Origin of the sequence: Cellulomonas pakistanensis (assembly GCF_016862755.1) — a bacterium.
In the GTDB taxonomy this organism is placed as follows: Bacteria; Actinomycetota; Actinomycetes; order Actinomycetales; family Cellulomonadaceae; genus Cellulomonas; species Cellulomonas pakistanensis.
In genome coordinates, this window is record NZ_BONO01000009.1 from 56,876 (window position 1) to 113,468 (window position 56,593).

The window sequence follows — 56,593 nt, forward strand, 5'->3', positions numbered from 1 at the left end:
GAACAGCTCGTCGCCGGGGTTGCCGGGGGCGGGGTGGTGGTGCGCGGGGGCCGGGGTGACGGGCGTCATGCGCCCCAGGATAGCGAGTTCCGCACATAGAGAGGTAGCCTCTCTATTGGAATCGTCCCCAGGGAGGCCCCATGTCCATGCACGGAGGAGGAGGCGGCGGCCCGGCCATGTACCGGTCGTTCCGCCTCGACCCGTCCGTCGCCCGGCGTCGCATCACCCGCGACGTGCTGCGGCGCATCCTCACCTTCGCCCGCCCGTACCGCGGGCTGCTCGCCGTCTTCCTCGTCATCGTCGCGCTCGACGCCGCGGTCGGCGCGGTCACCCCGCTGATCTTCCGGCAGATCATCGACCACGGCATCGCGCAGGGCCGCACCGGGCTGGTGCTCGGGCTGGCCGGCCTGGTCGCGGGGCTGGCGATCGCGTCCGCCGGGCTCACCCTCGCGTCCCGGTGGTTCTCGTCCCGGATCGGCGAGGGCCTGATCCTCGACCTGCGCACGCAGGTGTTCGACCACGTCCAGCGGATGCCGCTGGCGTTCTTCTCCCGCACCCAGACCGGCGCGCTGGTGCAGCGGCTCAACGGCGACGTGCTCGGCGCCCAGCAGGCGTTCACGTCCACGCTGTCCAACGTCGTGTCGAACGTGCTCACGGTGGTGCTGGTCATCGCCGCGATGCTGTCGCTGTCCTGGCAGATCACGCTGCTGTCCCTGGTCCTGCTGCCCGCGTTCGTGCTGCCGGTGCGCGCGATGGGGCGGCGCCTGGCAGGGGTCACGCAGGAGTCGTACACGCTCAACGCCGCGATGGGCCAGACCATGACCGAGCGGTTCAACGTCGCCGGCGCTCAGCTCGTGAAGCTGTACGGGCGCCCGGAGGACGAGACCGCGGAGTTCGCCGCGCGCGCGTCCCGGGTCCGGGACATCGGCATCACGTCGTCGATGTACGCCGCCGTGTTCCGCATCGGGCTGACGCTGATCGCGGCGATCGCCGTCGCGATCGTCTACGGGCTGGGTGGCGTGCTCGCCATCCAGGGCTCGCTGACCGTCGGCGTGGTCGTCGCGCTGACGTCGTACCTGACCCGGCTCTACGGGCCGATCACGGCGCTGTCGAACGTCCAGGTGGACGTCATGACGACGCTGGTGTCGTTCGAGCGGGTCATCGAGGTGCTGGACCTGAAGCCGACCGTGGCGGACGTGCCGGACGCCCGGCCGCTGCCGGAGGACCTCGCCACGACGGCGAGCGTCGAGCTCGACGACGTGTCGTTCCGCTACCCGGCCGCGTCGGAGGTGTCCCTCGCGTCGCTGGAGTCGGTCGCGCGGCTGCAGACCGAGGTCCCCGGCACGACGCTCGAGCACGTCTCGTTCACCGTGCCGCACGGCCACCTGGTCGCGCTGGTGGGCCCGTCCGGCGCGGGCAAGTCGACGATCTCCGCGCTGGTGGCGCGGCTCTACGACGTCACCGGGGGCACCGTCCGGGTCGGCGGGCAGGACGTCCGCGAGGTGACGCAGGCGAGCCTGCGCGACGCGATCGGCATCGTGTCCCAGGACGCGCACCTGTTCCACGACACCATCCGCGCCAACCTGCTGTACGCCCGGCCCGGCGCGACCGACGCCGAGCTGGAGCAGGCGCTGCGCCGCGCGCAGATCTGGGACCTCGTGTCCCGGCTGCCGGACGGCGTGGACACCGTCGTGGGCGACCGGGGCTACCGGCTCAGCGGCGGCGAGCGGCAGCGGCTGGCGATCGCCCGGCTGCTGCTCAAGGCCCCGCCGATCGTCGTGCTCGACGAGGCGACCGCGCACCTCGACTCGGAGTCCGAGGCCGCCGTGCAGCGGGCGCTCGCCGAGGCGCTGGTCGGCCGGACGGCGATCGTCATCGCGCACCGGCTGTCGACCATCCGCGAGGCGGACTCGATCGTGGTGCTCGACCGCGGCCGGGTGGTGGAGCAGGGGACCCACGAGGACCTGCTCGCCGCGCGCGGGCTGTACGCGGAGCTCTACGAGACGCAGTACGCGCCGACGGCGGGCTGAGCGGGTTGAGCGGGCCGAGCCTGCCGAGCGGGCCGAGCGGGCTGAGCGGGCCGAGCCCGCCGCGCGGGCGTCCCGCGCGGGGCCCGGGGGGCGTCGACCCCCGGGCCCCGCGCCGCGCTCAGAGCAGGCCGAGGTGCCGGACGGCGTCGCGCTCGTCGGCCAGCTCGGCGACCGACGCGTCGATCCGGGCGCGGGAGAAGGCGTCGACCTCGAGTCCGGGCACGACGTGCCAGTCGCCGTCGGCCGCGGTCACCGGGAACGAGCAGACCAGGCCCGCCGGGACGCCGTAGGACCCGTCCGACACGCGCCCGGCCGACGACCAGTCGCCCGGCGGGGTGCCGCCGCGCCGCAGCCGGACGTGGTCGACGATCGCGGTCACCGTCGACGCCACGGAGGACCCGCCGCGGGCGGCGATGATCGCGGAGCCGCGCTGCGCGACGGTCTCGATGAACTCGCCCTCGGCCCACGCCCGGTCGACCACCTCGAGCGCCGGACGGCCGCCCACCAGGGCGTGCCGCAGGTCCGGGTACTGGGTGCGGGAGTGGTTGCCCCAGACCGTCACCCGGGCGATCTCGCGGGTGCTGACGCCGGCGCGCAGGGCGAGCTGCGCGAGCGCCCGGTTGTGGTCCAGCCGGGTCAGCGCGGTGAACCGGTCGGCAGGCACGTCGGGCGCGTGCGCGGCGGCGATCATCGTGTTGGTGTTCGCGGGGTTGCCGATCACCAGGACGCGGACGTCGTCCGCCGCGACGTCGTTGATCGCGGCGCCCTGGGTGCGGAAGATGGCGCCGTTGGCCTCGAGCAGGTCGGCGCGCTCCATCCCGGCGGTCCGGGGCCGCGCGCCGACGAGGATCGCGTGGTCCGCGCCGTCGAACGCGGTGCGCGGGTCCGCGGTGACGGCGACGTCGGCGAGCAGCGGCGAGGCCGCGTCCTGCAGCTCCAGCGCGACGCCCTCCGCGGCGCCGAGGGCGTCCGGGCGCTCGAGCATGCGGACCCGCACCGGGGTGTCCGGCCCGAGCAGCTCCCCGCTCGCGACGCGGAACAGCAGCGAGTAGCCGATCTGGCCGGCGGCCCCGGACAGCGTGAGGGTGACGGGACGGGGCACGGGCGCTCCTGGGTCGGTCGGCGTCGTCGGCGGCGGGCGTCCGGCGGGGACGGCTCGTCCGGCGACCGTAGGTGGCGCGCGCGGGTCGTTCAACCGCGGCACCCGGTCGCCGGCTCCTGGTCAGGGTTCTGCGACCGCCACCGCGTGCTCCGCCGCGTCGTCCGCGGCGAACCGGGCGACCGCCTCGGCCTCGGCCAGCACCGCCGCGCGGTCCGCGCCGGTCCACCGGCGCAGCGGGGTGACCGTGAGCACCGCGCGCTCGCGCCGCGTCCGCGGGGCGCCGGGCGCGCGGGGGAGCCGCTCGCGGCGCAGCACCCACGTGCCCGCGACCGTCCCGTCCACCAGGACGGTGCCGGGCGGCATCCCGTTCCGGCTGGCGAGCGCCGGGCGGACGTCGGCGGGGACGACGCGGGTGCGGTCGTCGTGGCCGAGCAGCAGGTTCTCGAAGTCGGGCAGCAGCCGGGGCGGCGCGGGCGCGTCCTCGGGCGGCCGCTGGGCGCCGGGCAGGTCGAGCAGCACCCGCGGGCGGCCGGACGGCGGGTCGACGTGCCGCAGCTCGACCAGCTCGGGGCGCAGCCGGTCGACCACCCGGCCGAGCCGGGTCAGGCCGGACCACTGCTGCACGTCGGCGACCGTCGCGGGGCCGTAGACCGCGAGGTAGCGGCGGACCAGGTCGGCGAGGCCGGCGTCGCGCGCGGGGTCGTCGCCGTCGGCGGGGGCCGGCGCGGCCGCGGCGCCGCGCGGCGGGGGAGCGGGCGGCTCGACCCCCAGCCACGCCCACGCGGTCGTCCACGTCGTCGCCAGGCTCCGGCCCCAGACGCCCCGGGGCGTGACCTGGACGAGCGGCAGCAGGCCCCGCGCGCCCTGGGCGAGGGCCGCGGGGTCCAGGCCCGGCCAGGTCGCCGCGAGCCGCTCGCCGAGCGCCCGGGAGGTGAGCGGCCCGTCCGCGAGGGCGTCGAGCGACGCCGCCCGGAGGTCGTCCAGGTCCACCTGCCGCAGCGTCGGCGCGGCGGACTGGTTCGTGGTCAGGTGCCGCCGCAGGGTCGGCGCCATCAGCGGCCAGAGGGCGAGCGCGTCCTGCGCGGTCACGAGGTGCACCGTGTCGCGCAGCAGCGCCAGGCGGGTCGCGCGCCGGTCCAGCATCGGGCGCGCGAGGTCGTCGTGCGTCATCCCGGCGACCCGGGCGTGCAGCGCCAGGTAGGCCGACGACGGGTTCTGCGACTGCAGGGCGACGAGGTGCCGGACGACGTCGAGCGCGGGCGCGTCGGCTCGGTCGAGCAGGTGCTGCCGCGCGAGCAGGGCGCGACCCAGCCCGCGCGTGGTGATGGTGCCGCCGCCCGCGTGGTCCCCGTCGCCCGTCACGCCCGCGACGCTACGCCCGGCCACCCACGCGCCGCCCGCGCCTCCTGCGCCGCCCCGCGCCTCCTGCGCTCGCGCGCCCGCCGAGCTGGCACTTCTTGCGGGGATGGCGGGCTCGGAACCCCGCAGGAGCTGCAAGCTCGGCGAGGCACAGGTGAGTGAGGGCAGCCGCGGCGGCAGCGGCAGGAGGCGCGGTGCGCCCGGCCTACAGGCGGCCGGCCGCCTTGAGCGCGAGGTACGTGTCCGCCAGCCGGGGTGCGAGGTCCTCCGGCAGCGCGTCCACGACCTCCACGCCGTGGCTGCGCAGCCGCACGGCGACGGCGGCCCGCTCGAGCCCCGTGCGCTCGGCAGCGGCGGCGTCGAACAGCGCCGACACGTCCTCGCGCCCGGTGCGCAGCCGCTCGACCTCGGGGTCCTGCACCGACGCCAGCACGACCTGGTGCCGGGACGCGAGCTGGTCGACGACCCGCAGCAGCCCGTTCTCGACGGCGGCGGGGTCCAGCGCGGACAGCAGGACGACGAGCGCGCGCTGCGACAGCCGCTCCTGCACCTGCGCGACGATCCCGGGCCAGTCGGCCTCGACCAGCGACGGCTCGACGTCGGCCAGCGCGTCGGCGATCGCCGGCATGAGCCGGGGCCCGGACGCGCCGGCGACGCGCGCCCGCACGGTGCGGTCGTAGGCGAGCAGCTCGACGCGGTCGCCGGCGCGGGCGGCCAGCGCGGCCAGCAGCAGCGCGGCCTCGACCGAGGGCTCCAGGCGCGGCTCCTCGCCGGTCCGCGCGGCGCTGGTGCGCGAGGTGTCGAGGACGATCAGCACGCGGCGGTCGCGCTCGGGGCGCCAGGTGCGGACGACGACGTCGGCGCGCCGGGCGCTCGCGCGCCAGTCGATCGAGCGGACGTCGTCGCCGATCACGTACTCGCGCAGCGAGTCGAACTCGGTGCCCTGGCCGCGCACCTGCACGGCCGCGCGGCCGTCCATCTCCCGCAGCCGCGCGAGCCGGCTCGGCAGGTGCCGGCGGGACGCGAACTCCGGCAGCACCCGCTGGGTGCCCGGCACGTCGATCGAGGCCTGCCGGGCCGCCAGCCCGAGCGGGCCGAGCGAGCGGATCGTGACCCGGTCGGCGTGCAGGTCGCCGCGCCGGGACGGGCGCAGCGCGGTGTCGAGGCGGCGGGACTCGCCCGGCGGCAGGTCGACGCGGTGCCGGTTCTGCGCCGCGCCGGCCGACGGCTGCCACGCGTCCCGGACGAGGGCGCGCAGCCGGCGGGCGCCGGTGTGCGTGAGCGTCAGCCGCGACCGGGCGGGCTCGTGCAGCCGGACCGCGCCCGTGACCTCGCGCCGGATCGCCACGGCGCGTGGCGACGCGGCCAGGACGGCGTCGACGACGCAGAGCAGCGCGCACAGCACGGCCCACGCCAGCACCGTCCCCGGCACGGGCCAGAGCGCGACCGGCAGCGCGCCGACCGCGGTCAGCGCGACCGCGCGCCAGGTGATCGCCACGCCGGGGGCCTCAGCGGGGGACCGGGACGGACGCCAGGACGGTGTCGAGCACCGACTCCGCGGTCACGCCCTCGAGCTCGGCCTCGGCGCGCAGCTGGATCCGGTGCCGCAGCGTCGGGTGCGCGAGCGCCTTGACGTCGTCCGGGGTGACGTAGGAGCGGCCGGACAGCCACGCCCACGCCCGGGCGGTGCCGAGCAGGGCGGTGGCGCCACGGGGCGACACGCCGAGCGACAGGGACGGCGACTGCCGGGTGGCGCGGACGACGTCCACGACGTAGCCGAGCACCTCCGGCGCGATCTGCACCCGGGCGACCTCCTGGCGCGCGCGCTCCAGCACGTCCTTGCCGGCGACGGCGCGGACGCCCGCCTTGCGCAGGTCCCGCGGGTCGAAGCCGGACGCGTGCCGGGCGAGCACCTCGATCTCCTCGTGCCGCTCCGGCAGGGGGAGCGTGAGCTTGAGCAGGAACCGGTCGAGCTGGGCCTCGGGCAGCGGGTAGGTGCCCTCGTACTCGACCGGGTTCTGCGTGGCGATGACGACGAACGGCGACGGCAGCGGGCGCGGGGTGCCGTCGACGGACACCTGCCGCTCCTCCATGGCCTCGAGCAGCGACGCCTGGGTCTTCGGGGGCGTGCGGTTGATCTCGTCGGCGAGCATGAGGTTGGTGAACACGGGGCCCTCGCGGAACGAGAACTCCGCGGTCCGCGCGTCGTAGACGAGCGAGCCGGTCACGTCGCCCGGCATGAGGTCCGGGGTGAACTGCACGCGCTTGGTGTCGAGGTCGAGCGCGGCGGACAGCGTGCGCACGAGCAGCGTCTTGGCGACGCCGGGCACGCCCTCGAGCAGCACGTGGCCGCGGCAGAGCAGCGCGATGACCAGGCCGGTCACGGCGGCGTCCTGGCCGACGACGGCGCGGCCGACCTCGGCGCGGACGGCGCCGAGCGCCGCGATCAGCTCGTGGGACGGCTCGGGCGCGCCGTGCGCCGCGGGGGCCGGCGCCGCGGGCGCGGCGTGCGCGGCGGGCTGCCCCTGCCACGCCTGCTGCTGGGCGTCCCACGCGGGCTGCTGCGGGGCCTGCTGCGCGGCGGGCTGCGGCGCGGCGTGCTGCGGCGCGGGCGTGCCGCCCTGCGGCCACGGGTTCGGGGCGGGGTGGTCGGTCACGTGGGGTGAACCTCGCTCTCGAGCTGGTCGAGCCGGCGGGCCAGGTGCTCCAGGCCCGCGTCTGACGTGGGGGGTGGTCCGTACAGCAGGTCGCGGACGTCGGTCTCGTCCCGCCGGCCCGCGCGGGCGACGGCGGCGACGACCTCGGGCGCACCGGCGGAGGCCGGGACGCCCAGGCGGCGGGCGAGGCGCGCCGCGGTGCCCGCGCGCAGCGCCGCGGCCGCGTGCCCGTACGACCGGGACGTCCGGTACAGCCGCGCCCTGCCGCGGGTCGTCTCGGCGGGCCGCACGACGACGGGCAGCCGCTCGGCGACCACGCGGCCGAGCCGGCGTGCGCGCCAGACGGCCAGCGCGAGCACGACGACGAGGGCCTGCAGCAGCAGCGCCCGCGCCGTCGGCGGCAGCAGGTCGCCCAGCCCGGGGCCGGTCCCCGCGTCCAGCGCGAGGTCGTCGGCCGACGGCACGTACCAGACCAGGTCGGGGGTGCGGCCGAGGGCGCGCAGCGCGAGCGCGGCGTTGCCGGCGTCGGTGATCCGGTCGTTGGTGATCAGACCCGCGTCGCCGACGACGGTGACGCGGCGGTCGTCGACCTCGGACACCGAGAACAGGTACGCCTGCGGGGAGCTGCCGGGCAGCGGGAAGCACAGCGTGGTCCCGGCCGGCGGCTCCGCGCCGGTCGGGGTGACGCCGGCGCCGGTCGCGGAGATCGACCCGGCCGCCTCGGCGTCGGGGTCGGTGCACGACGCGTCGAGCGCGCCGGGCTGCTGGCCGCCGGACCAGCCGGTCGTCAGGCCCGGGACGACGCGGTCGAGCAGCAGGTACGGGTCGAGCAGCACCAGGTCCGCCCGGGTGCCGGCGACCGCGTCCATCTGCTCGTCGGTGAGGAACCAGTCGGAGGTGACGAGGAGGGTCCGGCCCGCCTCGGCGGCCTCGACCGCGGCGCCGGCGGTGCGCACGTAGTCGACCCGCACCCCCTGGTCGCCGAGGACCTGCGCGAGCGCCATCGCGCCGTTGCCGCGCGGGTTGTCCGGCGCGAGCGCGGTGCTCGAGCGCGTCGGCGCGGGGAGGATCGCGGCGAGCGCGCCGATGCCGAGCACGACGGCCACGACGACCAGCCAGCGCACCCGGCGCCAGCGGGCGCCGGCCCGGCTGCGGGCGGTCGTGCCGTCGCCGAGCACGACGCCGTCGGCGCCGGGCGGCGTGCCCGGCGCGGCGGGGCGCGGCGGGCGGGTCGTCGAGGGCGCGGTCACGCGTCCACCCCCGCGAGCCCGGCGGGCAGGGTCGGCCGGGTCGCCGCGACGCGCGCGTCGAGCTCGCGCAGGCCGGCGTCGTCCGCGGCGCTCGCCGCGCGCTCGCCGTACACCACGTCGTCGAACAGCCGGCCGGCCGCGCGGAGGTCGACCGCGTGCGCCGGCAGCCGCACCCCGGCGGCCTCGACGGCCTCGTGCGCGGTGCGTCCCGGGCGCTCGTCCAGCACGGCGCGCTCCTCCAGCGCCCGGACGACCGCGCGGAACCGGTCGGCCGCGGCTGCGTCCCAGTCCCCGCGTGCGGCCGCGGCGTCGGCGGCGGCCCGGAGCTCGGCGGCGGTGCGCCGGTCGTCCGAGTCCAGCACGGTCCCCGTGCCGGCGACGCGCCGGTTGCGCCGCACGGGACCGGTCACCAGGAACGCGATCAGCACCAGCAGGGCGATCCCGCCGAGGACGGCGAGCAGCGTGCCGACGTTCCCGACCGGGATGCCGTCCGCGCCCTCGAACAGCCGGCCGAGCCAGTCCAGCAGCCGCTGCAGCAGGCTCGGCTGCTCGTGGTAGACCGGGTCGGCCAGCTCGCGCTCGAGCCAGCCGCGGGCCTGCTCGGCGTCGGGCACGACGGGCACCTCGGTGGCCCGGCCGGCGGCCGCGACCACGCCGGGCACGGCGCCGAGCAGCCCGGTCACCTCGAGGGCGGCGTGCGTCACCGGGCGCTGGTCTCCGCGGCCCGCGCCAGCTCGACGTCGAGGCCCTCGCGGCGCATCCGCACGTCGATGTAGGCGAGCGCGACGACCCCGGCCATGAACACCGTGGTGATCGTGGTGGCGACGGCGGTGCCGACCGCGGTCAGCGCGATGGTCGGGCCGCTGGTCATCAGCGGGTCGTTGAGGACGAGCTGGGCGATGAGCGTCACGGGGAACACGATGATCTGCGCGATGATCCCGACGAGGATCGTCACCAGCAGGTAGAGCCCGAGCAGCCGCCAGAAGCTGCCGCGGGTCAGCCGCCACGCGCGGGCGATCGACGCCCGGAAGCCGCCGCCCTCGAGCATGATCGCGGCGGGCACGAGCAGCGTGCGGATCGTGATCCAGAACCCGCCGACGATCATCACCGCGATCGCCGCGAGCGCGACCAGCACCGTGAGCCCGACGCTGTCGACGCCGGTGCCGACCAGCACGACCAGGCCGACCAGCGCGGCGACGCCGACGGAGGTGACCAGGCCGAGCAGCAGGCTGAAGCCGACGACCCAGAGGATCCGCTTGCCCTGCCCGTGCACGACCTCGCGCGCGGAGACCCGCTGCCCGATCACGGAGCGGCTGACCGACAGGATCAGCAGGCCGGTGAGCACCGTGGTCGCCAGCGCGGTCAGCGGGATGCTCGCGACGCTCGCCAGCGAGGTGCCGAAGCTGTCGCCCAGGAGCTGGCTGTCGGCCGTGGTCAGGCCCGAGCTGTCGGTGAACACGTCGTTCACGGCGCCCGCGAAGATGCCGGCCAGGTACCACTGGACCAGCGCGCCGATCGCGGTGACCACCGCGACGACCACGGCGGTCAGGCCGAACATGGTCGCGGGGTTGTGCCGGATCGCGCGGAACGCGCCGTCGAAGATCTCCCAGATGCTCAGCGGGCGCAGCGGGACGATCCCGGGCTGCGCGGCCGGCGGGGCGTAGGGCGTGGCGCCCCAGCCGCCGGGCTGCTGGCCGTAGGCCTGGGGCTGGCCGTAGCCCTGCGGCTGGCCGTAGCCGGGCGCGGCGGGGTGGCCGGGCTGCTGGCCGTACCCCGGCTGCTGCCCGTACCCGGGCGCCGTCGGGTAGCCCGGCTGCCCGTACCCGGGCGCGCCGGGCTGCTGCCCGGGCGCCGTCGGGTAGCCCGGCTGCCCGTAGCCGAGCTGCTGCCCGTACCCCGGCTGAGGCGCCGCGCCGGGGGCGCCGGGCGCCGTGCCCGCGTCACCCGGACGGCCGCCGCCCGGCTGGGTGGCGGGGTCGCCCCACGGGTTCGCCGGCTGCCCGGCGGCGGGGGCGCCCGGCGCCTGCCACCCCGCGGGGGCGTACTGCCCGTACCGCGGCGCGGGGCGCTGCTCGTCGCCCGGGCGCGGGGCGTCCTCGGGGCGGCCCTCGTCGTGGGGTGAGCTCATCGGGTGCTCCCTGGTGGTCGCGCGGGGGTGCGCCGGACCGCCCCTGCGGGGCCGCCCGGCGTGGCTGACGGCCATCGTGCCACGTCAGGTCCCGGTGCGGGGGTGCTGCTCCGTCCGGGCGCCGTGCGGCGCCGGTCGCCCGGTCCGGGCCGCCGTTCTGCGATCATGGGGAGATGAAGGGACGCGTTCTCGTGGTCGACGACGACACCGCCCTGTCCGAGATGATCGGCATCGTGCTCCGCTCCGAGGGGTTCGAGCCGGTGTTCTGCGCGGACGGGGACGAGGCCCTGGACACGTTCCGGGCGTCGCAGCCGGACCTCGTGCTGCTCGACCTCATGCTGCCGGGCAAGGACGGCACCGAGGTCTGCCGGCTGATCCGCGCCGAGTCGGGCGTGCCGATCGTCATGCTGACCGCCAAGGCCGACACCGTCGACGTGGTCCTGGGCCTGGAGTCCGGCGCGGACGACTACATCGCCAAGCCGTTCAAGCCCAAGGAGCTGATCGCCCGGGTGCGCGCCCGGCTGCGCCGCAGCGACGAGCCCGCGCCCGAGCACCTGCGGATCGGCGACCTGTCGATCGACGTGACCGGCCACCGGGTCACCCGGGACGGCCAGGTCATCTCCCTGACGCCGCTCGAGTTCGACCTGCTGGTCGCGCTGGCCCGCAAGCCGTGGCAGGTGTTCACCCGCGAGGTGCTGCTCGAGCGCGTGTGGGGCTACCGGCACGCCGCCGACACCCGGCTGGTGAACGTGCACGTCCAGCGGCTGCGCTCCAAGATCGAGGCCGACCCGGAGCGCCCCGAGATCGTCGTGACGGTGCGCGGCGTCGGCTACAAGGCGGGCGCGACCTCGCCGTGAGCACCGGCCCCCGCGGCGGCGTCGCCGGCCGGGCGGCGCGCGCGTGGCGGCTCGCCACGGTGCGCTCCGGGGTCCGGTCGCGCCGCCTGGTCCGCGCCTGGCGCGGCTCGCTGCAGGCGCGGGTCATCACGCTCACGCTCGCGGCGGGCCTGCTGGCGCTCGCCGTGCTCGGCGGCTACCTCTCCGTGAGCGTGCGCGACGGCCTGTTCACCCAGCGGGTCGACCAGGTGCTCGCCGAGTCGGCGCGCGCGGCGTCCCAGGCGCAGCAGACCTTCGACGCGTCGACGGCGACCACGGCCCCCGAGGTGCAGCTGCTCCTGAACGACCTCGTCACGGCCCTGCGCTCGGGCGGCTCCGGGGACCGCGAGGTCTTCATGCTCCGCATCCGCGGGCAGCAGCAGCCGATCCTCGTGAGCAGCGCGGTCACGGACTCGTCGCTGGTCGGCCTGGTGTCGGACGACCTGCGCACGGCGACGGCGGGCGGCGACGGGCAGCGCTGGGAGTCCGTCGCGTGGCCGGCGTCGGCCTCCGGGACCGGGCGCGTCGAGCCGGGCGTCGTGGTCGGGCAGGTGGTGACGGTCCCGGCCGCCGGGTCGTACGAGCTGTACTTCCTGTACTCGCTGCAGGCCGAGCAGGAGCGGCTCGAGTTCCTGCAGAGCGTGCTGGGCATCGGGGCCGTCGCCCTCGTGGCCCTGCTGGTGTCGATGACCTGGCTGGTCACCCGGCAGGTGGTGCATCCCGTGCGGCAGGCGGCGCACGTGGCCGAGCGGATCGCCGACGGCAGCCTCACCGAGCGGATGCCCGTGCGGGGCGAGGACGAGATGGCGCGGCTGGGCCGGTCGTTCAACGAGATGGCCGAGAGCCTCCAGGACCAGATCGACCGCATGGAGCACCTGTCGGCGATGCAGCGCCGGTTCGTCTCCGACGTGTCCCACGAGCTCCGCACGCCGCTGACCACCGTGCGGATGGCCGGCGAGATGATCTACGAGTCCCGCGACGACTTCGACCCGGTCGTGCGCCGCTCGGCCGAGCTGCTGCAGCAGCAGCTGGACCGGTTCGAGGACCTGCTGGGCGACCTGCTGGAGATCAGCCGGTTCGACGCGGGGGCCGCGGTGCTGGACGCGGAGGCGCGGGACGTCCGGGACGTCGTCGGCGCGGCGGTCGACCAGGCCGTGCCGCTGGCCGCCGCCAAGGGGTCGTGGCTGTCGATCACGCAGCCCGAGGGGCCGTGCCTCGCCGACGTGGACCCGCGCCGGGTGGAGCGGGTGCTGCGGAACCTGCTCGTCAACGCGATCGAGCACGCCGAGGGCAGCGACGTCGAGGTGACGGTGGGCGCCGACGACCGCGCCGTGGCCGTGACCGTGCGCGACCGCGGCGTGGGCATGACCCGCGACGAGGCCGCGCACGTCTTCGACCGGTTCTGGCGGGCCGACCCCGCGCGCGCCCGGACGACCGGCGGCACGGGCCTCGGGCTCGCGATCTCGCTCGAGGACGCGCACCTGCACGGCGGGTGGCTCGAGGCGTGGGGCCGCCCCCGGCAGGGCGCGTGCTTCCGCCTGACGCTGCCGCGGCGGGCCGGGATCACGCTGGAGTCCTCCCCGCTGCCGCTGGAGCCGCCCGCGGAGGCCGAGCGCGCCCAGCACCGCGAGCTCGACGCCGACCGGCCCGACCCCGCCGCCCTGCCCGACCTGCCGCCGACCACCGGCTCGTTCGACGTGGTCGAGCGGGCGAGGGAGGCGCAGCGGGCGGTCGAGCGGCGGCGCGAGCAGGAGGCGGCCGCGCGCGACGCCGCCGCGGCCGGCGCCACCGCGCCCGACGCCACCGCGGCCGCGCGGCCCGACCCCGAGCCCGCCCGCCGCGGCGGCCCCGACCGACCGGGGGAGACCCGATGACCGCCCGTGCCCCGGCCCCGGCGACGACCCGCCGCGCCGTCACCGCCGCGGCCCTGGCGGTGCTCCTCGCGACCCTGTCCGCCTGCGTCGGCATCCCGACCTCCGGCCCCGTCGGCGTGGGGGTCGAGGGCGTGAGCGAGCAGGGCGTCGTCGAGCTGCTGGGCGACCCGCCGCCGCAGGACGGCACGCCCGAGGACATCGTCCGCGGGTTCCTCGGCGCGAGCGCCGCGGGCTTCAGCCGCGAGTCGGCGTCCTCGGACGCGGCCGACGACTTCCGCAACGCCCGCGAGTACCTGTCGGGGGAGACCCGGCGGTCCTGGAACCCGCGTGAGCAGGTGCTCGTGTACGCCACGGCGTCGAGCCCCGACATCCAGCTCCGCGGCGAGTCCCAGGTACGGGTCGACGTGCGGGTCGCCGCGCGGATCGACGCCGACGGCCGGTACGCGCAGGGCGGGCCCGACGCGCGGGAGTCGCTGACCTTCGACCTCGTGCAGGACAGCGAGGGCCAGTGGCGCATCTCCGGCCTGGAGGACGGCGTGGTGCTGTCCGAGCCGAACTTCGAGGCGATCTACCGCTCCGCGACGCTGTACTTCCTGTCGCAGGACCAGCAGTTCCTGGTGCCCGAGACCCGGTGGTTCCCGGTGCGCAACCTCGCCACGTCCGTGGTGCGCTCGCTCATCGCCGGCCCCTCCGGGTGGCTCAGGGACGCGGTGCGCAGCGCCGTGCCGGAGGGCGCGGTGCTGCAGCCGGACGCGGTCTCGGTCGACGACGAGGGCGTGGCGACCGTCAGCCTCGCGGCCGGCGGCCTGCCCGCCGAGCCCGAGGACCGCGCCCTGATGCAGGCCCAGCTCGAGGCGTCGCTGCGGATCGCGCGGGTGCGCACCGTGGACGTGAGCGCGGGCGGCGTCGAGATGGACGCCGAGGCGGCCGAGCTCGAGCGCGGCCAGGACTGGGGCGGGTCGCTCGAGGCGGTGCAGGACGGCGCGCTCGTGCAGATGTCGGCCGGCGAGCTCGAGCCCGTCGAGGGCGTCGGGTCGCTCGCCGGCCTGGACGCCCGGGACCCGGCACGGGACGGGTCGGGGGACCTGCGGGTCATGCTCTCCGGGCCCGATCGCCTGGTGACGGTCCCGACGGCCGACGACGGGCCGGCGCAGCTGCTCAGCGGCACCGACCTGGTCGGCCCGTCCGTCGACCGGCTCGGCTGGGTGTGGACCGCCTCCCGCGCGGAGCCCGGCGCGCTCCTGGCGGTCGACGACCGCGGCGGCGTGGTCGACGTCGACGCGGAGTGGCTGGCCGACCGCACCGTGCGCTCGCTGCGGGTCGCGCGGGACGCCACCCGGGTCGCCGTCGTCTCCGAGGGCGCGGACGGGGTGCGGGTCGACGTCGCGTCGATCGTGCGCGACGACTCCGGCACGCCGCAGGTCCTCGGCGAGGCGTGGCGCACCGGCGTGACGCTGACGGACGCCACGCGGGTCGTGTGGGTCGACGAGGGGACGCTCGGCGTGCTCGGGCGGTCGGGGAGCACGACCACCGCCGTCTACCACCTGGTGCCGCTGTCCGGCGAGGTGCAGACGCGCCCGGCGCTCGCGGACGCGGTCGACATCGCCGGCGGGAAGGGCGACAGCGCCCTGTACCTCGCGACGGCGGAGGGCGAGCTGTTCGCCCGGGCGGGCTCGAGCTGGGCGTCCGTGGGCGAGGGCGTGCGGGACCCGGCCTTCGCGGGCTGACGCGCGGGAGGGGACGACCGGGACGACCACAGGGTCCGCGGGCGCGCCGGTACCCCGGTGGCCTGGGGACGCGCGGCTCGGCCGGCCGGCCGCGCCGGGAGCCTGGTGCCGTGACCGCGACGACCGCGCGGGCCGTCGCCCGCGAGCTGCTCGACCTCGTGCTGCCCGTGACCTGCGCCGGCTGCGGCGCCCCCGGCCGGGCGCTGTGCGCCGCGTGCCTGCACCGGTTCGCCGGACCGCCGCGCCGGTGCGAGCGCGCCGCCGGGCGGCTCGACCGGATGGACGGCACGGTGCTCCCGGTCTGGGCGCCGGCGGCGAACGACGGTCCGGTGCGGCGCGCGGTCGTGGCGTGGAAGGACGGCGGGCGCGCGGACGTGACGCCGTGGTTCGCCGCGGTGCTGGCCCGCGCCGCGCCGGCGCTGGACCTGGCGGGCGAGCCGGACGCGCCGGGGCCTCGGCGCGCAGGGGACGGCGGCGCCCGGCCGCTGCTCGTGGTCGGCGCCCCGCCGTCCCCGCGGGGGCGGGCGCGGCGCGGCGAGGACCTCGTCGGGGCGCTCGCGGCGGCGGTGGCCGCGGCCCTCCCGCCCGCCGCCGCGGTGCCCGCCCTGCGCCTCGCCGGCGGCGGGCGCGACCAGGTCGGGCTCGGCGTCCGGGGCCGCGCGGCGAACCTCGCCGGCCGGGTCCGGGTCCGCCCCCGGGCGCGCGCCGCGCTGGCCGGCTCCCGGGTGCTGCTCGTGGACGACGTGCTCACCACCGGGGCCACGCTGGCGGCGTGCCGCGCGGCGCTGGAGTCCGCGGACGTGCAGGTCGCGGGCGCGCTGGTGCTCGCGGTCACCCGTCCGCCGGGTTCCCCGACCGCCTGGTTGGAAGCCTCGCCGGACCCGGGCTAGCGTGGACCCCCAACAGCACCGGGCGGCATCGCCGTCGCCCGGTACCGGGACTCGACGGGCACGCCCCGCACGAGGAGGTGGTGCCGCAGACCAGCGCCCCGCGAGGGCGCACCGAGCACGCTGCCGGGCGGGTCGCGCACCCGCCCCCGGACCTCCCGGAGGTACCCCATGGAGATCGTCGTCGCCGGCCGTCACACCGACGTCCCCGAGCGGTTCCGTCAACACGTGACGGACAAGCTCGCCAGGCTCGAGCAGCTCGCGCCCCGCGCGCAGCGCATCGACGTCGAGGTGACCCACGAGCCCAACCCCCGGCAGGCCGCGGCCGCCGAGCGGGTCGAGCTGACCGTGGTGGGCAAGGGACCGGTGATCCGCGCGGAGGCCTGCGCGGACGACCGGTACGGCGCCTTCGACCTGGCGATCGACAAGCTCGCGGAGCGCCTCCGCCGGGCGCGCGACCGGCGCAAGAGCCACCGCGGCAAGGTCCCCACGCCGGTCAGCGACCCGCTGCCGTCGCTCGACGAGCTGGAGCCGGAGCCCGAGGCCGCCGCGCCGCAGCCCTCCGAGGACGGCGTGGTCGAGACGACGCTCGGCGACTCGCCGGTGGTCATCCGCGAGAAGGTGCACGCCGCCCAGCCGATGACGATCGACGACGCGCTCTACGAGATGGAGCTGGTCGGGCACGACTTCTTCCTGTTCGTCGACGCCGAGACGGCCCAGCCGTCCGTGGCGTACCGCCGGCGCGGCTGGAGCTACGGCGTCATCAAGCTGGACGCCGCCGTGACGAGCATGGGATCGGGCGAGGCCGCCGCGACGCAGGCGGGCGGGGTCGCCACCCCGGCGGCCGCCGTGGCCCAGCGCTGACCGCAGGCCGCCCGCACCAGGCACCGCGCCCGCCGACGACCCTCCGGTCGGCGGGCGCGGTCGTGCCCGGGGCAGGGCGCCGCGGCGCCGCGGCGCGAGGCCAGGACCCGCGCGCCGCGGTCGCGGTGCCGCCGACCGCCGCCCTTGCCGAGTCTCCACCTCCGGATTGCGGATCGACGCGTCGGTACACGCAGGAGATGCAGACTCGGCGAGCTGTGCGGCGCGGGACGTGCGGCGCGCGGGACGCGCGGCGCCGCGGGGCGGGTGTCGGTGGTCGGCGGCACGATGGGGCGATGGCCACCAGCACCGACGCCGCGCCGGTCCCCGCCCAGGACTCCGCGCCCGCGCCCGCCGCCCCCGGGCGCCGGCTCGCCGCCGCGCGCCGGGGCCCGACCGGATCGGCCCACCGGCCCTCGGGGTCCCTGTCGCTGTCCCAGGCCCGCCGCGTCGCGCTGCGCGCCCAGGGCCTCGACCGCCCGCGCGCCGAGCGCACCGGCCCGGCCACGATGCGCCAGCTCCAGCAGGTCGTCGACCGGCTGGGCCTGCTGCAGATCGACTCGGTCAACGTCGTCGCCCGGGCGCACCTGGTGCCGACGTTCTCCCGCGTCGGCCCGTACGACACCGCGCTGCTCGACCGGGCGGCGGGCCGGGCGCCGCGGCGGCTCGTGGAGACGTGGGCGCACGAGGCCTCGTACGTGCCGCCGGAGACCTACGCGCTGCTCGGCTGGCGCCGCCGCGCCTACCTGACGTACGCCTGGGGCTCGATCAAGGACGTCCCGCTCGACCACTCGCCCCTGGTCGAGGACGTGCTGGCGATGATCGCCGCGGACGGGCCGCTCACCGCGAGCGAGGTGCACGCGCGCGTCGAGGGGCCCGCGCCGCGCGACCGGACCGAGTGGGGCTGGAACTGGACGGCCGCCAAGCGCGTGCTCGAGTACCTGTTCTTCACCGGCCAGGTGGCGTCGGCCCGACGCAACGCGCAGTTCGAGCGCTGCTACGACCTGACCGACCGGGTGCTGCCGCCCGAGGTGCTGGCCGCGCCCGAGCCGGACGACGACGAGGCGGTGCGGGCGCTGCTGCGGATCGCCGCCCGCGCGCACGGCGTCGCCTCCGAGCGGTGCCTGCTCGACTACTTCCGCATCCGGGGCCCGCGCGCCCGCGCCGCCGTCCGCGACCTGGTCGAGGAGGGCACGCTCGTGCCGGTGCGGGTCGCCGGCTGGGACCGGCCGACGTACCTGCACGCGGACGCCGACCTGCCCCGCCGCGCCACCGGCCGCGCGCTGCTCAGCCCGTTCGACCCGCTGGTGTTCGAGCGCCGCCGGCTCGAGGAGCTGTTCGGCCTGCGGTACCGCATCGAGATCTACGTGCCCGAGGCGCAGCGCGTGCACGGGTACTACGTGCTGCCGTTCCTGCGCGGCGAGCGGCTCGCGGCGCTCGTGGACCTCAAGGCCGACCGCCGGGCCGGGCTGCTGCGGGTGCACGCCGCGCACCCCGCCGAGCCCGCCGGGGCGGTGCCGGGCGCGGATCCGGACGCGTCGCCCGGCGCGGTGGCGGAGGACCTGGCGGCCGAGCTGCGGCTGCTCGCGGCGTGGCTCGGGCTGGACGACGTCGTGGTGGGGGACCGGGACGGCACGCCGCGCGGCACGCTGGCCCCGGTGCTGGCCGGGGCGCTGGCCGCGGGCTGACGCCCCGCCCGCCCGCGTGCGGGCCGCCGCGTGCCGATGCGCGCCCACCGCGGGGATCCGCTCGCCCCCGCGACTGCGCGCTCGGAGCCGTCCGCCGCGCGGGTGGCCGGGTTGCTGCACGTCGCCGCGCCTCACCTACGATGGTCGGGGCCCGGCTGTGCGGTCGGGACGCCGGGACGCCGCACGTGGCCACGTGCGGCGCAGCGAGTCGGGAGTGCACGTGCCTGCGATCCTCGAGAAGGTCCTCCGCCTGGGCGAGGGACGGATCCTCAAGAAGCTGTCGGGCGTGGCCCAGCAGGTCAACGCGCTGGAGGACAGCTTCACGTCCCTGTCGGACGCGGAGCTCCGCGAGGAGACCGACCGGTTCAAGGCGCGGCTGGCCGAGGGCGAGAAGCTCGACGACCTCATGGCCGAGGCGTTCGCCGCGGTGCGCGAGGCCGCGCGCCGCACGCTCGGGCAGCGGCACTTCGACGTCCAGCTGCAGGGCGGCGCCGCGCTGCACTGGGGCAACATCGCCGAGATGAAGACCGGTGAGGGCAAGACCCTCGTGGCGACCGCGCCGGCCTATCTCAACGCGCTCACCGGCAAGGGCGTGCACGTCGTCACGGTCAACGACTACCTGGCGAGCTACCAGGCCGACCTGATGGGCCGGGTCTACCGGTTCCTCGGCCTCACCACGGGCGTCATCGTCGCCGGCCAGACCCCGGCCGAGCGCCGCGTGCAGTACGCCGCCGACATCACCTACGGCACGAACAACGAGTTCGGCTTCGACTTCCTGCGCGACAACATGGCCTGGAGCTCCGAGGAGCTCGTGCAGCGCGGCCACCACTTCGCGATCGTCGACGAGGTCGACTCGATCCTCATCGACGAGGCGCGGACCCCGCTCATCATCTCCGGCCCCGCGTCGGGCGACGTCAACCGCTGGTACGCCGAGTTCGCGAAGGTCGTCCGCCGGCTGCAGCCCGAGCGCGACTACGAGGTCGACGAGAAGAAGCGCACCGTCGGCGTCCTGGAGCCGGGCATCGAGCGCGTCGAGGACTACCTCGGCATCGACAACCTCTACGAGTCCCTCAACACGCCGCTGATCGGCTTCCTCAACAACGCCATCAAGGCGAAGGAGCTGTTCAAGCGCGACAAGGACTACATCGTCGACAAGGGCGAGGTGCTCATCGTCGACGAGCACACCGGCCGCGTCCTGCCCGGCCGCCGGTACAACGAGGGCATGCACCAGGCCATCGAGGCCAAGGAGGGCGTGCCGATCAAGGCGGAGAACCAGACGCTCGCCACGATCACGCTGCAGAACTACTTCCGGCTGTACGACAAGCTCGCCGGCATGACCGGTACCGCCGAGACCGAGGCGGCGGAGTTCCAGGGCACGTACAAGCTGGGCGTGGTGCCGATCCCGACCAACCGGGGCATGCAGCGCATCGACCAGCCCGACCTCGTCTACAAGGCGGAGGAGGGCAAGTACGACGCCGTCGTCGCGGACATCGTCGAGCGGCACGCGAACGGCCAGCCCGTCCTCGTCGGCACCACGAGCGTCGAGAAGTCCGAGATCCTGTCGAAGAAGCTCCGCAAGGCGGGCGTCCCGCACGAGGTGCTGAACGCGAAGCAGCACGCCCGCGAGGCCTCGATCGTCGCGCAGGCCGGCCGCAAGGGCGCCGTCACGGTCGCCACCAACATGGCCGGCCGCGGCACCGACATCATGCTCGGCGGCAACGCGGAGTTCATGGCGGTCGCCGACCTCGCCGCGCGCGGGCTCGACCCGAACGAGAGCCCGGAGGAGTACGAGGCCGCCTGGCCCGACGCCCTCGAGAAGGCCAAGTCCGCGGTCGCCGCGGAGCACGACGAGGTCGTCGAGCTCGGCGGCCTGTACGTGCTCGGCACCGAGCGCCACGAGTCCCGCCGCATCGACAACCAGCTCCGCGGCCGTTCCGGCCGGCAGGGCGACCCGGGCGAGTCCCGGTTCTACCTGTCGCTGCAGGACGACCTCATGCGGCTGTTCAACTCGGGCATGGCCGAGTCGATGATGACGCGCGCCGGGTTCCCCGACGACCTGCCGCTGGAGTCGAAGATCGTGACCCGCGGCATCCGCTCCGCGCAGTCCCAGGTCGAGGCCCGCAACTTCGAGATCCGCAAGAACGTCCTCAAGTACGACGACGTGCTGTCCCGGCAGCGCGAGGTCATCTACGAGCAGCGCCGCCGCGTGCTCGAGGGCGAGAACATGCAGGACCAGGTGCAGCACTTCCTCGAGGACGTCCTGGACGACTACGTGACCGCGGCGACCGCCGAGGGCCACCCGGAGGACTGGGACCTCGACCAGCTCTGGACCACGCTCAAGGCCGTGTACCCGGTGTCGATCGAGGTCGACGAGGTCGTCGAGCAGGCCGGCGGCCTCGGCCGGGTCACCCCCGAGCTGCTCAAGACCGAGCTGCTGTCCGACGCCCGGATCGCGTACCAGGAGCGGGAGACGTCGCTCGGGGAGCCGAACATGCGCCAGCTCGAGCGACGCGTCGTGCTCTCGGTCCTGGACCGCAAGTGGCGCGAGCACCTCTACGAGATGGACTACCTCAAGGAGGGCATCGGGCTGCGCGCGATGGCCCAGCGCGACCCGCTGATCGAGTACCAGCGCGAGGGCTACCAGCTGTTCCAGGCGATGACCGACTCCATCAAGGAGGAGGCCGTCGGGTACCTGTTCAACCTCGAGGTCAAGGTGGCCGAGGCACCCGCGCAGGCGGCCACCTCCAAGGACGACGTGGCGGCCGACGGTGCGCCGGCCGCGGGTGCCGCCGGCGGTACGGCCGAGCCCGTGCTGGTGGCCAAGGGCATCGACGGCCCGGAGCGCCAGGTGCCGCTGCAGTACTCGGCGCCGAGCGTCGACGGCGACAGCGGGACCACCGTGACCCGCGGCCGTCGCGCCGCCGGCCCGGCCACGTCGGCTCCGGCCGCGCCGGGCGCGACGGCCGGCGACGGCACCGCCGAGGGCGACGACGCCGCGGGCAACCGCGAGGCGCGCCGGAAGGCGGCGAAGCAGCAGCGCCGCCGGGGCTGATCCCCGGCACGGCACCGCTCGGGGCCACCGCACGGACCACGCCGCCCGCCCTCCCGCACCGGAGGGCGGGCGGCGTCGTCGCGGTCGGGGACCGTGCCGTCGGTGCCGGACCGCGCGGTCCGGCACCGACGGCCGGGGTCAGCCCACGACCAGTGCCGCCGCGCGCCAGCGGCCTGTCGATCGGGTCAGCCGCAGCGCGACCGCGCGCACCCGGTCGGCGTGCGCGACGACCACCGTCGCCTCCAGCGTCGCGTCGTCGACCCGGTGCACCCGGACCCGGCGGACGAACGGGCGCCGTGCCACCCCTGCGGGCGCGGATCCCTGGTCCGTCGCGAGGTCCCGGGTGGACGCGGCGGCGTCCAGCACCCGGCCCGCCGGCGCGGTGAGCGCGGCGCGACGCGCGAGGGCGTCGTACACCTCAGGGGTGAGCCAGCGCGCGAGCTGGGCGAGCGGACGGCTCCCGTCGAGCACCTCCACGGCGGCGAGCGCGACCATGCAGCTCGCCTGCCGCGGGTCGAGCCCGGGCGCCCCACCGCCCGCCCCGACCGGCACCCCGCGCGCCGCCCTCGTCGGCTGCTCGCGCCCGCGGGTCCCGGCGGCCCGGGCCGGCGGGACGGGCGTCGACCGCGTGCGCGCCGTGCCGACGACGCGCGGGGTGACCTCGCGCGGCGGTGCGGGTGGCGCGGGCGGAGCCGGCGCCGCAGGGGCCCGCGCCACAAGGGTGCCGGGCGGCCCCTCGGGTGCGACCGGCGCCGCAGCCGGGCCGGCGATCGCCGCAGCCGGGCCGACGGACGCCGCCGCGGCGGGCGGCGCCACCGGGCCCCCGTCCGCGACGGCCGGCGGTGGCAGCGGCGGGGGAGCGGGGACGAGGCGCACGTCGACGGCGGTGCTCACGGCAGCTCCGTCGTGGTGGGGTCCGGTCGGGGTGAGCTCATGGTGTCCTCCGTGGTCGGTCGGCCCGCGCAGCAGCGGCACAGATGTACCGCGCCGCCCGGCGGCCCGCCAAGGACGTCCTGCGAGCCTGGGGACAACTCCCGGCGGGTCGCGCCCGGCGTGCCCGGGCTCGCCCCGGTTCGTCCGCGTTGCGCCGCGCGGCGTCGCTGACCGGGCACACTGGACCCGTGCGCCTCTACCTGCCTGCCACCCTGGACGAGCTCGACGACCTGCTCCGGAACAGCACCCCGCTCGCGGCCCCGCGCCGCGCGCACGCGGTCACGCCCGCGCTGACCGCGCTGCTGCCCGACGAGGACGAGGAGGGCGTCGAGTTCGCGGCGCAGCTGATGGCTGCGGACGACGCGCTGGTGCTGCTGGCGTCGCGGCCCGACGCCCCCGGCCTGCGCCTGGTCGTGACCGTCGAGGTGCCGGACGACGCCGTGCGGGAGGGCGCGCCGGACGCGTCCGCCGGCGTGGACGACGAGGCCGCCAGCCTGGTCACCCTCACCGCGCCCGCGACCCTGGACGACGTCGTGTGCGTGCACGTCGACGAGCCCGCGGCGAAGGCCGAGGTGGCCCGCGCCCTGGACGGCGACGACGACGCCCTCGACTCCCTCGCCGAGCGGGACCTGCTCTGGTACGACGCGACGGAGCTCACGCGCATCCCGCGCTGACCTCCGGACGCCCCGGTCCCGGCCGGCCGCTCAGTGCTCGATCAGCGGGTCCAGCACCTGGAGCGCCGCGCCGTGCAGCCGGCCGTTCGACACCAGCGCGCTGCCGCCGAACGGCCCGTCGACGCCCTGCACCGACGTGAACCGCCCGCCGGCCTCGGTGACGATCGGCACGAGCGCGGCCATGTCGTGCAGCGCGAGCTCGGGCTCGCAGGACAGGTCCACGGCGCCCTCGGCGACGAGCACGTGCGACCAGAAGTCGCCGTACGCGCGGGTCCGCCACACCTTCCGGGTCAGGTCGAGGAAGTGCCCGAGCCGGTCCTGCTCCTCCCAGCCGCTCAGGCTGGAGTAGGACAGCGACGCGTCCTGCAGCCGCCCGACCTCCGACACGTGCAGCCGGGTCGCCGCGGCCAGCGACCGGCCGGTCCAGGCGCCGGACCCGACGGCGGCCCACCAGCGCCGGCCGAGCGCGGGCGCGCTCACCAGGCCGACCACGACCTCGTCCCCGTCGAGCAGCGCGATCAAGGTGGCCCAGACGGGCACGCCGCGCACGAAGTTCTTGGTGCCGTCGATCGGGTCGACCACCCAGCGTCGCGGGCCGTGGCCGGTGTCGGGGAGCTCCTCGCCGTGCACCGCGTCGCGCGGGCGGGCGCGGGACAGCTGCGCCCGGATCAGCTCCTCGGCGGCGCGGTCGGCGTCGGAGACGGGGGTGAGGTCGGGCTTGGTCTCGACCCGGAGGTCCAGCGCCTTGAACCGCGACATCGTGAGCGCGTCCACCTGGTCGGCGATCACGTGGGCGAGGCGCAGGTCGTCGTCGTACCGGGTCATGGGGGCCAACCTATCCGGCCGCGGACGCGTGACGCCGCGCACGGCCACGTCACCGGCCCGGCGTCGGGACGCCGAGCGTGCAGTAGATGCGGGGTTCCGGGTGGCGGAACCCCGCATCTGCTGCAAGTTCGGCGCAGCGGCGCAGCGGCGCAGCGGCGCAGCGGGCCGGCGGGCGCAGCGGGCCGGCGGGCGCAGGGGGCAGGTGCGCAGGAGCGCGGCGGGGCTGCGTGCCGCGGGCCCCCGGGCCCTCAGCCCGCCTCGGGGGAGCCCGACCGGCTGACGAGCAACCGCCGGAACGAGTCGACCCGCGCGGTCCGGGCCGCGCGCGCCTCGTCGTCCGGCGACGCCTCGACCCACTCGTCCAGGGCGCAGTCCGGGGCGTCGGCGGCGTGCGTGCAGCCGCGCGGGCAGTCCTCGGCGACCTCGGCGAGGTCGGCGAACGCGCCGAGCAGGTGGTCCGGGTCGACGTGCGCCAGGCCGAACGACCGCACGCCGGGCGTGTCGATCACCCAGGTCCCGGGCTCCCCGGGCACGCGCAGCGCCACGGCCGAGGTCGAGGTGTGCCGCCCGCGGCCGGTGACGTCGTTGACCACGCCGACGGCCCGCAGGGCGTCGGGGACCAGCGCGTTGACCAGGGTCGACTTGCCGACGCCCGAGTGCCCGACGAGCACGGACATCCGCCCGGCGAGCGCCTCGCGCACCTCGTCGAGCCCCTCGATCGCGGCCTCGTCGGTGCGCGAGCTCACGACCACCCGCACCCCGATCGGCTCGTACAGCGCGCGCAGCGGCGCCGGGTCCGCGAGGTCGGCCTTGGTCAGGGCCAGCAGCACGTCCATGCCCGCGTCGTAGGCGGCGACGACGCACCGGTCGATCATCCGGGTCCGCGGCTCGGGGTCGGCGAGCGCGGTCACGACCACGAGCTGGTCGGCGTTCGCGACGATGACGCGCTCGACCGGGTCGGTGTCGTCGGCGGTGCGGCGGAGCACCGTGCTGCGCTCGACGATCCGCACGATCCGGGCGAGCGAGCCCTCGGACCCGGAGGTGTCGCCGACCAGGTCCACCCGGTCGCCGGGGACGACCCGCTCGCGGCCGAGCTCACGCGCCTTCATGGCCACGGCGACCCGCTCGTCGGGGCCGTCGGCGTCGACCAGCACGGTGTACCGGCCGCGGTCCACGCCGGTGACCAGCGCGCGGTCGGCGTCGGCGTGCTCCGGGCGGGTCTTGGTACGGGGGCGGGTGCCCCGGCGGCTGGGCCGGACGCGGACGTCCGACTCGTCGAGCGCGCGGCGGGCCACGGTCAGCGGCCCCCGGCCGCGTCGCGCCGGCCGGTCACGCCAGCATCCCGTCCCACAGGCCCACGAAGTCCGGGATGGTCTTCGCGGTCGTGGCGACGTCCTGCACCTCGACCCCCGGGACCGCGAGCCCGAGCAGCGCGCCGAACGTCGCCATCCGGTGGTCGGCGTAGGTGCGCACGGTGCCGCCGTGCAGCGGGCGCGGCGTGACGACCAGGCCGTCGGCGGTCTGCTCCGCCTGGCCGCCCAGCCGGGTGATCTCGGCGGACAGCGCGGCCAGCCGGTCGGTCTCGTGCCCGCGCAGGTGCGCGATGCCGCGCAGCCGGGTGGGGGAGTCGGCGAGCGCGGCGAGCGCGGCGATGGTGGGGGCGATCTCGCCCGCGGCGTGCAGGTCGAGGTCGACGCCGCGGACCCGGCCCGTGCCGGTCACCGCCAGCACGTCGCCGTCGAGCCGGGTCGTCGCGCCCATCTGCTCGAGGATCCCCGGCAGCAGGCCCCCGGGCTGGGTGGTGGCGGCGGGCCAGCCCGGCACCCGCACGGTGCCGCCGGCGACCAGCGCGGCGCAGAGGAACGGCGCGGCGTTCGACAGGTCCGGCTCGACCCGGACGTCCCGGGCGGCGACCGGCCCCGGCTCGACCTGCCAGACGGTGGGCACCGAGTCGTCGACGGCCACGCCCGCGGCGCGCAGCACGGCGACGGTCATCTCGATGTGCGGCAGGCTCGGCAGCGTCGGGCCGGTGTGCCGGACGGTGAGGCCGCGCGCGAACCGCGGTGCGGTGAGCAGCAGGCCGGACACGAACTGCGACGAGCCCGACGCGTCGACGTCGACGACGCCGCCCTCGACCGACCCGGTGCCCGTGACCGTGAACGGCAGGTGGCCGGGCTCGCCGTGCTCGGTCACGCCGACGCCGAGCGCCCGCAGCGCCGCGAGCACCGGGCCCATCGGCCGCAGCCGCGCGCCGGCGTCGCCGTCGAACCGGACCTCGCCGTCGGCCAGCGCGGCGACCGCGGGCAGGAACCGCATGACGGTGCCGGCCAGGCCGCAGTCGACCGCGCGCGGCCCGCGGAACGCCCCGGGGGTGACCACCCAGTCCCCGGGCGCCTCCGGGTCGTCCTCGATCGTGGTGCCGAGGTCGCGCAGCGCCTGCGCCATCAGCAGGGTGTCGCGGGAACGGAGCGCGCCGCGCAGCCGGCCGGGGCCGTCGGCGAGGGCCGCGAGCACCAGGTAGCGGTTGGTCAGCGACTTGGACCCGGGCACCTCGACCGTCGCGTCCAGCGGGCCGGGCGCCACGGGGGCGGGCCAGTCGGGCGCGGTGGTGGGGGCGACCTCGGAGCTCATGCCGGCCAGGCTATCGGGGCTCGCCGTCGCCTCGGCGCCGCCGTCCGCCACCCGGCCCGCCGCGCGGGCTGCGCCGGAGGCCTGCGGGGCAGGCCGGCGAGCGCCTGATCCGGGCGCGAGGTCACGCGGCCGGGCGCCGGGCGGCTCAGTGCACCGCGTCCGCGATCTTCTTCGACGCGGCCTTCTTCGAGGCCGCGGCGGTGGCGGCGGCGGCGGCCGCCTTCGCGGTGGCGGCCCGGGTGGCGCGGGCGTGCTCGACGCGCCAGCGCACGGACGGGCGGCCCGCGGTGTCGGCGGCGGCGATCAGTGCCCCGCCGGTGAGCGTCAGCCCGCGCAGGAACCGGGTCCTCCGCTCCTGCTTGTCCTGCTCGGAGAGCGCGCGGCGCTCCTTGCGCGAGGCCGGGGCGTCGGCGGCGGCGAGCGGCAGCGTGAGGGCGGCCAGCGTCAGCGCCGCGACGCGCGGGGCGCGCCCGGTCGCCAGCAGCAGCGCGGCGAGCGCGGTGGCGCCGCCGTGCACCCGCACCACGGTGGCGAGCTGCGCGTCGGACGGGTGCCGGTAGGCGTCCAGGGCGCCGCCGAGGGCGCCGCGGGGGACGGACGCGTCCAGCCGCTCCACCGCGCCCCGCGCCACCGCGACGTGCGCGGCCGGGCGGCGCAGCGCGTCGACCCCCTCGCTCAGGAACCACGACGCGAACAGCGGTCGGGCGATGCGGCGCAGCAGCATGACGTCCTCCTCCGGGCCGTCCGCCACGCACGGACGCCTGACCACCAACCTAGCGGCGCGCCCTGCTCGCCGCCCCCGGGAATGCTCCGGGGACCGGGCTGCGTTGTGCCGTCCATGAGCTGTTCCACCCTCGACCGGCCGGCCGCCGTGACCGGCGGCGTCGCCCTGCTGCCCCGCCCGGGCGGCCCGGCGCCCGCGCGCGCACTAGGCTCGGCCCTGATGAGCGAGGACACCACACGCGCCCCCGAGTCCGAGGACGACGCGGCGCGCAGCGAGCGGTTCGAGGCCGAGGCGCTGGTCTACCTGGACCAGCTGTACGGCGCCGCCCTGCGCATGACCCGGAACCCGTCCGACGCCGAGGACCTGGTCCAGGAGACGTTCGCCAAGGCGTTCGCCGCCTTCCACCAGTACCGGCCCGGGACGAACCTCAAGGCGTGGCTGTACCGGATCCTCACCAACACGTTCATCAACACGTACCGCAAGAAGCAGCGCGAGCCGCGGCAGTCCCAGGCCGACGAGATCGAGGACTGGCAGATCGCGCGGGCGGAGTCGCACTCGTCGACGGGACTGCGCTCCGCCGAGGCCGAGGCGCTCGACCACCTGCCCGACTCGGACGTGAAGGACGCGCTCGCGCGGCTGCCGGAGGACTTCCGGATCGCCGTGTACCTGGCGGACGTCGAGGGGTTCGCCTACAAGGAGATCGCCGAGATCATGGGCACGCCGATCGGCACCGTGATGTCGCGGCTGCACCGCGGGCGCGGGCAGCTGCGCGACATGCTGGCCGACTACGCGCGCGACCGCGGTCTGGTGCCGGCAGGGGGGTCGTCGACCGCCGAGGGCGGGGACGGCGCGGGATCGTCGAGGAGGGCACGATGACGGGCTGGGACGCCGCGGGGGCGACGCCGGAGCAGACGGCGGGGGGCTGCGGCCCCGAGTGCGAGCAGGCGCTGGGCCGGCTGTTCGCGTACGTGGACCGGGAGCTGGAGCCGGTCGACGCCGAGCAGGTGCGGCAGCACATCGAGGACTGCCGCCCGTGCCTGGACGAGATCGCCGTGGAGACGATGCTCAAGGAGCTCGTCAAGCGGTGCTGCCAGGACAAGGCGCCGGCGGACCTGCGCGTGAAGATCCACGCGCAGCTCACCACGCTGCGCGTGACGCGGACCGTCTAGGACCGCGCGGGGGCCGGACCGGCCCCTCCGAGCACGACGAAGGGCCCGGTGCGATCGCACCGGGCCCTCGTGCTGTGCGGCTGCGCCGCCCGACGCTCAGGCGTTGGGGCGCTTGCCGTGGTTGGCGCCGTTCCCGGCGCGGGAACGGCGCTTGCGACCACGCTTGCTCATGGAACTTCTCCCTGGTGAGGCTGACCGGTGCGGCGGTGCAGCCGCCCGGGGACCCCCCATGGTCCCACACCCGGCACGCGCGTTTCGCACCGATGGTTCAAGGACCGGGGGGAACCGGCCGATCAGAGGAGGTGTGAGCGAGCAGCCGCAGTCCGTCGTCCCCCTCCTGCACGCCCTGGCCCAGGCCGGCGGCTCCGACCTGCACGTCAAGGTGGGCTCCGAGCCGCGCGTGCGCGTCGACGGCCGGCTGCGCCGGCTGCAGGTGCCGGCCCTCAAGCCGCGCGACACCGAGCACATGCTCGGCGAGGTGCTGCCGGACGACCTGACGGAGACCTTCGGCCGCACCCACGAGGCCGACTTCGCGTTCTCGCTGTCCGGCGTCGGCCGGTTCCGCGTCAACGCGTACCAGGCGCGCGGCACCTACGGCATGGTGTTCCGCCTCGTCGCGATGGGCGCGCAGTCGCTGTCGGAGCTCGGCCTGCCGGACGTGCTGGGCGAGCTCGCCCTCGAGCCGCGCGGCCTGGTGCTCGTCACCGGCCCCACCGGCTCGGGCAAGACCACGACGCTGGCGTCGATGATCGACCTGATCAACACGGTGCGCGAGGCCAACATCGTGACGATCGAGGACCCGATCGAGGTCCTGCACCCGGACAAGCGCGGCATCATCTCCCAGCGCGAGATCCGGCAGGACACCGCCGACTTCACCGTCGCGCTGCGCGCCGCCATGCGGCAGGACCCCGACGTCATCTTCGTCGGCGAGATGCGCGACGTGGAGACGGTGCGCGCGGCGCTGTCCGCCGCGGAGACCGGCCACCTGGTGCTGTCCACCCTGCACACCATCGACGCGGCCGAGTCGGTCAACCGCATCGTCGACTTCTTCCCGCCGCACGAGCAGCAGCAGATCCGGGTCGCGCTGGCGCAGTCGCTGCGGGGCATCGTGTCGCAGCGCCTGGTGCGCAAGGCCGACGGCGGCGGGCGCACCGCGGTCGTCGAGGTCCTGGTCAACACCGGCCGCACCGCGGAGGCGATCGTGGACCCTGCGAGCAGCGAGCCGCTGCTGGACCTGATCAAGCAGGGCGACTACTACAAGATGCAGACCTTCGACCAGCACCTGGTGCGCCTGGTCGCGGACGGCACCGTCACGTACGACGAGGCCCTCGGCGTCGCGTCGAACCCGCAGGACCTCACGGTCGAGCTGCGCTCGGTGGGCCTGATCGCCTGACGAGGCGGGGCCGGTCCGCCGACCCGCCGACCCGGCGCGCCGCCGCGACCCGCCCGCCCCGGGAACGCCCTTGCCGGGCTCCCGCGCGCCCTCTACCGTGGGGTAGACGCGATATATCTCGATGCGAGGGAGCAGCGTCATGGCCACGGAGTCCTGGGTCGTCATCGGCCCGCAGATCATCGAGGTCGAGGACGTGCGCTCGCTGCGCGTCCAGGTCAGCGGCGGCCGGGTCGACGTGGTGGCGCACGAGGACCCCGCGCTCACCGGCGCGCGGCTGGAGGTGCACCGCGTCGACGGCTCGCCGCTCGAGGTCACCTACGCCGACGGCGCGCTCTGGGCGGGGGTCCGCTCCGTCACCGGCATCGACGGGTTCCTCGACCGCCTGCGCGGCCCGGGCCAGCGCGACCGCGTGGAGGTGCACCTGGCGGTGCCGGCGCACGTCGTCGCCTCGGTGGCGTCGGTCAACGCCGACCTGCTGCTGGCGGGCGTCGAGCAGGACGCGACGGTGTCGACGGTCGGCGGCGGCGTGGTCGTCGACGGGACCCGCGGGGCGCTGTCGGTGAAGAGCGTGTCGTCCGACGTCGTGGTCCGGGACCACCTCGGCGACCTGTCGGTCGGCACCGTGTCCGGCGCGGCCACGGCGTCCGGCGCGCTGCACCGCGTCACGGTCACGACCGTCTCCGGCGAGGTCACGCTCGACTGCCTGGCGCCGACGTCGGTGTGCCACGTGCGGACGGTGTCGGGCGACGTCGCGGTGCGGCTGCCCGCCGGCCACGGCGTCGGCGTGGAGGCGCGCAGCGTGTCGGGGCGCGTCGTGATCGACGGGGTGGAGCGCGGCGACCGGCGGCCGGGCCGCACGACCGTCGACCTCCGCGACGACCGCGCCACCTGCTACGTGTACTCGCAGACGGTGTCCGGCCACCTCACGGTGCTGCACGGCGCCCCGCTCGCCGAGCCGGTGGTGGACGCCGGCGGCGCCTGATGGCCGTCTTCGGGCACGGGCAGCTCCGGCTCTACCTGCTCTCGCTGCTCGAGGTGGGCCCGCGGCACGGCTACGAGCTGATCAGGGCCCTGTCCGACCGGTTCGGCGGCACCTACCGCCCGAGCGCGGGCACGGTGTACCCCCGGCTGGCCCGGCTCGAGGAGGAGGGCCTGGTCGAGCGGTCCGCGGCCGGCCGCAAGACGCTCTACACGCTCACCGATCGGGGCCGGGCGGAGGTCGACGCGCACCGCGCCGAGCTCGCCGCGCTGGAGCACGAGCTGGCCGGCGTCGTCCGCGACCTCGCGGCGCGGGTGCGCGCGGAGGTCGCGGGGTCGATGGCGGGGATGCGCGCGGACGTCGCCGCGGCGGCGCAGCAGGCGCGGGCGGCGGCGGTGCGCGCCGGGTGGGACGGCGCCGCGGCGCCGGGCGCGCCGGGCGCGGGCGGCCCCGGGGCGGGGGGCAGCGCGCCGGCCGGGGGCGTCACCGGTGACGGCGTGCCGAGCGGCGTGGCTCCGGCCGGCGGCGGCCCCGGTGGCGTCCCACGGGTGCCGACGCCGGGCGTGCCGTTCGACGGCCCGGGGGAGCGCCGCGCCGCCCGGGCCCGCCGCGCGGCGATCGAGGCCGAGCTGGCCGCGTTCCGCGCGGAGGTCCGGGACGCGGTGCGCCGCTCGGAGGCGGCGGGCGGCCCGACCCCGCTCACGGCGGACACGGTGCGGACCGTGCTGGCGAGCGCCCGCGCCGCGATCGCCGCGACGCTCCCGCCCGGCTGACTCCCGGGGGTGCACGAGACGCGTCGGGGGTGCCCCCGGTGAGGGCACCCCCGACGCGTCTCGTGCGTCAGACCACGTCCTCCGGGAGGCCGAGCCAGGCGTTCCAGTGCGAGTGCAGCACGAGCCAGGCCATCAGGCCGTAGCCGGCCTGGCCGGGCAGCGACCCGTCGCCCGCGGCGAGATCGGCGAGCCACTGCTCGTGCCCCGCGAGCGGGGTGAACGTGTCGACGTACGGCACGCGGCGGCGGGTGGTGACGTCGGCGAACGCGGCCGACAGGTCGGCGAGCGTGGTGGGGTCGACGCCGGCGCCGGGCGGCGGGCCGACCACGAACGCCGGCATCCGGCGTTGCTCCGCGGCGTCGAGGATGTTCGCGAGGTTGAGCCGGCTGCGCGCGAGCGACAGGCCCGCGAGGGCGTCCGCGCGGCCGAGCGACACGACCAGCCGGGTGTCGGCCTCGGCGGAGGCGCGGCGGCCGACCTCCTCCTCCCAGCGCGCGGAGAGGCCCGAGGTGGTCTCGCCGGGCACCGCGAGGGTGAGGACCGTCGGCGGCACAGGGGTCGTGGTCCGCGCGGCGACCCGGCCGACCCAGCCCAGCGCCCGGGGGTCGCCGGCGCCCGCGGCCAGCTCGTCCCCGATCACCACCAGGCGCACCGGCAGCTCGCCCACGTCCCGTCCTCCCGCTCGACCCGCACGTCCCGCGGCCGCGGGACGCCCCAGTGTCGCAGCCGGACCGGCCGGGACGCCCGCCGACGCGCGGCCCTCGCCGAGATGGCACTCCTCGGCTGTGTACCCGGGTCCGCGGACAGCCGAGAGGTGCCGTCTCGGCGGAGCGAGGGGCGCGGTCAGCGCAGGTAGCCGTCCGCGCCCTCGGTCCAGTCGCGGTGCGAGCGCGGCGGCGCGCGGTGGCCGAGCCCGTCGGTGCGGATCCAGTCGTAGAGCCGCGCGCCGAGCCAGGCGGTCAGGGTGATCAGGGCCAGGGCGATCAGGAGAGTGGTCATGGCAGAAAGCCTGCCGCCGGGTCATTTCCGCCACGAGTGGCAGGACTGCCGAGACCCATCGACTTCCCGCCAGTTCCGTGGCAGGCTCGGCGCATGCTGCAGCGAGTCGCCGCGATCGCGGTCCCGGGGGTGTCCACGTTCGAGCTCGGGCTCGTCTGCGAGGTGTTCGGCATCGACCGGTCCGACACCGGCGGCCCGACCTTCGACTTCACGCTGTGCACCCCGGAGCCGGGCCGGGTGCCGATGGAGCCCGCGCTGGCGGTCGAGGTGCCGACCGGTCTCGACGCCACCGAGGACGCCGACCTCGTCGTGGTGCTGCCGTACAAGGCGCCGTACGGGCTGCCCGAGGCGGCGCGCGACGCCATCCGCGCCGCGCACGACCGCGGCGCCTGGGTGATGAGCATCTGCTCCGGCACGTTCGCGCTCGGGGAGGCCGGGCTGCTCGACGGCCGCCGGTGCACCACCCACTGGATGTACGCCGACGACCTGCAGCGCCGGTACCCCACGGCCGAGGTCGACCCGGCGGTCCTCTACGTCGAGGACGGCCGCGTCATCAGCAGCGCGGGCACCGCCGCGGGCATCGACGCGTGCCTGCACCTGATCCGGCGTGAGCTGGGCGCGCAGCAGGCCGCGCTCGTCGCCCGGCGGATGGTCGTCCCGCCGCACCGCGACGGCGGGCAGGCCCAGTACGTCGACACCCCGCTGCCGTGCGACGCCGACACCCTCGCGCCGCTGCTCGCCTGGATGACCGAGCACCTGGACGCCGAGCTCACGGTGCCGGACCTCGCCGCGCGGGCGCTCATGTCCGAGCGGACGTTCGCCCGCCGGTTCCGCGCCGAGACCGGCACCACGCCGGCGGCCTGGGTGACCCGGCAGCGGCTGGTCCGGGCGCAGGAGATGCTCGAGCGCACGTCGGCCGGGGTGGACGAGGTCGCCCGCGCGAGCGGGTTCGGCAGCGCCGCGATCCTGCGGCACCACTTCGCGCGGGTGCTGGGCACGAGCCCGCAGGCGTACCGCCGCCAGTTCGCGTGCACCGACGAGGCCGAGTCGGCGGCCGACCGCATGTCGGTCGCCTGACCCGCGACCCCGGACGCGCCGGAGGCCGGCCACCCGCAGCGGGTGGCCGGCCTCCGGCGTGCGGCGCGGGTCAGCGCTCGAACGCCGCCCGCAGGATCTCCGCCTGCTCGGCCTGGTGCGCCTTCGCCGAGCCGGCCGCGGTGGACGCGGACGCCGGGCGGGACACGGCCCGGACCGGCGCGCCGACGACCTGCGGCAGCGCGAGCGACACGTACGACCACGGGCCCTGGTTCCGCGGCTCGTCCTGGACCCAGACCAGCTCGGCCCCGTCGAACGGCGCGAGCGCCGCGCGGATGCCCTCGTGGTCGAGCGGGTACAGCTGCTCGAGCCGGACGATCGCGGTGCGCTCGTCGTTCAGCTTCTCCCGCTGGGCCACGAGGTCCCAGTAGAGCTTGCCGGAGCAGAGCAGGACGCGGTCGACCCGGGCGGCCGAGGCCGCGGCGCGCTCGTCGCCGATGACCGGTCGGAACGTGCCGGACGTGAAGTCCTCGACCCGCGACGCGCCCGCCTTGAGCCGCAGCATCGACTTCGGGGTGAAGACGACGAGCGGGCGGCGCGGCCGGGCGTAGGCCTGGCGGCGCAGCAGGTGGAAGTACGACGCCGGCGTGGTCGGCTGCGCGACGGTCATGTTGCCCTCGGCGCACAGCTGCAGGAACCGCTCGATGCGGGCCGACGAGTGGTCCGGCCCCTGGCCCTCGTAGCCGTGGGGGAGCAGCAGCACGACGGACGAGTGCTGGCCCCACTTCTGCTCGGCGGAGGAGATGAACTCGTCGATGACGGTCTGCGCGCCGTTGACGAAGTCGCCGAACTGCGCCTCCCAGAGCACCAGGGCGTCCGGGCGCTCGACGGAGTAGCCGTACTCGAACCCGAGCGCCGCGTACTCCGACAGCGACGAGTCGTAGATCCAGAACTTGGCCTGGTCCGCCGACAGGTAGAGCAGCGGGGTCCACTCGGCGCCGGTCTCCCGGTCGTGCAGGACGGCGTGCCGCTGCACGAAGGTGCCGCGGCGGGAGTCCTGCCCGGCGAGGCGCACCGGGGTGCCCTCGATGAGCAGCGAGCCGAACGCGAGGATCTCGCCGAAGCCCCAGTCGATGCCGCCCTCGCGGGACATCTGCTCCCGCTTGGCGAGCAGCTGCGCGAGCTTCGGGTGGACCGTGAAGCCCTCCGGCGCCCGGACGTGCGCGGCGCCGATCCGCTCGAGCACCTTGGCGGGCGTGGCGGTCTGCCAGCCGATGATGACGCCGGCGTCCTCGCGCTGGGACTCCGGGCGCTCCAGGCCGGCCACCGGCTCGGCGTCGGGCGACGGCGGGGTCCAGCCCTCCTCGCGGGTCTCCGCGAACACCCGCTCGAGCTGCGCCTGGTAGTCGCGCAGCACGTGCTCGGCCTCCTCGAGCGTGATGTCCCCGCGGGACACCAGGGCCTCGGTGTAGAGCTTGCGCACCGAGCGCTTGGCCTCGATGAGGTTGTACATGAGCGGCTGGGTCATCGAGGGGTCGTCGCCCTCGTTGTGGCCGCGGCGGCGGTAGCAGACCATGTCGATGATCACGTCGCGGTCGAACTGCTCGCGGTACTCGAAGGCGAGCTCGGCGACCCGGACGCACGCCTCGGGGTCGTCGCCGTTGACGTGGAAGATCGGGACCTGCAGGCCCTTGGCCACGTCGGTGGCGTACTGCGAGGAGCGCGAGGACGACGGGCCGGTGGTGAAGCCGACCTGGTTGTTGATGACGACGTGGATCGTGCCGCCGGTCCGGTAGCCGCGCAGCTGGGCGAGGTTGAGGGTCTCGAAGACCACGCCCTGGCCGGCGAACGCCGCGTCGCCGTGGATGAGGATCGGCAGCACGGAGAACCCGTCGCCGCCCAGGTCGATCCGGTCCTGCTTGGCGCGGACGATGCCCTCGAGCACCGGGTCCACCGCCTCGAGGTGCGACGGGTTCGCGGCCAGGTACACGCGGGTCGACGCCCCGGACTCGGCCTGGAACACGCCCTCGGTGCCGAGGTGGTACTTCACGTCGCCGGAGCCCTGCACGGACTTCGGGTCCTGGTTGCCCTCGAACTCGCTGAAGATCTGGCCGTAGGACTTGCCGGCGATGTTCGCGAGCACGTTGAGCCGGCCGCGGTGCGCCATGCCGATGGCCACCTCGTCCAGCCCGCCCTCGGCGGCGCGGGACAGCACGGCGTCGAGCAGCGGGATGACGGACTCGCCGCCCTCCAGGGAGAACCGCTTCTGCCCGACGTACTTGGTCTGCAGGAACGTCTCGAACGCCTCGGCGGCGTTCAGGCGGCGCAGGATGCGGAGCTGGTCCTCGCGCGGCGTGGGGGCGTAGCCCGCCTCCAGGCGCTCCTGCAGCCAGCGGCGCTGGCGGGGGTCCTGCAGGTGCATGTACTCGAAGCCGGTGGTGCGGCAGTACGAGTCGCGGAGCAGGCCGAGCACCTGGCGCAGCGTGGCGCGGGGCTTGCCGGTGAACCCGCCGGTCGGGAAGGTCCGGTCCAGGTCCCACAGCGACAGGCCGTGCGTCTGCACGTCCAGGTCCGGGTGCTTGCGCAGGCGGTAGGCCAGCGGGTCGGTGTCCGCCATCAGGTGGCCGCGCGACCGGTAGGAGTGGATGAGCTCGGCGATCCGGGCCGGCTTGATGGCCTCGGCGTCGGGGTCGGCCGCCTCCTTGACCCAGCGGATCGGCTCGTAGGGCACGCGCAGCGACGCGAACACCCGGTCGTAGAAGCCGTCCTCGCCGAGCAGCTTCCGGTGCAGGATGCGCAGGAAGTCGCCGGACTGGGCGCCCTGGATGACGCGGTGGTCGTAGGTGGACGTCACCGTCAGCACCTTCGACACGCCCATCCTGTTGAGCTGCTCGTCGGAGGTGCCCTGGAACTCGGCGGGGTAGTCCATCGCGCCGACGCCGATGATCGTGCCCTGGCCCTGCATGAGCCGCGGCACGGAGTGCACGGTGCCGATGGTGCCCGGGTTGGTCAGGGAGATCGTGGTGCCCGCGAAGTCGTCGACCCCGAGCTTGCCGCCGCGGGCCCGGCGCACGACGTCCTCGTACGCGTTCCAGAACTGCGCGAAGTCGAGCGTCTCGGCCTGCTTGATGCTCGGCACCAGCAGCTGGCGGGTGCCGTCCGGCTTGGCCAGGTCGATCGCGAGGCCCAGGTTCACGTGCGCGGGCGTGAGGTAGCCCGGCTTGCCGTCGACCAGCGTGTACGCGGTGTTCATCGCCGGCATCTCGCCGACCGCCTCCACCAGCGCGAAGCCGATGAGGTGCGTGAACGAGATCTTCCCGCCGCGCCCGCGGGCGAGGTGGTTGTTGATGACGATCCGGTTGTCGACCAGGAGCTTGGCCGGGATGGCGCGCACCGACGTCGCGGTGGGCACCTCCAGGCTGGCCTCCATGTTGGTGACCACCCGGGCGGCGGGGCCGCGCAGGCGCTGCGTCTCGTCGGAGGCCGCGGGGGCCTCCTGCTCCGCCTCGCGCGCGGCCTTGGCGGCGGGCGCGTAGGGCGCGGTCGCCGGCTGCGCCGTGGCCACCGGGGAGCTGGCCGGTGCCTGCTCGGGGTCGCGCGGCGCGGGCTGCTCCTGCGGGCGCGTCGCCGCCGGGGCGGGGGCGGGCGGGACCGGGGTGTCGTCGCCGGTGTGCGCGGGGCGCTCGGCCTCGGGCGCGGCGACGGTGCCGGGGCGCTCGCCGGCGGGGGCGCCCGGGGCGGGCCGCTCGGCGGCCTGCTGCGGGGTGGGCGCCGTGCCCGGTGCCGCGCCGGACGCCGGGGCCTGCGCGGGCGCCGCGGCGCCCGTCGCCGGGGCGGGGCTGCTCGCGGGGGCGGCGGCGTCGACCGCGCCGTTCGTCCCCGTGCTCCCCGCGCCGTCCCCGGCCGCGCCCGACGTCGTCGCGGCGGGCGCCGAGGGCTTGTAGCCCTCGAAGAAGTCCCACCACGCGGGGTCGACCGCGGTCTTGTCCTGGAGGTACTGCTCGTACAGCTCGTCGACCAGCCACGTGTTCGCGCCGAAGTCGGCCCGGTTCACGTCTGGCTCCGCATGCTGGGACACGCGAGGATCGCCCACTTCCTCCGCGGCACGGACCGCGTCATCGCCGGATCAGTTCGTGACCACCCTACGTCCTGACCGGGCGTCATCTCCCCTTGGGAGGCGCGGCGCGCGGACGGTTCACACGGCTGTCACACGGCGGGTCCGGCGGGGGTACCAGGCGTCCCATCTGCGGGTCTGCACCGGGTCGAGGGCGTGCCAACTCGGTCATGTGACCGCCGTCGCGGGGGCGCGGCGCGGCCGGGTGCGTCGCACGAGTGGAAGATCCGGCCCGACACGCCGGTGCGTGTCCGGCCGGATCTTCCACTCGACGCGGGGAGCGCGCGGGCGCGTCAGGTGATGTCGCGCTTCAGGGTCGTGAACCGGCCCAGCAGCGCCAGCACCACCGCGTACCCGACGAGCACCGCCGCGCCCGCGGCCGGGCCGAGCAGGTCGCCCGCGCCGGTGGCGGAGTAGAACGAGCCGCCGCTGATCGCCTCGCCCGCGGCGCCCGGCAGGAACTTGCCGGCCGGCGCGAGCGCGTCGTTGAGGCCGAGCACCAGCCGCGCGATCGGCTCGACGAACTGCGTGAACGCGAGCACCACGACGATCGCCACCACCTGGTTCGGCATCGCGAACCCGAGGCCGACGCCGACGACGCACCAGACGGTGAGCGCGAGCGCGGTGCGGGCGATGACGCCCCAGACCGCGCCGTCGTCCAGGCCGGTCGCCGTGTCGTTGACCACGAACGCGAGCGCGCCCGCGCCCACCGTGGCGAGCGTGCCCAGCACGCCGTACAGCACGCCCATCGGGATCGACGCGACGAGCTTGGACACGACGAACCGGTTCCGGTCCGGCTGGGCCAGCAGCGTCGGCGTCAGCGTGCGGTGCCGGAACTCCGACGTCACGGACAGCAGGCCGACGAGCAGCGGCAGCGCGTAGCCGAACGTCGAGGGCAGCGTGTACACGGTGGTCGCCGCCGTGGTGGTGTCCATCGGGACCGCCTCGCCGGACGCGCCGGTGACCTCGGCACCGTCGAAGCTGAACGCGAACGCCATCGCGGCGCCCATGAACGCCATGTAGCCGACCATGACGATCAGCAGCACCCACCAGGTCCGGGTGGTGACGATCTTGCGGTACTCGGAGACCAGGGAGTCCTTCATCGCGCACCTCCGGCGGCGGTCGGGGCGGCGGCAGGGGCGCCGGCGTGGGCGCCGCGCGCGGGGGCGGGGGCGGTCAGGCGGAGGAAGACGTCCTCCAGGCCCACGCCGTGCGTGGCGAGCTCGTGCAGCTCCAGGCCCGCGGCGAACGCGGCATGCCCGACCGTGGCGACGTCGGTGCCGACCAGCTCGGCGACACCACCGACCCCGCCGACCCCGCCGGCCCCGCCGGCCGTCCCGTCGGCGGCCCGCTGCCAGCCCGCCCGCGCCACCAGGGCGTCGAGCGCGGCGGCGTCGGGGGAGGCGACGCGCACCCGCGGCTCGGCGAGCCCGCTCAGCTCGGCGAGCGTGGAGGCGTGCACCAGGCGGCCGCCGGCGATGATCACGACGTCGTCCACGGTCTGCTGGACCTCGGACAGCACGTGCGACGACACCAGGACGGTGCGGCCCTGCGCCGCCAGCGCGCGCAGCAGGTCCCGCAGCCAGCGGATGCCCTCGGGGTCGAGCCCGTTCGCGGGCTCGTCGAGCAGCAGGACCGGCGGGTCGCCCAGCAGCGTCGTCGCCAGCGCGAGCCGCTGCCGCATGCCGAGCGAGAACCCGCCGACCCGGCGCTTCGCGGCGCCGGACAGCCCGACGAGGTCGAGCACCTCGTGCGCGCGGCGGTCCGGCACGCCGGCCTGCGGCGCGAACACCCGCAGGTGGTCCAGCGCCGTGCGGCCGGGGTGGAAGTCCGCGGCCTCCAGCGCCGCGCCGACGGTCTGCATCGGGCGGTCGAGGTCGGTGTACCGGCGGCCGCCGATCGTCGCGGTGCCGGCGGTCGGCTGCACGAGCCCGAGCAGCATCCGCAGCGTGGTGGTCTTGCCGGCGCCGTTGGGGCCGAGGAACCCGGTGACCCGCCCGGGGCGGACCGTGAAGCTCAGGTCGTCCACGGCCCGGACCTGGCCGAACGTCTTCGTGAGGTGGGAGACCTCGATGGCGTGCGTCGCGTCGGGTGGCATGCCTCGACCCTAGGGACGCCCGACGGCCGGGCGGATCAGCCGCGAGGAGGAACCGCCGCGGGCCGGCGCTCCGCCGTCCGGAGGAGACCGCCGCGGCGGGGGCGGGGGCTCAGAACGCCGCGGTCGCCGGCCGCGAGGTCCGCCGGGACGGCATCATCACCCGCATCGTGCAGCCGGTGTCCGTGTCGGCGACCTCGACGGTGCCGCCGTGCAGCGTCACCGCCCAGCGGACGATCGACAGGCCCAGCCCCGTCCCGCCGGTCGAGATCTGGCCGGTGATCGCGGGGGTGTTGCCGCGGGCGAACCGCTCGAACACCCGCTGCCGCTGGTCGGCGGCGATCCCGGGGCCCTCGTCGATCACGTCGATCTGCACCCAGCCACCCGCCCGGTGCGCCTCGAGCCGCACCGGCGCGCCGCGGGGGGAGTGCCGGACCGCGTTCTGCACGAGGTTGGCGACGACCTGGTGCAGCCGCTCGCGGTCGGCGGGCAGCGTCAGCTCCGGCGGGTCGACCCGGACCGGGAACGTCAGGTCCTTGGACGCCCCGACGAGCCGGCCCTCCTGCGCCGCCTCCTCCAGGAACTGCTGCACCGGCACGTCGGACACCTGCAGGTCGACGGCGCCGGCCTCCAGGCGGGACAGGTCGAGCAGCGTCGCCACCAGGCGGCTCAGCCGCTGCGTCTGGGCGAGCGCGGCGCGCATCGCCTCGGGGTCCGGGTCCTCGACGCCGTCGACGATGTTCTCGAGCTGCGCCTGCAGCGCGGTCACCGGGGTGCGCAGCTCGTGCGAGACGTTGGCGACCATCTCGCGGCGCAGCGAGTCGGCCTGCTCGAGGTCGTCGGCCATGCGGTTGAACGCGGTCGCGAGCTCGCCGACCTCGTCGCGGCTCGTGGCGCGGACCCGCCGGCTGTAGTCGCCGGCGGCCATCGCGCGCGCCGCGGACGTCATCTCGCGCAGCGGCGACGTCATGCCTCGGGCGAGCACCTGGGTCATCACCAGGGCGATGACGATGACGATCGGGAAGGTCCGCGTCGGGCCGAGCGCGTTGTTCAGGCCGATCCAGGTGAGCAGGGCCGCGACGAACACCGCGGCGGCCACCAGGACGCCGAGCTTGATCTTGATCGACCGCAGCCGGTCGAGCGGGCGGACGTCGGGCAGCCGCGGGCGCTGGTGCCGGGGCGGGGTCGGCACCGTCACGCCGGGCCGCCTCCCGCGCTCCCCGCCGGCTCGAGGGCGTAACCCACGCCGTGCACCGTGCGGATGAGGTCGGCGCCCAGCTTCCTGCGCAGGGCCTTCACATGCGAGTCGACCGTGCGGGTGCCGGAGGCGTCCACCCAGTCCCAGACCTCGGCCAGCAGGCGCTCGCGGGTGAGCACCGTGCGGGGGCTCGCGGCGAGCGCGAGCAGCAGGTCGAACTCGGTCGGCGTGAGGTGCACCTCCTCGCCGGCGCGGTGCACGCGGCGCTGGGCGCGGTCGATCACCACGTCGCCCACGGCGACCGGCGGCTCGGCGCCCTCGGAGCCGGCGGAGGCCAGCTCGGCGGCCAGGGCGGCGCGCTGCTGGCGGCGCAGCAGCGCCTTGACCCGGGCGACGAGCTCGCGCATGGAGAACGGCTTGGTCATGTAGTCGTCGGCGCCGACGCCCAGCCCGATCAGCATGTCGGTCTCGTCGTCCCGCGCCGTGAGCATGAGGACGGGCACCGGGCGGTCCGCCTGGATCCGGCGGCACACCTCGAGCCCGTCGATGCCCGGCAGCATCACGTCGAGCACGACCACGTCGGGGTTCAGCCGGGCCGCGGCGTCGACCGCCTGCAGGCCGTCGCCGACGGTCTCGACCTGGTAGCCCTCGGCGGACAGCCGCCGCGCGACGGCGGTGGCGATGGCCGGCTCGTCCTCGACGACGAGGACCGACGTGGAGGCGGCGCCCGGGGCGCCCGCGGGGGAGCCGGCCGCAGCGCCGGGGCGGGATGCTGACGTCATCCCGCCAGCGTAGAGCGCGCGTGTGGAGGTTTCGTATGATCCTGCCACCATGAGCAGCTCAAGTCGCTGCCGGCGTCACTCCCGGGCCGACGTGCCCGGGGGGGACCATGCCGGCCCTTCCTGCCTCCTGACCCTCCCCGCGCGCGTCCCGGCCGGCCCGGCCGGGCGCGGCGTCGTGCACGGCACCGGGGGGAGCCCGTGCTGACCGACTGGCTGCTCGTCGCCCTCGGCGTCGTGCTGACCGCCGGCACCGCGGTGTTCGTCGCGAGCGAGTTCTCCCTCGTCACGCTCGACCCCGGCGTGGTCGAGGGCCAGACCCGGCCCGACGACCGCCGGGGCCAGAGCGTGCTCAAGGCGCTGCGCCGGCTGTCGACGGAGCTGTCCGGAGCGCAGGTCGGCATCACGGTCACCACGGTGCTGCTCGGCTACACCACCCAGCCCGCGGTGAACGCGCTGCTGGCCGAGCCGCTGCGCGGGACCGTCCTCGGCCCGGCGGTCGGCGGGGCGGTGGCGCTGGTCGTGACGCTGGTGCTGGTCAACGGCTTCTCCATGCTGTTCGGCGAGCTGGTGCCGAAGAACTTCGCGATCAGCCGCCCGCTGGGCACCGCCCGGTGGGTGGCGCCGCTGCAGGCCGGCTTCACGTCCGCGCTGCGACCGCTCATCACGCTGTTCAACTCGAGCGCGAACGCGCTGCTCCGCCGGATGGGCGTCGAGCCGCGCGAGGAGCTGTCCGGCGGCCGGTCGCCGCAGGAGCTCGCGGCGCTGGTCAAGCGGTCCGCGCAGCAGGGCACGCTCGACGAGTCCACGGCGACGCTGCTCACCAACTCGATCGACTTCACCGACCTCACCGCGGTCGACGTGATGACCGACCGGCAGCGCGTGGTGACGCTGCGCCGGGCGGACACCGCGGCCGACGTCGTCCGGCTGTCGCGCGAGACGGGGCACTCCCGGTTCCCGGTGATCGGCGACGACTCCGACGACATCGTCGGCCTGGTGCACCTGCGCCGGGCGATCGGCGTGCCGTACGAGCGTCGGCACGAGGTGCCCGCGGCCGCGCTGATGATCGACGCGCCGCGGGTGCCGGAGACCGTGCACCTGGGCCCGCTGCTGGTCGAGCTGCGCGAGCACGGCATGCAGATGGCGGTCGTCGTGGACGAGTACGGCGGCACGTCGGGGGTCGTGACGCTCGAGGACGTCGTCGAGGAGCTGGTGGGCGACGTCGCGGACGAGCACGACCGCCGGCGGACCGCCGCGTCCCGGCGCGCGGACGGCGCCTGGGTGGTGTCCGGGCTGCTGCGCCCCGACGAGCTGACGGAGACGACCGGCCTGGTCGTGCCGGAGGACGGGCCGTACGAGACGCTCGGCGGCCTGGTCATGGCGGCGCTCGGCCGCGTGCCGGAGGCGGGCGACGAGGTCGTCGCCGGCGACGTCCTGCTGCGCGTCGACACGATGGCCCGCCGCCGGGTCGAGCGCGTGGTGGTGCAGCCGACGCGACCGGCCGCCGACGCCGAGGGGGCGGCCCGGTGAGCCCCGGGGTCGCCCTGGCGCTCGCGGTCGCGCTGCTGGCCGGGAACGCGTTCTTCGTCGCGGCGGAGTTCGCGATCATCTCCGCGCGCCGCTCCGCGATCGAGCCGCTGGCCGCCGCCGGCGACCGGCGGGCGACGACCGTGCTGTGGGCGATGGAGCACGTGTCGCTCATGCTCGCCTGCGCGCAGCTCGGCGTCACCGTCTGCTCCACCAGCCTCGGCCTGGTCGCCGAGCCGGCGATCGCGCACCTCGTCGAGGACCCGCTGCACGCGCTGGGCGTCAGCACGAGCCTGGCGCACCCGATCGCGTTCGTGGTGGCGCTGCTGGTCGTCGTCTACCTGCACGTCGTGCTCGGCGAGATGGTGCCGAAGAACCTGGCCGTGTCCGGCCCGGACCGGGCGGTGCTGATCTTCGGCCCGCCGCTGGTGTGGCTGGGCCGGGTCGTCCGCCCCGTCATCGCCGCGCTCAACTGGATCGCGAACCACGTGCTCCGGCTGTTCCGGGTGGACCCGCGCGACGAGGTCGCCTCGGCGTTCACGGCGCAGGAGGTGCAGTCGATCGTCGAGCAGTCGCAGGCCGAGGGCCTGCTGGACGACGAGCAGGGCCTGCTGTCCGGGGCGCTGGAGTTCTCCGACCGCACCGCGGCCGACGTGATGGTGCCGCTCGACGACCTGGTGTCCGTGCCGGTCGACGTGACGCCGGACGAGGTCGAGAAGCTGGTCGCGCGCACCGGCTACAGCCGGTTCCCGGTCCCCGGCCGGGACGGCGGCCCGACCGGCTACCTGCACGTGAAGGACGTCCTGTACGCCGACGACGCCTCCCGGCGGCTGCCGGTGCCGGCCTGGCGGGTCCGCGCGCTCGCGGTCGTGGCGCCCGGCGACGAGGTGGAGGAGGCGCTCGCCGCGATGCAGCGCTCCGGCGTGCACCTCGCGCGGGTGCAGCAGGACGGCCGCGCCGTCGGCGTCGTGTTCCTGGAGGACATCCTCGAGGAGCTCGTGGGCGAGGTGCGCGACGCGATGCAGCGTGGCGCGTTCCGGCACCGGACGGGGGCCTGAGCGCGGGGCCGTCGGCGTCCGCGCTGGGCCGTTCGTAGGACCTTCGTCACACGCACGGGTGACACCGGTGGGTGATCTCGTGCGACACGCCGATGATCCGTCAGCTACCCCCCGGTCGGGGGCTTGGAACCGGCGGGTCACTGCCGTTATGGTTTCGTGATCGTTCACCCGGATCCCCCCGGCAGCCGCGCAGCCGCGCTGCCATCCCCGGGTGGCCGCCCCTCGTCCGTGGCGACTCGTCGCCTGCCCTGAGCTCGGAGGTCCCGTGGCGTCGCACCGCGTGCAGCCCGCCGACGCCGGTACCCCCACCCGTCGGCAGCTCCGCGAGGGCACCCGTCCGCGCGCCGCGGCCACGACGGCCGCGCTGGTCGCCACGATCGACGCCCCGGACCGCGCCCGGCGGACCAGCCCGCTGGCCCGCTGGGGCACCCGCGCCGGCGTCCTCGTCACCCTCGCCGCCGTGACCGTCGCGATCCCGCTGTCGCAGCAGTCCGCGCACAGCGAGGACGGGTTCACCGACGCGCAGGCCGACGCCACGCTGCCCACCACCGTCGAGGCGCTGACCTCCTCGGCGTCGTCCGTCCTGCCGCCGGCGTCGCTGCTGTCCAGCGACGCGACCGCGCTGCGCGCCCAGGTCGACGTCAGCCGCAGCCAGGAGCGCGAGGTGCTTCCCGGCTGCGACGGCGAGGCCGTCAGCACCAGCGCCAACGGCCAGCTCCCGCAGGACGACCTCTGCTACCTCTGGGACGGCGGGACCCAGCTCCGCGCGGACGCCGCCGAGGCGCTCGCCGAGCTCAACGCCATGTGGGTCACCCGCTGGGGCACCGACCTGTGCCTGTCCTCCGGCTACCGGACCCTCGCCGAGCAGCGCGCGGTCAAGGCGGCCAAGGGCTCGCTCGCCGCGCCCGCCGGCCGCAGCAACCACGGGTGGGGCCTGGCGGTCGACCTGTGCACCTCGCAGACCACCGGCGCGCAGTGGGAGTGGCTCAACGAGAACGCCCCGGTGTTCGGCTGGGAGAACCCCGCGTGGGCGCGGCCCGGCGGCTCGGGCCCGTACGAGCGCTGGCACTGGGAGTACACCAAGGGCGTCATGGCCGACGGCGAGTACTACGGCTGACGCCGACCCTCACGCACGACGAAGGCCCCCGGTCCGCACAGGACCGGGGGCCTTCTCGCGTCCTCGGGCCGGTGGTTCCGCGCGAGGTAGTGCGATCCGCGCGAGGTAGTGCCATCGCTCCCTCTACCTCGGCGCGACGGCACTACCTCGGCGCAGCGGCGACGGCCGCGCCCGCGGCGGCGCTGGCTCAGACCAGCGTCATGCCCCAGGTGACCTCGTGCGTGGCGCCCGGCTCCAGGCGGACCAGGCGCTCGCCGGTGCGGAACGCGTCCGCGATGCAGCTCATCGGCTCCGCGGCGACGCCGCGACGGTCGATCTTCGGGATCCCGTTGCCGGTGCACACCTGCCAGGTGTCCATCGAGCCGTCCATCCACATGGCGGCGCCGTGGCCGTCCGTCGACCCCAGCACGATCCAGGACAGGCCGTCGGCGTCCCGGGTGACGTCCACGAACGCGTCGTCCAGCGCCACGCCGGCCAGCGGCTGCGGGGTGGTGCGGTCCTCGGCGCTGGACAGCGGGCGCGTGCCGGTCGGCAGCAGGCGGTCGTCGACCGTCACCTGGGACGTGGCGTCGACCCGCAGCGTGCAGTCGTCCACGGCGGCGTCGCCGGGGGAGAGCCACGGGTGGAAGCCGATGCCGTACGGCGCCGCGGTCGCGTCGAGGTTGGTCGCGGCGACGTGCACCCGCAGCCCGGCGTCGGACAGCGAGTAGGTGACGTCGACGCGCAGCGACCACGGGTAGCCCGGCGTCGGGACCAGGTCGTGGCGCAGCGTGACGGACGTGTCGCCGTCGGGGCCGGACTCCGAGGCGACCTTCGCGAACCGGACCTGGGCCACCAGGCCGTGCAGGGCGGTCATCCGGTCGGGCTCGGTGACGGCGACCTGGTACTCCGTGCCGTCCCAGGTGTACCGGCCGTCGCGCAGCCGGTTCGGCCACGGGGCGAGGACGGCGCCGGAGAAGGCGGGCGCGAGGTCGGTCTCGTCGAACGGCAGCACGACGTCGCGGCCGCCGACGCTGTAGGCGCGGACGCTGGCGCCGACCTCGGCGACGACGGCGCGGTGGGCGCCGTGGGCGAGGGGGTGCTGCTGTCCGGAGGGTGCGGGCGTGTTCACGCTCACACCGTAGCGGGGGATCCCCGGAGCACGGTGCGCCGTGGGTCCCGGGCGTCACCACAGCGGCCAGGAGGCCTCCGTTGCGGGCAGGACGATCCGCCCGACGACGAACCAGACGACGCCGACCGGCACCGCGACCGCTAGGCGGGCGCGGAGCGGCCACCTGCGGTGGGTCAGGGCGCACGCCGGCGCGACGAGAGCGATGGCTGATGCGGCCCAGGCGACGCTGCCCTGACCAGGGTCGGGCTGCGCGCCCGCGATCCCGACCCCGTGGGTGCCGCCCAGCGCCAGCCAGCCGAGCGCGGCCATGGTGGCGGCCCACGTCCACCCGACGAGGGTCGCAGCGAGCGGCTCGCCCCAGCGCCACCACCACGAGAGCGCGGGCCGGTCGCGCTCGGCCCGACGGTCTCGGCTCACACGTCACCCCTGTCGCAGATGGAGAGTGCTGGAGAGTCCCGAGATCGCCTCGGCCACGCTGCGGAGCGAGCCCGGGACCTCGGGGCGGGCAGCACGAACCGTCCGACGACGAACCAGGTGACCGCCAGCGGCACCGCGACCGCCAGCCGTAGCCTGAGCGGCCAGAGCCCGTGGCTGGCGACCCACGGCAGGCCGAACATCGACAGGGCGGAGGCGGCCCACAGGAGGGAGCCGAGAAGGAGGAGCGAGCGCAGGTCGTCGCCTCGACGCCCCGCGGCAGCGTCGAGCACCAACCAGCCCGAGAAGGCCAGGGGTCCGGCCGCCATCCAGCCGATGACCATTCCGATCAACGGTCCGCAGGACCGCCAGAACCACGACTCGGTCGCACGTTCCGGTGACGCATGAACGTTCTCCGTCATCGCACGAGTCCCGCCATCCCCTCAGCGGGCCGGACCGCGATCGCCTCGGCCACGCTGCGGAGCGCCCCCGGGACCTCGGGCGCGGGCAGCACGAACCGTCCGACGACGAACCAGGCGACCGCCAGCGGCACCGCGACCGCCAGCCGTCGCCTGAGCGGCCAGAGCCCGTGGCTCGCGACGCACGGCAGGCCGAACATCGACAGGGCGGAGGCGGCCCACAGCATTGAACCGAGCACCGGGTCCGGCGGAGCGCCAGCGACGCTGCGCCCGTGGGAGGCGCCGAGGGTGACCCATCCCATGTACGCCATCAGGACGCCCCAGAACCACCCGACGACGACACCGATCTGCAGCCCGCACGAGCGCCAGAACCACGAACCGGTGGGGCCCTCATGTGTTCGACGGTCGTGCTCGTCAGTTCTCATCGAGAAGCCGTGTCGTCACAGGGAGAGGACCGCGATCGTCTCGGCCGCTCTGCGGAGCGATCCCGGGACCTCCGGCGCGGGCAGCACGAACCGCCCGACGACGAACCAGGCGACCGCTAGCGGCACCGCGACCGCCAGCCGTCGTCGGAGCGGCCAGAGCCCGTGGCTGGCGACGCACGGCAGGCCGATCACCGAGAGAGTGGAGAGGACCCACAGCATCGAACCCAGCGCCGGATCCGGTCGAGCGCCGGCCAGGCCCCGCCCGTCGAAGCCGCCGAGGACCATCCAGGCCATCACCGTGAAGAGCACACCCCACAGCCAGCCGACCAGGATGCCGAGCTGCAGCCCGCACGATCGCCAGAACCACGACAGCCGGGCCGGGTCCGTGGGGTCGTCCTCGGGACCTCGATCGATCGTCATGACACCGTCGGAGCCGACGGCAGAAGCCCACCGGGCCCTCCAGGAAGCATCGGGCCGATCACCACGCTGATCTCGTCGGCGAACCCGAAGCCCTTCGCGCCCTCGTCGTCCGTCGTCACGAGCGTCACCTCGTGGATGCCCGGGGCGAAGGTGTGGGTCACGACCGGTCCGGTCGCGGTCGCGCCGTCGCCAAACTCCCACGCGTAGTCGACGATGCGACCGTCGGGGTCGGACGAACCGGACGCGTCGAAGGTGAACGTGTTGCTGCTCGTGATGCCGGTCGGCACGAGGGTCGTGTCGTGCCGGGTCGTGGTGACGACGGCGGTCGGGGGCTCGTTCTCGGGGAGGGCGTCGGCGACCGTGAGGAGCACGCCCAGACCGTCGGCGGGGACGTCGGCGCCGAAGGTCTCGACAGTCCACGTCCCCGGCTCGGGGTCGGCGATCGTCCAGAACTCGTAGGTGGGACCGGCCTCGTGCTCGGCGTCCCGGGGATCGTCGCGCGTGTAGCGGATGCCGGACGGGGAGATGAGCGACGTGACCACGTCGGTGATGGCCGGTCCGAGCTCCAGCTCGTTCAGAGGCGACACGCCGCCGGCCCGGGCGGGGGCCGCAGACACGATCGGCCACAGGGTGCCCACGTCGAGCGCGGTCCCCTCGACGTCGACGTGGGTCGTGACGGTCTGCAACGACCGCGCAACGAACGTGGGCCGAACCGGGGCGCTCATCGCGGCGACCAGCCGATCAGCCATCAGTCCGTGGCCGAGAGCATTCGGGTGGAACGAAGCCGACCCGTCGCTGATCGTCACGCCGTTGATCCCGGGGATGTGCGTGCACAGGTGGTGCCCTGCGAGGACGTCCGTCATCGAGACGCGCTCGAAGCCAATCCGCGTCGCGATCCGCCCGATCGCCCCGTTCGCTTGGCGGATCTTCTCGTTCACCCAGACCTGGTCCGACGACCGGAAGCCGTGGCAGCCGGCGTACCCGCCGAACCCATCGGCCGGGAAGAACTGCGGGTAGTCGACGACGACGACTCGGGCATGGGGAGCGCGCCGCCGAATGTCCCGGTAGAGCTCCTGCAGCTCGTCGGCGAGCCCGCCGTCGCGAAGGGCCGCGATCTTGGAGTCGACCGACGGTCCCAGGTTCCGAGCGCAGCTCCGCCACCAGGTGCCGACCGGTGAGATGCCGTTTCCAGCCAGGTGCGTACCGATGCAGGCTTTCAGGATCCCGGCGAAGTCCAGATCGTTCCCGCCGATCCCGACGGTGACCAGCCGGGTGTCCGATCCCAGCGCGTCGAGCTGCGGTCCTTGGTCCGCCTTCTGCGACCGGTAGAAGTCCCGCATCACGGCTCCGGAGCACGCCTGGAAGTCCAGGTCGAGCCGGACGGCCCCGCGTCGCACGAGCAGGTGCGGGTACGCGTCGTACGAGCGCCGGCAGGCGTTGCCGTCCTTGTCCGTGCCCGGCACGTAGTTGCCGACTCCCTCGCCCGACTGGAACGAGTCGCCCATCGCCACGTAGGTGTCGACGTGCACCACGTCCGGCGCGAGGGGTGATAGGTACGTGACGTTGTCGATCGCGAACCCGTTCGGCTCGTTCGCGACCGCCTCCACGCGGAACGACGCCATCCGCGCCTGTGTGATCTTTACCGTGACGATGCCACGCGCGTCGAGCGGGACGTCCAGCAGCGCCGAGCCGTCGGGGTCGCGGACGATGACGCGGACGCTTTTCGCTGCGTCGATGTAGCCCACGTCGAGCTCCACGTGGTTGACCGTGCGGGTCGAGCCGTCCTCGCGGACGAACCGCCCCTCGATCGCCCCCAGGAACGTGGGAGTGCCCGACAGCACCGGACTGGTGGGGTTGGAACCGTCGGTCGTGATGAAGGGGGAGTCCCCGCCGAAGACGATCCCGCGCGGCTGGTACTGCGTCGTGATCGCCGTGCCGATCCGGAACTCCGAGAAGGTGATCGTCTCGGTCAGGTCCACGTCGTCCGTCAGCGCCGCTCTTGCCTGTGCGCCGACCTCGATCGTCGCCGTCTCGCCGGACGACCCGGCGGCGGTGGTGCCCCCGGGGTCTTCCGCGGCCGCCACCGGGGCCACCGCCGTCACGGCCAGGACCAGGGCCAGTCCTGTCGCTGCCATCCGCCGCCTCGTCGCGGGCATGCGCGCACTCCTCGTCATCGGGAGAGGAGCGAGCGGCTGTGGCCCGACGTCAGGTCATCGGTTCCCCACGCCGTCCACCCTGTCGGAACGGCGCGTCCCAGGAGCCGGGACCGACGTCCCGAGCTTCCGAGCCGGTCCGCCCCGCGCACGACCCCGCCCGGCAGCGGGTAGCCTGGACCGTCGTGGCAGCCACCGACTTCCCCGCCGAGATCCGCGACCTGCGCAGCACCCTGCAGTCGATCCAGGCGGTGTCCGACCCCACGGCCCTCCGCGCCAAGATCGCCGACCTCTCCGAGCAGGCGTCGGCCCCCGACCTGTGGGACGACCCCGAGTCGGCGCAGAAGGTCACCAGCGCGCTGAGCGCCGCGCAGTCCGAGCTGGACCGCGTCGACACGCTCGACGGCCGGATCGACGACCTGGAGACCCTGGTTGAGATGGCGACGGAGGACGGCGGCGACGCCGAGACCCTCGCCGAGGCCGAGGCCGAGCTCGTCGGCATCCGCAAGGACCTGGGCGAGCTCGAGGTCCGCACCCTGCTGAACGGCGAGTACGACCAGCGCGAGGCGGTCGTGACGATCCGCGCGGGCGCCGGCGGCGTCGACGCGGCGGACTTCGCCGAGATGCTCATGCGGATGTACCTGCGCTGGGCGGAGCGGCACGGCTACCCGACGACGGTGCTCGACACCTCGTACGCGGAGGAGGCGGGCCTCAAGTCCGCCACGTTCGAGGTGAAGGCGCCGTACGCGTTCGGCCACCTGTCCGTCGAGGCCGGCACGCACCGCCTCGTGCGCATCTCGCCGTTCGACAACCAGGGCCGCCGGCAGACGTCGTTCGCCGCGGTCGAGGTCATCCCGCTCATCGAGCAGAGCGACGACAACATCGAGATCCCCGAGTCGGAGATCAAGGTCGACGTGTTCCGCTCGTCCGGCCCGGGCGGCCAGTCGGTCAACACGACCGACTCCGCGGTCCGCATGACCCACCTCCCGACCGGCATCGTCGTGTCGATGCAGAACGAGAAGTCGCAGATCCAGAACCGCGCCGCCGCGCTGCGCGTGCTCCAGTCCCGCCTGCTCCTGGTCCGCAAGGCCGAGGAGGACGCGAAGAAGAAGGAGCTCGCCGGCGACATCAAGGCGTCCTGGGGCGACCAGATGCGCTCGTACGTGCTGCACCCGTACCAGATGGTCAAGGACCTGCGGACGGAGCACGAGGTCGGCAACACGTCCGCGGTGTTCGACGGCGACATCGACGGGTTCATCGAGTCGGGCATCCGGTGGCGCCGGCAGGCGGCCGTCGAGGCCTGATCCGCGCCCGATCGGGGCGGGCGAGGGCGTGAATCGGGCATAACGCCCGGCGCGGGGCCCGGTGGGGCGACTCACAGGTTCCCGCGCGGCGTGTCACGGACGGGTCACGACGGGCCGCTGCCTACGCTCGACGCGGCCAGGTCCCGCACCACCCTCCGCACGCCCTCTCGTCCCCGACCGACCGGCCGCAGCCCCCGTGATCAGATTCGAGAACGTCACCAAGGTCTACGCGCGCGGCGCACGCCCCGCGCTGGACCACATCAGCCTCGAGGTCGAGCGCGGCGAGTTCGTGTTCCTCGTCGGCGCGTCCGGCTCCGGGAAGTCGACCTTCCTGCGGCTCGCGCTGCGCGAGGAGCGGCCGTCCGCCGGCAAGGTCTTCGTGGCGGGCAAGGACCTCACCACGCTGTCGTCGTGGAAGGTCCCGCACCTGCGCCGCCAGATCGGCGCGGTGTTCCAGGACTTCCGCCTGCTGAACAACAAGACGGTGTTCGAGAACGTGGCGTTCGCGCTGCAGGTGATCGGCAAGCCGCGGCACCACATCCTGACGACGGTCCCGGACGTGCTGGAGATGGTCGGGCTCGCGGGCAAGGAGAAGCGCCGCCCGCACGAGCTGTCCGGTGGCGAGCAGCAGCGCGTGGCCATCGCGCGCGCGTTCGTGAACCGGCCCGCGATCCTGCTGGCGGACGAGCCGACCGGCAACCTCGACCCGACGACCTCCCTGGGGATCATGCGCCTGCTCGACCGGATCAACCGCACGGGGACGACGGTCGTGATGGCGACGCACGACGACGAGATCGTCGACCAGATGCGCAAGCGCGTGGTCGAGCTGTCCGGCGGCGAGATGGTGCGCGACCAGTCGCGCGGCGTCTACGGCTCGGACCGCTGAGGGGAGGATCGACGTGCGACTGCAGTTCATCCTCTCGGAGATCGGCATCGGCCTGCGCCGGAACCTCTCCATGACCGTGTCGGTCATCCTCGTGACCTTCGTGTCCCTCACCTTCGTCGGCTCCGCCGCGCTGCTGCAGATGCAGATCAGCAAGATGCAGGACGACTTCTACGGCAAGGTCGAGGTCGCCGTGTACCTCTGCCCGGCCGGCACCTCCCCGGAGCCGACGTGCGCCGGCGGCGAGGTCACCGAAGAGCAGAAGGAGGCCGTCCTCGACGCCCTGGACGCGCCGGACGTGGCCCCGTACATCGAGAGCGTCACCTCCGAGTCGAAGGAGGAGGCGTTCGCCACCTTCCAGCGGCAGTTCGAGGGCCAGTACTGGGCGCAGGTCACCACGGTCGACGACATGAACGAGTCGTTGCGCATCAAGCTGACCGACCCCGAGAAGTTCGAGGTCGTCGCCGACGTGCTGCAGGGGCGCCAGGGCGTCGAGAACGTGCAGGACCAGCGCGAGCTCTACAACACGCTGTTCCGGGTCCTGAACTCCGCGACGCTGCTGTCGCTCGGCCTCGCCGGCGTCATGCTGCTGGCGGCGGTGCTGCTCATCACGACGACCATCCGGCTGTCCGCGCTGAGCCGCCGCCGGGAGACCGGCATCATGCGGATGGTCGGCGCGTCGAACCTGTTCATCCAGCTGCCGTTCATGCTCGAGGGCGCGATCGCCGCCACGATCGGCGCGGTGCTGTCCGTCGTCGGGCTGTGGGCGGGCGTCCGCTACCTGGTGACCGACTGGCTCGGCGGCCAGGTCGCGTGGATCCCGTACGTCACCACCAACGAGGTCTGGCAGGTGGCGCCGTTCCTGGTGGCGGCCGCGATCCTGCTCGCCGCGATCTCGTCCCTGGTCACCCTCAGCCGCTACACGAAGGTCTGACATGGCGAGCACGCGCACCCGCAGTCCCCGCCGCGCCCGCGGCGTTCGGGCCCTCGCCGGCTCGCTCGCCGGCGTGCTGACCGTGCTGGTCGGCGTCACCGCCGCCGGGCCGGCGGTCGGCGACGACCTCGACGACCGCAAGTCCGCGCTCGAGCAGCAGCAGCGCACGAACGAGCAGCAGCGGGCCGACGCGGAGGCCGCGCTGGAGGGGCTCAGCGAGCAGTACGCGCAGACCGCGCAGGATTTGCTGGCCGTGCAGCAGCAGCTCGCGCCGGCGCAGGCGGCGCTGACCGCCGCGCAGGAGGCCCTGGCCGGCTACGAGCGCGAGGCCGAGCTCATCGCCGCCCGGCTGCAGGACGCGCAGGACCAGGAGACGTCGATCAGCGCCACGATCGACACCGACACGGCGCGCGCGGACGAGATCCGGGCGCAGGTCGGGCAGATGGCGCGCCAGGCGTACCAGGGCGGGCCGGAGCTGTCGGGGATCGGGATCGTCGTCGGCGCGCAGAGCGTCGAGGAGTTCACCGAGCAGTACGGGCTGGCCACCGCCGCGCAGCGCGCGCAGAGCGAGGTGCTCGACGAGCTCGCCGACATCGCCGCGGCGAACAAGCAGAGCCAGGCCCGCCTGACGGCGGTGCGCGAGCGGATCACCGAGCTCAAGGCCGAGGCCGACGCCAAGGTCGCCGAGGCGGAGGAGGCGCGCCAGGAGGCCGCCGACCGCAAGGCCGAGGTCGAGGACCTCATCGCGCAGGAGACGGCCAAGAAGCGGCAGCTCGAGGGCCAGAAGGCGTCCGCCGAGGCCGAGGTCGCGAAGATCGACGCCGAGAAGAAGGCGATCGAGAACGAGATCACCCGGGTGGCGAACGAGCAGCGCGCGCGTGCGGCGGCCGCGGCCGCGGCGGCGGGTCAGCCCGCGCCCGCACCCGGCCCGGTCACCGGCTCGGTGTTCGGCAACCCGACGTCGATCAACCCGATCTACGTCACCAGCGAGTACGGCATGCGCCTGCACCCGATCCTCGGGTACTACCGCCTGCACGCGGGCATCGACCTGCGCACGTACTGCGGCACCCCGATCTACGCGGCCCGGGAGGGCACCGTGCAGTGGGCGCGGTGGCGCAGCGGGTTCGGCAACCAGGTGATGGTCGACCACGGGCTGTACAACGGCAGCTCGCTCATGACCTCGTACAACCACATGACGAGCTTCGTGGTCGGCGGCGGGCAGCACGTGTCCCAGGGGCAGCTGCTCGGCTACTCCGGCAACACCGGGACGTCGGCGGCGTGCCACCTGCACTTCGAGGTGTACGTCAACGGCGCGACGACCAACCCGCGGCCGCTGCTCGGCCTGTAGCGGAATCCGCGCGACGGCACGGGCGCGGCCGGATAGGCTGCTGCGTCGCCCCTCGCACCCGCGGGGCGCCCGCACGACCCCAGGAGGGCAGTCATGGCCAAGCAGAGCGGACGGTCGCTCGTCGCGTCCAACCGCAAGGCGCGCCACGACTACCTCATCGAGGACGTCTTCGAGGCGGGCGTCGTGCTGAGCGGCACCGAGGTCAAGGCGCTGCGCGCCGGCCGGGCGTCGCTCGTCGACGGCTGGTGCTCCGTCGACGGTGGCGAGGCGTGGCTCGAGGGCGTGCACATCCCCGAGTACTCGCAGGGCACCTGGACGAACCACGCCCCGCGCCGCAAGCGCAAGCTGCTGCTGCACCGCGAGGAGATCGACCGGCTGGAGGCCAAGACCCGCGAGAAGGGGCAGACGATCGTCCCGCTGTCCCTGTACTTCCTCGACGGGCGCGCCAAGGTCGAGATCGCGCTGGCGCGAGGCAAGCGCGAGTACGACAAGCGCCAGGCGCTGCGCGAGCGGCAGGACAACCTCGAGGCCGTCCGCGCCATGCGGGAGAAGCGCGACCGCTGACCGCGCGGGCAGCGCCCCGCGGGCGGCGCGCTGCGTCGCCGCGCGCTCGCCGCATCCGCCGAGATGGCACATCTCGGCTGCGAGCGGCCCCCGGACGACAGCCGAGAAGTGCCATCTCGGCGAGTCTCCAACCCGCGCCTGTATGCGGGCGGCGCGGCACAGGCGCGGGGTGCAGGCTCGGCGGAGGCGTCAGGCGAGCGACACGCGCAGGGCCCCCGGGTCCGTCGTCGGGCGGTCGCAGACGAACCCCCGGCACACGTACGCCGCCGCGCGCCCGCCGACCAGCGGCCGGTCCCGCAGCAGCCCCACGGCCGCGGGGTCCTCGGCCACCTCGTCGGGGTCGCCCTGCGCGAGCACCAGCCCCGGCGCGGGGGAGCGGACCGCCGCGCGGGCCAGCGCCACCCGCCCCGGGTCGTCGGCCCGGCCGAGCACGGCGACCTCGCGCGGCCCGTCCAGCACGGCCTCGGCGGTCGCGAGCGCCCAGGCCACGGCGCGCGGGTGCTGGTGCGCGATCGACAGCGGCCCGGCGAGCGCGAGCTCCGCGGCCCGCCGGTCCGTCGCCGAGCCGGTGAGCGCCGCCCGCGCCAGCAGCGCGCCCGCGGCGGCCGACCGGCCCGCCGCCGAGGGGCCGTCCGCCACGTCGGGCCGGGTGGCGAGGCGCGCGACGACCGGGTCGGTCTGGTCGTCGGCGGTGTCCCGGAACCCGTGGCCGGGTGCGCGGAACCGCGCGAGCACCGTGTCGAGCAGCGCGGACGCCCGGGTGGACCAGTGCGGGTCCCCGGTCACGCCGGCGAGGACGAGGAACCCCTCCGCCACGGCCGCGTAGTCCGTGAGCACCCCGGGCGCGGTGCCGACCGCCCCGTCCCGCGAGGTGCGCGCCAGCCGCAGCAGGCCGTCGCCGCCCTCGAGCGTGTGCACGGTGTCGAGCACCCGCGCCGCGTCCACCGCGGCCGCCACCCACTCGCGCCGCTCGAGCATCGCGCCGGCCTCGGCGAGCGCGGCGATCGCGAGCCCGTTCCAGGTCGCCACGACCTTGTCGTCCCGCGCCGGCTGCGGCCGCTCGCCGCGGGCCCGGAGCAGCGCCCGGCGGACGCGCGCGAACCGC

Annotated in this window: 51 protein-coding genes (2 of these 51 cut by a window edge); 23 read left to right on the forward strand and 28 right to left on the reverse strand. The window is 75.5% G+C overall.

Features of this window, described 5'->3' with window-relative positions:
- Window positions 1-69: the 5' end (the start) of a MarR family winged helix-turn-helix transcriptional regulator gene (locus Cpa01nite_RS07605; protein ID WP_203668150.1), read on the reverse strand. The gene continues 414 nt to the left of window position 1, outside the view; 69 of the gene's 483 nt are visible here — the first part of the coding sequence; it begins with the start codon at window positions 67-69; its stop codon lies beyond the left edge, outside the window.
- Window positions 70-140: 71 nt separating this feature from the next.
- On the opposite strand from Cpa01nite_RS07605, the gene Cpa01nite_RS07610 reads away from it, so the two are divergent.
- Window positions 141-2,030, forward strand: a complete 1,890-nt coding sequence (locus Cpa01nite_RS07610) for an ABC transporter ATP-binding protein (protein ID WP_203668151.1) — start codon at window positions 141-143, stop codon at window positions 2,028-2,030.
- A 118-nt stretch (window positions 2,031-2,148) separates the two neighbouring features.
- Here the strand turns inward: Cpa01nite_RS07610 and Cpa01nite_RS07615 are convergent, their stop codons facing one another.
- The 7 genes from Cpa01nite_RS07615 to Cpa01nite_RS07645 all read right to left on the reverse strand — a co-directional run bounded on the left by Cpa01nite_RS07615 (window position 2,149) and on the right by Cpa01nite_RS07645 (window position 10,526).
- Window positions 2,149-3,132: a malate dehydrogenase gene (locus tag Cpa01nite_RS07615; protein ID WP_203668152.1), complete on the reverse strand. Its 984-nt coding sequence runs from the start codon at window positions 3,130-3,132 to the stop codon at window positions 2,149-2,151.
- A 120-nt stretch (window positions 3,133-3,252) separates the two neighbouring features.
- Window positions 3,253-4,494 carry a winged helix DNA-binding domain-containing protein gene (locus Cpa01nite_RS07620; protein ID WP_239068619.1) on the reverse strand — a complete coding sequence of 414 codons (1,242 nt, stop codon included), beginning with the start codon at window positions 4,492-4,494 and terminating at the stop codon, window positions 3,253-3,255.
- 202 nt (window positions 4,495-4,696) lie between these two features.
- Complete coding sequence (locus Cpa01nite_RS07625; RefSeq protein WP_203668153.1) at window positions 4,697-5,989, reverse strand: DUF58 domain-containing protein; 1,293 nt, start codon at window positions 5,987-5,989, stop codon at window positions 4,697-4,699.
- Between the two features lie 10 nt (window positions 5,990-5,999).
- Complete coding sequence (locus Cpa01nite_RS07630; RefSeq protein ID WP_275406220.1) at window positions 6,000-7,148, reverse strand: AAA family ATPase; 1,149 nt, start codon at window positions 7,146-7,148, stop codon at window positions 6,000-6,002.
- The gene (locus tag Cpa01nite_RS07635; RefSeq protein ID WP_239068620.1) at window positions 7,145-8,398 is read right to left on the reverse strand and encodes a DUF4350 domain-containing protein; all 1,254 of its coding nucleotides are present in this window, start codon (window positions 8,396-8,398) and stop codon (window positions 7,145-7,147) included. Before Cpa01nite_RS07635 ends, Cpa01nite_RS07630 begins: the two co-directional genes overlap by 4 nt.
- The gene (locus tag Cpa01nite_RS07640; RefSeq protein ID WP_239068621.1) at window positions 8,395-9,102 is read right to left on the reverse strand and encodes a DUF4129 domain-containing protein; all 708 of its coding nucleotides are present in this window, start codon (window positions 9,100-9,102) and stop codon (window positions 8,395-8,397) included. The genes Cpa01nite_RS07635 and Cpa01nite_RS07640 overlap by 4 nt, the downstream gene beginning before the upstream one ends.
- Window positions 9,099-10,526 carry a DUF7847 domain-containing protein gene (locus tag Cpa01nite_RS07645; RefSeq protein WP_203668154.1) on the reverse strand — a complete coding sequence of 476 codons (1,428 nt, stop codon included), beginning with the start codon at window positions 10,524-10,526 and terminating at the stop codon, window positions 9,099-9,101. Before Cpa01nite_RS07645 ends, Cpa01nite_RS07640 begins: the two co-directional genes overlap by 4 nt.
- Before the next feature lie 173 nt (window positions 10,527-10,699).
- Here Cpa01nite_RS07645 and mtrA point away from each other — a divergent pair, with 173 nt between their 5' ends.
- The 7 genes from mtrA (at window position 10,700) to secA (ending at window position 21,490) form a co-directional block, all read left to right on the forward strand.
- The gene (gene mtrA / locus Cpa01nite_RS07650; RefSeq protein WP_203668155.1) at window positions 10,700-11,383 is read left to right on the forward strand and encodes an MtrAB system response regulator MtrA; all 684 of its coding nucleotides are present in this window, start codon (window positions 10,700-10,702) and stop codon (window positions 11,381-11,383) included.
- Window positions 11,380-13,275, forward strand: a complete 1,896-nt coding sequence (gene mtrB / locus Cpa01nite_RS07655; protein ID WP_373307355.1) for an MtrAB system histidine kinase MtrB — start codon at window positions 11,380-11,382, stop codon at window positions 13,273-13,275. Before mtrA ends, mtrB begins: the two co-directional genes overlap by 4 nt.
- The gene (locus Cpa01nite_RS07660; RefSeq protein ID WP_203668156.1) at window positions 13,272-15,002 is read left to right on the forward strand and encodes an LpqB family beta-propeller domain-containing protein; all 1,731 of its coding nucleotides are present in this window, start codon (window positions 13,272-13,274) and stop codon (window positions 15,000-15,002) included. The genes mtrB and Cpa01nite_RS07660 overlap by 4 nt, the downstream gene beginning before the upstream one ends.
- Window positions 15,003-15,112: 110 nt before the next feature.
- Window positions 15,113-15,892: a ComF family protein gene (locus tag Cpa01nite_RS07665; RefSeq protein ID WP_203668157.1), complete on the forward strand. Its 780-nt coding sequence runs from the start codon at window positions 15,113-15,115 to the stop codon at window positions 15,890-15,892.
- A 168-nt stretch (window positions 15,893-16,060) separates the two neighbouring features.
- The gene (gene hpf / locus Cpa01nite_RS07670) at window positions 16,061-16,753 is read left to right on the forward strand and encodes a ribosome hibernation-promoting factor, HPF/YfiA family (protein WP_203668158.1); all 693 of its coding nucleotides are present in this window, start codon (window positions 16,061-16,063) and stop codon (window positions 16,751-16,753) included.
- Between the two features lie 293 nt (window positions 16,754-17,046).
- Window positions 17,047-18,438: a winged helix-turn-helix domain-containing protein gene (locus tag Cpa01nite_RS07675; protein WP_203668159.1), complete on the forward strand. Its 1,392-nt coding sequence runs from the start codon at window positions 17,047-17,049 to the stop codon at window positions 18,436-18,438.
- Window positions 18,439-18,658: 220 nt separating this feature from the next.
- A complete protein-coding gene (gene secA / locus Cpa01nite_RS07680) occupies window positions 18,659-21,490 on the forward strand; it encodes a preprotein translocase subunit SecA (protein WP_203668160.1) in 2,832 nt (943 codons plus the stop codon).
- A 138-nt stretch (window positions 21,491-21,628) separates the two neighbouring features.
- On the opposite strand, the gene Cpa01nite_RS07685 is transcribed toward secA, so the two are convergent.
- On the reverse strand, window positions 21,629-22,384 hold the full coding sequence (locus Cpa01nite_RS07685) for an Rv3235 family protein (protein WP_203668161.1): 756 nt from the start codon (window positions 22,382-22,384) through the stop codon (window positions 21,629-21,631).
- A 227-nt stretch (window positions 22,385-22,611) separates the two neighbouring features.
- Between Cpa01nite_RS07685 and Cpa01nite_RS07690 the strand changes: the two genes are divergently transcribed.
- Complete coding sequence (locus Cpa01nite_RS07690) at window positions 22,612-23,097, forward strand: DUF6912 family protein (RefSeq protein WP_203668162.1); 486 nt, start codon at window positions 22,612-22,614, stop codon at window positions 23,095-23,097.
- Between the two features lie 30 nt (window positions 23,098-23,127).
- Here the strand turns inward: Cpa01nite_RS07690 and Cpa01nite_RS07695 are convergent, their stop codons facing one another.
- The 4 genes from Cpa01nite_RS07695 to Cpa01nite_RS07710 form a co-directional block, all read right to left on the reverse strand.
- Window positions 23,128-23,922, reverse strand: coding sequence for an inositol monophosphatase family protein (locus tag Cpa01nite_RS07695; RefSeq protein ID WP_203668163.1), 795 nt, complete (start codon window positions 23,920-23,922; stop codon window positions 23,128-23,130).
- Window positions 23,923-24,170: 248 nt separating this feature from the next.
- Window positions 24,171-25,217, reverse strand: a complete 1,047-nt coding sequence (gene rsgA / locus Cpa01nite_RS07700) for a ribosome small subunit-dependent GTPase A (protein ID WP_203668164.1) — start codon at window positions 25,215-25,217, stop codon at window positions 24,171-24,173.
- A 34-nt stretch (window positions 25,218-25,251) separates the two neighbouring features.
- Complete coding sequence (gene aroA, locus Cpa01nite_RS07705; RefSeq protein ID WP_203668165.1) at window positions 25,252-26,553, reverse strand: 3-phosphoshikimate 1-carboxyvinyltransferase; 1,302 nt, start codon at window positions 26,551-26,553, stop codon at window positions 25,252-25,254.
- Between the two features lie 145 nt (window positions 26,554-26,698).
- Window positions 26,699-27,304, reverse strand: a complete 606-nt coding sequence (locus Cpa01nite_RS07710; RefSeq protein ID WP_239068622.1) for a DoxX family protein — start codon at window positions 27,302-27,304, stop codon at window positions 26,699-26,701.
- A gap of 87 nt (window positions 27,305-27,391) precedes the next feature.
- On the opposite strand from Cpa01nite_RS07710, the gene Cpa01nite_RS07715 reads away from it, so the two are divergent.
- Both Cpa01nite_RS07715 and rsrA read left to right on the forward strand, forming a co-directional pair.
- Window positions 27,392-28,153 carry a sigma-70 family RNA polymerase sigma factor gene (locus Cpa01nite_RS07715; protein WP_275406221.1) on the forward strand — a complete coding sequence of 254 codons (762 nt, stop codon included), beginning with the start codon at window positions 27,392-27,394 and terminating at the stop codon, window positions 28,151-28,153.
- Complete coding sequence (gene rsrA / locus Cpa01nite_RS07720) at window positions 28,150-28,446, forward strand: mycothiol system anti-sigma-R factor (RefSeq protein WP_203668166.1); 297 nt, start codon at window positions 28,150-28,152, stop codon at window positions 28,444-28,446. The genes Cpa01nite_RS07715 and rsrA overlap by 4 nt, the downstream gene beginning before the upstream one ends.
- Before the next feature lie 96 nt (window positions 28,447-28,542).
- Here rsrA and Cpa01nite_RS18970 read toward each other — a convergent pair whose 3' ends face one another.
- A complete protein-coding gene (locus Cpa01nite_RS18970) occupies window positions 28,543-28,617 on the reverse strand; it encodes a 50S ribosomal protein bL37 (protein WP_370521008.1) in 75 nt (24 codons plus the stop codon).
- Between the two features lie 133 nt (window positions 28,618-28,750).
- Here Cpa01nite_RS18970 and Cpa01nite_RS07725 point away from each other — a divergent pair, with 133 nt between their 5' ends.
- From Cpa01nite_RS07725 to Cpa01nite_RS07735, 3 genes are all read left to right on the forward strand, one after another.
- Entirely contained in the window at window positions 28,751-29,839 is a 1,089-nt protein-coding gene (locus Cpa01nite_RS07725) for a type IV pilus twitching motility protein PilT (protein WP_203668167.1), read from the forward strand.
- Between the two features lie 139 nt (window positions 29,840-29,978).
- The gene (locus tag Cpa01nite_RS07730) at window positions 29,979-30,821 is read left to right on the forward strand and encodes a DUF4097 family beta strand repeat-containing protein (protein WP_203668168.1); all 843 of its coding nucleotides are present in this window, start codon (window positions 29,979-29,981) and stop codon (window positions 30,819-30,821) included.
- Entirely contained in the window at window positions 30,821-31,591 is a 771-nt protein-coding gene (locus tag Cpa01nite_RS07735) for a PadR family transcriptional regulator (RefSeq protein WP_239068623.1), read from the forward strand. Before Cpa01nite_RS07730 ends, Cpa01nite_RS07735 begins: the two co-directional genes overlap by 1 nt.
- A gap of 67 nt (window positions 31,592-31,658) precedes the next feature.
- Here the strand turns inward: Cpa01nite_RS07735 and Cpa01nite_RS07740 are convergent, their stop codons facing one another.
- Together Cpa01nite_RS07740 and Cpa01nite_RS07745 are read right to left on the reverse strand one after the other, a co-directional pair.
- Complete coding sequence (locus tag Cpa01nite_RS07740) at window positions 31,659-32,258, reverse strand: GDSL-type esterase/lipase family protein (RefSeq protein WP_203668169.1); 600 nt, start codon at window positions 32,256-32,258, stop codon at window positions 31,659-31,661.
- 176 nt (window positions 32,259-32,434) lie between these two features.
- Complete coding sequence (locus Cpa01nite_RS07745) at window positions 32,435-32,590, reverse strand: hypothetical protein (protein WP_203668170.1); 156 nt, start codon at window positions 32,588-32,590, stop codon at window positions 32,435-32,437.
- A gap of 93 nt (window positions 32,591-32,683) precedes the next feature.
- On the opposite strand from Cpa01nite_RS07745, the gene Cpa01nite_RS07750 reads away from it, so the two are divergent.
- Entirely contained in the window at window positions 32,684-33,667 is a 984-nt protein-coding gene (locus Cpa01nite_RS07750; RefSeq protein WP_203668171.1) for a GlxA family transcriptional regulator, read from the forward strand.
- A 70-nt stretch (window positions 33,668-33,737) separates the two neighbouring features.
- On the opposite strand, the gene Cpa01nite_RS07755 is transcribed toward Cpa01nite_RS07750, so the two are convergent.
- The 5 genes from Cpa01nite_RS07755 to Cpa01nite_RS07775 form a co-directional block, all read right to left on the reverse strand.
- Complete coding sequence (locus Cpa01nite_RS07755) at window positions 33,738-37,679, reverse strand: multifunctional oxoglutarate decarboxylase/oxoglutarate dehydrogenase thiamine pyrophosphate-binding subunit/dihydrolipoyllysine-residue succinyltransferase subunit (protein ID WP_239068624.1); 3,942 nt, start codon at window positions 37,677-37,679, stop codon at window positions 33,738-33,740.
- Between the two features lie 353 nt (window positions 37,680-38,032).
- The gene (locus tag Cpa01nite_RS07760) at window positions 38,033-38,842 is read right to left on the reverse strand and encodes an ABC transporter permease (protein ID WP_203668173.1); all 810 of its coding nucleotides are present in this window, start codon (window positions 38,840-38,842) and stop codon (window positions 38,033-38,035) included.
- Entirely contained in the window at window positions 38,839-39,837 is a 999-nt protein-coding gene (locus tag Cpa01nite_RS07765) for an ABC transporter ATP-binding protein (protein ID WP_203668174.1), read from the reverse strand. The genes Cpa01nite_RS07760 and Cpa01nite_RS07765 overlap by 4 nt, the downstream gene beginning before the upstream one ends.
- Window positions 39,838-39,946: 109 nt before the next feature.
- A complete protein-coding gene (locus tag Cpa01nite_RS07770) occupies window positions 39,947-41,026 on the reverse strand; it encodes a HAMP domain-containing sensor histidine kinase (protein WP_373307359.1) in 1,080 nt (359 codons plus the stop codon).
- A gap of 2 nt (window positions 41,027-41,028) precedes the next feature.
- The gene (locus tag Cpa01nite_RS07775) at window positions 41,029-41,814 is read right to left on the reverse strand and encodes a response regulator transcription factor (protein WP_203668176.1); all 786 of its coding nucleotides are present in this window, start codon (window positions 41,812-41,814) and stop codon (window positions 41,029-41,031) included.
- A 198-nt stretch (window positions 41,815-42,012) separates the two neighbouring features.
- Here Cpa01nite_RS07775 and Cpa01nite_RS07780 point away from each other — a divergent pair, with 198 nt between their 5' ends.
- The 3 genes from Cpa01nite_RS07780 to Cpa01nite_RS07790 all read left to right on the forward strand — a co-directional run bounded on the left by Cpa01nite_RS07780 (window position 42,013) and on the right by Cpa01nite_RS07790 (window position 45,513).
- The gene (locus Cpa01nite_RS07780; RefSeq protein WP_203668177.1) at window positions 42,013-43,341 is read left to right on the forward strand and encodes a hemolysin family protein; all 1,329 of its coding nucleotides are present in this window, start codon (window positions 42,013-42,015) and stop codon (window positions 43,339-43,341) included.
- Entirely contained in the window at window positions 43,338-44,396 is a 1,059-nt protein-coding gene (locus Cpa01nite_RS07785) for a hemolysin family protein (RefSeq protein WP_203668178.1), read from the forward strand. Before Cpa01nite_RS07780 ends, Cpa01nite_RS07785 begins: the two co-directional genes overlap by 4 nt.
- Window positions 44,397-44,661: 265 nt before the next feature.
- Window positions 44,662-45,513 carry a M15 family metallopeptidase gene (locus tag Cpa01nite_RS07790; RefSeq protein WP_203668179.1) on the forward strand — a complete coding sequence of 284 codons (852 nt, stop codon included), beginning with the start codon at window positions 44,662-44,664 and terminating at the stop codon, window positions 45,511-45,513.
- A gap of 187 nt (window positions 45,514-45,700) precedes the next feature.
- Here the strand turns inward: Cpa01nite_RS07790 and Cpa01nite_RS07795 are convergent, their stop codons facing one another.
- From Cpa01nite_RS07795 to Cpa01nite_RS07820, 6 genes are all read right to left on the reverse strand, one after another.
- Window positions 45,701-46,624: an aldose 1-epimerase family protein gene (locus tag Cpa01nite_RS07795; protein ID WP_203668180.1), complete on the reverse strand. Its 924-nt coding sequence runs from the start codon at window positions 46,622-46,624 to the stop codon at window positions 45,701-45,703.
- Window positions 46,625-46,678: 54 nt separating this feature from the next.
- On the reverse strand, window positions 46,679-47,041 hold the full coding sequence (locus Cpa01nite_RS07800; protein WP_203668181.1) for a hypothetical protein: 363 nt from the start codon (window positions 47,039-47,041) through the stop codon (window positions 46,679-46,681).
- Window positions 47,038-47,367: a hypothetical protein gene (locus tag Cpa01nite_RS07805; protein ID WP_203668182.1), complete on the reverse strand. Its 330-nt coding sequence runs from the start codon at window positions 47,365-47,367 to the stop codon at window positions 47,038-47,040. The genes Cpa01nite_RS07800 and Cpa01nite_RS07805 overlap by 4 nt, the downstream gene beginning before the upstream one ends.
- 89 nt (window positions 47,368-47,456) lie before the next feature.
- Window positions 47,457-47,882 (reverse strand): hypothetical protein, encoded by a 426-nt coding sequence (locus Cpa01nite_RS07810; RefSeq protein ID WP_203668183.1) that lies wholly within the window; start codon window positions 47,880-47,882, stop codon window positions 47,457-47,459.
- A gap of 15 nt (window positions 47,883-47,897) precedes the next feature.
- On the reverse strand, window positions 47,898-48,302 hold the full coding sequence (locus tag Cpa01nite_RS07815) for a hypothetical protein (RefSeq protein ID WP_203668184.1): 405 nt from the start codon (window positions 48,300-48,302) through the stop codon (window positions 47,898-47,900).
- A complete protein-coding gene (locus Cpa01nite_RS07820; protein ID WP_203668185.1) occupies window positions 48,299-50,437 on the reverse strand; it encodes a GDSL-type esterase/lipase family protein in 2,139 nt (712 codons plus the stop codon). The genes Cpa01nite_RS07815 and Cpa01nite_RS07820 overlap by 4 nt, the downstream gene beginning before the upstream one ends.
- A 203-nt stretch (window positions 50,438-50,640) precedes the next feature.
- On the opposite strand from Cpa01nite_RS07820, the gene prfB reads away from it, so the two are divergent.
- The 5 genes from prfB to smpB all read left to right on the forward strand — a co-directional run bounded on the left by prfB (window position 50,641) and on the right by smpB (window position 55,488).
- Window positions 50,641-51,759, forward strand: a complete 1,119-nt coding sequence (gene prfB, locus Cpa01nite_RS07825) for a peptide chain release factor 2 (RefSeq protein WP_203668186.1) — start codon at window positions 50,641-50,643, stop codon at window positions 51,757-51,759.
- A gap of 196 nt (window positions 51,760-51,955) precedes the next feature.
- Window positions 51,956-52,645, forward strand: a complete 690-nt coding sequence (ftsE, locus tag Cpa01nite_RS07830) for a cell division ATP-binding protein FtsE (RefSeq protein ID WP_203668187.1) — start codon at window positions 51,956-51,958, stop codon at window positions 52,643-52,645.
- A gap of 13 nt (window positions 52,646-52,658) precedes the next feature.
- The gene (gene ftsX / locus Cpa01nite_RS07835; protein ID WP_203668188.1) at window positions 52,659-53,576 is read left to right on the forward strand and encodes a permease-like cell division protein FtsX; all 918 of its coding nucleotides are present in this window, start codon (window positions 52,659-52,661) and stop codon (window positions 53,574-53,576) included.
- Between the two features lies 1 nt (window position 53,577).
- Entirely contained in the window at window positions 53,578-54,924 is a 1,347-nt protein-coding gene (locus tag Cpa01nite_RS07840) for a M23 family metallopeptidase (protein WP_203668189.1), read from the forward strand.
- A 93-nt stretch (window positions 54,925-55,017) separates the two neighbouring features.
- Window positions 55,018-55,488, forward strand: a complete 471-nt coding sequence (smpB, locus tag Cpa01nite_RS07845; protein ID WP_203668190.1) for an SsrA-binding protein SmpB — start codon at window positions 55,018-55,020, stop codon at window positions 55,486-55,488.
- Window positions 55,489-55,677: 189 nt separating this feature from the next.
- Here smpB and Cpa01nite_RS07850 read toward each other — a convergent pair whose 3' ends face one another.
- Window positions 55,678-56,593 carry the 3' end of a thioredoxin domain-containing protein gene (locus Cpa01nite_RS07850; protein WP_203668191.1) on the reverse strand. It continues 1,190 nt past the right edge of the window, so 916 of the gene's 2,106 nt are visible here — the last part of the coding sequence; its start codon lies beyond the right edge, outside the window; it ends in the stop codon at window positions 55,678-55,680.

What these genes read in the sequence shown, in the direction of transcription:
- Cpa01nite_RS07760 (WP_203668173.1), bottom strand. Translation starts at nt 38,842, where the DNA reads ATGAAGGACTCCCTGGTCTCCGAGTACCGCAAGATCGTCACCACCCGG.
- Cpa01nite_RS07610 (WP_203668151.1), top strand. Translation starts at nt 141, where the DNA reads ATGTCCATGCACGGAGGAGGAGGCGGCGGCCCGGCCATGTACCGGTCG.
- Cpa01nite_RS07715 (WP_275406221.1), top strand. Translation starts at nt 27,392, where the DNA reads ATGAGCTGTTCCACCCTCGACCGGCCGGCCGCCGTGACCGGCGGCGTC.
- Cpa01nite_RS07735 (WP_239068623.1), top strand. Translation starts at nt 30,821, where the DNA reads ATGGCCGTCTTCGGGCACGGGCAGCTCCGGCTCTACCTGCTCTCGCTG.
- Cpa01nite_RS07675 (WP_203668159.1), top strand. Translation starts at nt 17,047, where the DNA reads ATGGCCACCAGCACCGACGCCGCGCCGGTCCCCGCCCAGGACTCCGCG.
- Cpa01nite_RS07775 (WP_203668176.1), bottom strand. Translation starts at nt 41,814, where the DNA reads ATGACGTCAGCATCCCGCCCCGGCGCTGCGGCCGGCTCCCCCGCGGGC.
- Cpa01nite_RS07820 (WP_203668185.1), bottom strand. Translation starts at nt 50,437, where the DNA reads ATGGCAGCGACAGGACTGGCCCTGGTCCTGGCCGTGACGGCGGTGGCC.
- Cpa01nite_RS07645 (WP_203668154.1), bottom strand. Translation starts at nt 10,526, where the DNA reads ATGAGCTCACCCCACGACGAGGGCCGCCCCGAGGACGCCCCGCGCCCG.
- Cpa01nite_RS07730 (WP_203668168.1), top strand. Translation starts at nt 29,979, where the DNA reads ATGGCCACGGAGTCCTGGGTCGTCATCGGCCCGCAGATCATCGAGGTC.
- mtrA (WP_203668155.1), top strand. Translation starts at nt 10,700, where the DNA reads ATGAAGGGACGCGTTCTCGTGGTCGACGACGACACCGCCCTGTCCGAG.
- Cpa01nite_RS07815 (WP_203668184.1), bottom strand. Translation starts at nt 48,302, where the DNA reads ATGACGATCGATCGAGGTCCCGAGGACGACCCCACGGACCCGGCCCGG.
- Cpa01nite_RS07695 (WP_203668163.1), bottom strand. Translation starts at nt 23,922, where the DNA reads ATGACCCGGTACGACGACGACCTGCGCCTCGCCCACGTGATCGCCGAC.
- Cpa01nite_RS07750 (WP_203668171.1), top strand. Translation starts at nt 32,684, where the DNA reads ATGCTGCAGCGAGTCGCCGCGATCGCGGTCCCGGGGGTGTCCACGTTC.
- Cpa01nite_RS07810 (WP_203668183.1), bottom strand. Translation starts at nt 47,882, where the DNA reads ATGAGAACTGACGAGCACGACCGTCGAACACATGAGGGCCCCACCGGT.
- aroA (WP_203668165.1), bottom strand. Translation starts at nt 26,553, where the DNA reads ATGAGCTCCGAGGTCGCCCCCACCACCGCGCCCGACTGGCCCGCCCCC.
- Cpa01nite_RS07765 (WP_203668174.1), bottom strand. Translation starts at nt 39,837, where the DNA reads ATGCCACCCGACGCGACGCACGCCATCGAGGTCTCCCACCTCACGAAG.
- smpB (WP_203668190.1), top strand. Translation starts at nt 55,018, where the DNA reads ATGGCCAAGCAGAGCGGACGGTCGCTCGTCGCGTCCAACCGCAAGGCG.
- rsrA (WP_203668166.1), top strand. Translation starts at nt 28,150, where the DNA reads ATGACGGGCTGGGACGCCGCGGGGGCGACGCCGGAGCAGACGGCGGGG.
- Cpa01nite_RS07745 (WP_203668170.1), bottom strand. Translation starts at nt 32,590, where the DNA reads ATGACCACTCTCCTGATCGCCCTGGCCCTGATCACCCTGACCGCCTGG.
- hpf (WP_203668158.1), top strand. Translation starts at nt 16,061, where the DNA reads ATGGAGATCGTCGTCGCCGGCCGTCACACCGACGTCCCCGAGCGGTTC.
- Cpa01nite_RS07660 (WP_203668156.1), top strand. Translation starts at nt 13,272, where the DNA reads ATGACCGCCCGTGCCCCGGCCCCGGCGACGACCCGCCGCGCCGTCACC.
- Cpa01nite_RS07805 (WP_203668182.1), bottom strand. Translation starts at nt 47,367, where the DNA reads ATGGCGGCCGGACCCCTGGCCTTCTCGGGCTGGTTGGTGCTCGACGCT.
- Cpa01nite_RS07840 (WP_203668189.1), top strand. Translation starts at nt 53,578, where the DNA reads ATGGCGAGCACGCGCACCCGCAGTCCCCGCCGCGCCCGCGGCGTTCGG.